Origin of the sequence: Ideonella alba (assembly GCF_018069875.1) — a bacterium.
In the GTDB taxonomy this organism is placed as follows: domain Bacteria; phylum Pseudomonadota; class Gammaproteobacteria; order Burkholderiales; family Burkholderiaceae_C; genus Ideonella; species Ideonella alba.
On sequence record NZ_JAGQDF010000010.1, the window covers coordinates 112,934 to 168,045 of the forward strand.

Consider the following 55,112-nt stretch of genomic DNA (forward strand, 5'->3'; position numbering starts at 1 on the left):
GGTCGCGCCGTGGGGGTGCCGCACCGCGGCGAGATGCGCGCCGCCGACCACCAGTTCCTGCAACCGCTGTACGTCAGCGTGATGGACCGCGCCGGCTCGGGCGGAGTGGCCTTCGATGTCGAGGGCTCGGGCTTTGGCTTTCGCACGGTGCGGCGCTTCGAGGTGGACGAGCTGGCGCCGTCCATGAGCTGCCGGATGACCCGCCCCGCGGCCTGACCTGCGCAAAAAAAAAGCCGCCCGAGGGCGGCTTGTCGTGGCAGCGGGGCGCGCCTCAGGGCGTGCGGTACTGCAGGTGCATCTGGTCCATGCGCGTGGCTTGCAGCGCGGTGAACTGGTTCATGCACGAGTCATCGGTGTAGTCCATGAAGTTCGTGATCGGGTCCAGGCCGGGCTTGGACGTGCACGAATCGCGGCCCACCGGGCAGCCGAAGGCGGCGCTGGCTTCGTACGGGGTGTCATCGACGCTGTCGCCGGCGCCGGTGCAACCACCCTGGAAGGTGTGGTACAGACCCAGCCAGTGGCCGACCTCGTGGGTGCCGGTGTCGCCCTCGTTGTAGGGCGCCGCGGTGCCGCCAGGCACGCTGGAGTACAGCATCACCACGCCGTCCATCTTGGGCTGCGCGGTGTAGCTGGACGGGAAGGTGGCCCAGCCCAGCAGGCCGCCACCCAGGTTGGCCGAGTACAGGTTCAGGGTCTCGGGGCCGCCCTTGCGCAGGGCTGCCTTGGCCTTCTTCTCCTGGCGGCTGCCGTAGCCCATGGTGTACCACTTGTTGTTGGTGGTGCGGTCCACGCCGACCAGCTGGAACTGGAACGGGGTGCTGGCGTAGGCGGCGTTCAGCACGGCGATCTGGTCATCGATCTGCGACTGGGGAATGTCGCCGTTGGCCAGGCCAGCGCCCTTGTTGATCACGTGGAACCACACGGGGATGGTCACCGAGCCCGGGGCGCGGTGGGTCTGGCCGCCCTTGGCCCGCTTGGCCAGCAGGAAGGTGTTCAAGCGCTGGTCGATCGCGGCGCGCTCTTCCGGCTCGGGGGCGACGGTGTAGCAGCGGTGGCTCAGGTGGTCGTCGCGGGCGGCCAGGGTGGGGCCGGACAGGACGAGCAGGGCCGCGGTGGCGGCGGCAAGGCGGGTCAGGGTGCGCATGGGCGCTTCTCCGTGGGTGTACTGGAGGCCCGATTCTGGCCGCAGCAGGCCGGCTAAATCGATCCCCAAGGCCGTGGGGTGGCATTGGGAGTTTCCCGGGGCACCGTTTGCCCCTATAATCACCGGGTTGTGCCCTGGAAGGGGCGCAGCACCAGCACGACGCGGGTCGGTTTCACCCGCGATCGCAAGTCGACAACGGAAACCGCGCCCTGGCCAGTCTGGTCAGGGAAGGCGGCTTCCCATCTACAAGGAAATCGCCATGTCCGTGGCTGACATCAACAAGGCCGACATCGTCAAGGCCAACGCCCGCAGCGCCGCCGATACCGGCTCCCCCGAAGTCCAGGTGGCCCTGCTGACCGCTCGCATCAACGAGCTGACCCCCCACTTCAAGCAGCACGCCAAGGACCACCACGGTCGCCGCGGCCTGCTGAAGATGGTCAACCAGCGCAAGCGCCTGCTGGCCTACCTGAAGGCCAAGGACGCCGACCGCTACACCGCGCTGATCCAGAAGCTGGGCCTGCGCAAGTAATCAAGACGCCCATGACCAGGAGCCTGTCTGGAATCCAAGCCAGCACAGGCTCTTTGTCTTTCTCGCGTCTGCAGGAGACCACCCGCCACCGGGGTACTGTCGTGTCATTCCAGCGTTCGCGCGCGCCGCGCACGCTGGAATGGCATACCGCCCGGCCCAGGTGAACTCCCGGAATCCGGCGCCGCCGCAACGGGCGCCTGACTGCTGCAAGGAGCAAACCATGAGCATGTTCAACAAGGTCACCAAGAGCTTCCAGTGGGGGCCGCACCAGGTCCGCATGGAGACCGGCGAAATCGCCCGCCAGTCCAGCGGCGCCGTCATCGTCGACATCGAAGACACCGTGGTGCTGGCCACCGTGGTGGCCAAGTCGGCCCCCAAGGCCGGCCAGGACTTCTTCCCGCTGACCGTCGACTACATCGAGAAGACCTACGCCGCCGGCAAGATCCCCGGCAGCTTCTTCAAGCGTGAAGGCCGCCCCAGCGAACTGGAAACCCTGACCAGCCGCCTGATCGACCGTCCGATCCGTCCGCTGTTCCCCGAAGGCTTCTTCAACGAAGTCCAGGTCGTCGTCCACGTGCTGAGCCTGAACCCCGAAGTCCAGGCCGACATCGCCGCGATGATCGCCACCTCGGCCGCCTTGTCGATCTCGGGCATCCCGTTCAACGGCCCGATTGGCGCTGCCCGCGTGGGCTATGTCAATGGCGAGTACGTGCTGAACCCGGGCAAGACCCAGCTGGCCGACTCCAAGATGGATCTGGTCGTCGCCGGCACCGAAGCCGCCGTGCTGATGGTCGAGTCCGAGGCCGACCAACTGAGCGAAGAGGTCATGCTGGGCGCCGTGGTCTACGGTCACGAGCAGGGCAAGGTGGCGATCAACGCCATCCACGAACTGGTGCGTGAAGCCGGCAAGCCGGTCTGGGACTGGAAGGCCCCGGCCAAGGACGAGCCCTTCATCGCCAAGGTCACCGCGCTGGCCGAAGAGCCGCTGCGCGCCGCCTACCAGATCCGCTCCAAGCAGGCCCGCACCCAGGCCTGTCGTGACGCCTACGCCAATGTCAAGGCCGCGCTGACCGCCGAAGGCCTGGCCTTCGACAGCGTCGAGGTCGACGGCCTGCTGTTCGAGATCGAGGCCAAGATCGTCCGTGGCCAGATCCTGGCCGGCGAGCCGCGCATCGACGGCCGCGACACCCGCACCGTGCGTGCCATCGAGATCCGCAACAGCGTGCTGCCGCGCGCCCACGGCTCGGCCCTGTTCACCCGTGGCGAGACCCAGGCCCTGGTGGCCGCCACGCTGGGCACCGAGCGTGACGCGCAGACCATCGATGCGCTGGCCGGCGAGTTCAGCGACCGCTTCATGCTGCACTACAACATGCCCCCGTTCGCCACCGGCGAAACGGGCCGCGTGGGCAGCCCCAAGCGCCGCGAGATCGGCCACGGCCGCCTGGCCAAGCGGGCGCTGATCGCCTGCCTGCCGGACCCGACCGAGTTCCCGTACACCATCCGCGTCGTCTCGGAGATCACCGAGTCGAACGGCTCCTCGTCGATGGCGTCGGTCTGCGGCGGCTGCCTGGCGCTGATGGATGCGGGCGTGCCGATGAAGGCCCACGTGGCCGGCATCGCCATGGGCCTGATCAAGGAAGGCAACAAGTTCGCCGTGCTGACCGACATCCTGGGCGATGAGGATCACCTGGGCGACATGGACTTCAAGGTGGCCGGCACCACCGGCGGCATCACCGCACTGCAGATGGACATCAAGATCCAGGGCATCACCAAGGAGATCATGCAGGTCGCCCTGGCGCAGGCCAAGGAAGCGCGCATGCACATCCTGGGCAAGATGGTCGAGGCCATGGGCGGTGCGAAGACCGAGGTCTCGCAGTTCGCGCCCCGTCTCTACACGATGAAGATCAACCCGGAGAAGATCCGCGACGTGATCGGCAAGGGCGGCGCCACGATCCGTGCGCTGACCGAAGAGACCGGCTGCACGATCGACATCGGCGAGGACGGCACCATCACCATCGCCTCCACCGACGCCGACAAGGCCGAGTTCGCCAAGAAGCGCATCACCGAGATCACCGCCGAGGCGGAAGTGGGCAAGGTCTACGAAGGCCCGGTCACCAAGATCCTGGACTTCGGCGCCCTGGTCAACATCCTGCCGGGCAAGGACGGCCTGCTGCACATCAGCCAGATCGCCCACCAGCGCGTCGAGCGCGTCGAGGACTTCCTGAAGGAAGGCCAGGTCGTCCAGGTCAAGGTGCTCGAGACCGACGAGAAGGGCCGCATCAAGCTGTCGATGAAGGCCCTGCTGGAGCGCCCCGAGGGCATGGAAGACGAGCCGCGCTTCGAGCGTCCGCGCCGCGACGACCGCGGCGATCGCGGCCGTGACCGTGGCGACCGGGGTGATCGCGGCGACCGTGGCCCGCGCCGCGAGCGCGCCGAGCAGCGCCCGGTCGAGGCACCGAGCGACGCGCCGGTCGACGCGGCCGAGCAGCAGCAACAGCAGCAGCAGTAAGGCGGCGTCGGCGTCCATGCGTGCCATCGCGATCCGCGAATTCGGCGGCCCTGAGGTGCTGGTCCCGGCTGAACGGCCGGACCCGGTGCCGGGCGCCGGCGAGCTCTTGATCCGCGTCAGCGCCTCGGGGGTGAACCGCCCGGACGTGCTGCAGCGCAAGGGCGCCTATGCGCCGCCGCCCGGCGCCTCGGACCTGCCGGGTCTGGAGGTGGCCGGCGTGGTGGCCGGCGGCGATGCCGCCGAGCTGGCCGCAGCCGGCCTGGCGCTGGGCGACCGTGTCTGCGCGCTGGTGGCCGGGGGCGGCTATGCCGAACTCTGCGTGGCGCCGATCCCGCAGGTGCTGCCGGTGCCCGCCGGCCTCACCGATGTCGAGGCGGCCTGCCTGCCCGAGACCTTCTTCACCGTCTGGTCCAACGTCTTCGACCGCGGCCGCCTGCAGCCCGGCGAGACCCTGCTGGTGCAGGGCGGCGCCAGCGGCATTGGCGTCACCGCGATCCAGCTGGCCAAGGCCTTCGGCGCCACGGTGATCGTCACCGCCGGCGCTGACGACAAGTGCGCCGCCTGCCTGCGCCTGGGGGCGGACCACGCGATCAACTACCGCAGCGCCGACTTCGCTGCCGAAGTCAAACGCCTGACCGGCGGCCGTGGTGCCGACGTGGTGCTCGACATGGTGGCCGGCGACTACGTGGCGCGTGAGGTGAGCTGCCTGGCCGACGACGGCCGCATCGTGATCATCGCGGTGCAGGGCGGCGTGAAGAGCGAGTTCAACGCCGGTGAAGTGCTGCGCCGCCGCCTGCTGATCACCGGCTCGACGCTGCGTCCGCGCCCGGTGGCCTTCAAGGGCGCGATCGCCGCGGCGCTGCGCGAGCGCGTCTGGCCGCTGCTGGCCTCGGGCCAGGTGCGACCGGTGATCGAGCGCATCTTCGCCGCCGACGAGGCCGCCCAGGCCCATGCGCTGATGGAGTCCAGCCAGCACGTCGGCAAGATCGCGCTGCGCTGGGCCTGACCTGACCCATTCTTAGATTCGAAGGAAGCAAGACCATGCGACGCAAGCTCGTGGCCGGCAACTGGAAGATGCACGGCAACCACAAGGCCAACGCCGAGTTGCTGGACGGCATCAGCGGTGCCCGGCCCTTTGGCTGCGACGTGGCCGTGTGCGTGCCGTTCCCCTACCTGTCCGAGGTGGCGGTGGCCCTGGCGGGCAGCGACGTTCGCTGGGGTGCCCAGGACTGCTCGCAGCATGAGCAGGGCGCCTACACCGGCGAGGTGTCGGCCGGCATGCTGCACGAGTTCGGCTGCCGCTACGTCATCGTCGGCCACTCCGAGCGCCGCCAGTACCACGCCGAGAGCGACCAACTGGTGGCCGACAAGGCCAAGGCCGCGCTGGGCAAGGGCATCACGCCCATCGTCTGTGTCGGCGAGACCCTGGCCCAGCGCGAGGCCGGCGAAACCGAGGCGGTCGTCAAGCGCCAGCTGTCGGCGGTCATCCATACGCTGGCCCACTGCGCCGGCGAGATGGTCGTGGCCTATGAGCCCGTCTGGGCCATCGGCACCGGCAAGGTCGCCACGCCCGAGCAGGCCCAGGCCGTGCACGCGGTGCTGCGCGCCCAGCTGCGCGCCGCCACGCCGCGCGCCGACCAGATGACCCTGCTGTACGGCGGCAGCGTCAAGCCCGACAACGCGGCGGTGCTGTTCGCCCAGCCCGACATCGACGGTGGCCTGATCGGCGGTGCCGCCTTGAAGGCAGCCGACTTCGTCGCCATCTGCCGAGCCGCGGGTTGACGCGGCCGGCCCCTGATCCATTGCGGAGTTTCTCTACATGCAAGTCTTCATGAACCTCATCGTCGTGGTGCAGCTGCTGGCCGCGATCGCGATGATCGGCCTGGTGCTGGTGCAACACGGCAAGGGCGCCGACATGGGCGCCTCGTTCGGCAGCGGCGCCTCGGGCAGCCTGTTCGGTGCCACCGGCAGCGCCAACTTCCTGTCGCGCTCGACCGCGGTCTGCGCCACGATCTTCTTCGTCGCCACCGTGGCGCTGGCCTTCGGCGCCAACCCGGGCGGCTCGCGCAGCAGCGGCGGCAGCGTGCTGGACAGCGCCGCCACGCCGGCGTCGGCCGCCGCTGCGGCGTCCGCCGCGCCCACCGGCCCGGCCATCCCGAACCAGTGAGCGGGCAGGGTGGGCCTCTCCGCCCACCGGCAGCGCCTCACCGAGCCCCGGGGCCCGCTGAAAAGATCAGCAGGAACCCTAGGAAGTGGCTTGATTTCGGGCTAGAATCCGAGGCTGTTCGGCCAGCCATCCTCATGCCAGCCGAGCAGCTGAAAAGCCCGCTGCGTGCGGGTCTTGAGGGGGCTGTGCTGCAGCCCCGTCAAGGCCGGCACCGGCGAGCCGGACGAGCCGACGTGGTGAAATTGGTAGACACGCTATCTTGAGGGGGTAGTGGCGAAAGCTGTGCGAGTTCGAGTCTCGCCGTCGGCACCATGAACACATCGGTCAGCGCCTGCCCAGAGGCGACTGGCCGGGCGCCCTGAGCTGATCCAGGGAACGAAAGGGGGCGCGCTCCGTTCTGGCCAGACATGGGCCAAGGACAGCGCGCCTTTTTTGTGGCCGGATCGGATCACGGGCGTCGGACTCTGCACGACGAGCGACGCGCATCATGGACCTGCAAGCCTACCTCCCCGTCATCCTGTTCATCCTGGTGGGCGCCGCGGTCGGCGTCGTGCCCCAGCTGATCGGTTTCCTGATCGGCCCGCAGCGGCCCGACGCCCAGAAGAACAGCCCGTACGAGTGCGGCTTCGAAGCCTTCGAGGACGCGCGCATGAAGTTCGATGTGCGCTACTACCTGGTCGCCATCCTGTTCATCCTGTTCGACCTCGAAATCGCCTTCTTGTTCCCCTGGGCCGTGGCGCTCAAAGACATCGGGGCGTCAGGTTTCTGGGCGATGATGATTTTCCTGGCCATTCTCGTGGTGGGCTTCGCCTACGAATGGAAGAAGGGCGCGCTGGACTGGGAGTGATCCCGGCCGCCACCGTTCCTCACTGCACGAGACATCTAGAGGCAAGACATGGGTATTGAAGGCGTTTTCAAGGAAGGGTTCATCACCACCTCGGTGGACTCGCTGATGAACTGGTCCAAGACCGGCTCGCTGTGGCCCATGACCTTCGGTCTGGCCTGCTGCGCCGTCGAAATGATGCATGCCGGCGCCGCGCGCTACGACATCGACCGCTTTGGCATGCTGTTCCGGCCCAGCCCGCGTCAGTCCGACCTGATGATCGTGGCCGGCACGCTGTGCAACAAGATGGCGCCGGCGCTGCGCAAGGTCTACGACCAGATGGCCGAACCGCGCTGGGTGCTGAGCATGGGCTCCTGCGCCAACGGCGGCGGCTACTACCACTACAGCTACTCGGTGGTGCGCGGCTGCGACCGCATCGTGCCGGTCGACGTCTACGTGCCGGGCTGCCCGCCCACGGCCGAGGCGCTGCTCTACGGCATCCTGCAGCTGCAGGCCAAGATCCGCCGCGAAAACACCATCGCCCGCGCCTGAGCCGGGACTTCTCATGACGCAGAAACTCGACACCCTGCAGGCCGCGCTCGAATCCGTGCTGGGCGAGCGCATCGCCCACTTCAAGCGCGCCCTCGGCGAGATCACGATCACCGTCAAGGCGGCCGACTACGCCGCGGTCTGCACCACGCTGCGCGACCACCCCGAACTGGCTTTCGAGCAGCTGATCGACCTGGCCGGCCTGGACATGTCCACCTGGAAGGACCAGCCCTGGGACGGCCCGCGCTACCTGACCGTGCTGCACCTGCTGTCGGTGGGCAAGAACTGGCGCCTGCGCGTCAAGGTCTTCGCCCCCGATGACGAGCTCCCGGTGGTGGCCTCTGTCACGCCGATCTGGAACTCGGCCAGCTGGTTCGAGCGCGAGTCCTTCGACATGTACGGGATCATCTACGAAGGTCACCAGGACCTGCGCCGCATCCTCACCGACTACGGCTTCATCGGCCACCCGATGCGCAAGGACTTCCCGGTCAGCGGCCACGTCGAGATGCGCTACGACGCCGAGACCAAGCGCGTGATCTACCAACCGGTCACGATCGAGCCGCGCGAGATCACGCCGCGCGTGATCCGCGAAGACCACTACGGCGGCCTGCAGTAAGCCCGGGACGAACGCCATGGCAGAAATCAAGAACTACACCCTGAACTTCGGCCCCCAGCACCCGGCCGCGCACGGCGTGCTGCGCCTGGTGCTGGAACTCGACGGCGAGGTCATCCAGCGCGCCGACCCGCACATCGGCCTGCTGCACCGCGGCACCGAGAAGCTGGCCGAGCAGAAGACCTACATTCAGTCGCTGCCCTACATGGACCGCCTCGACTACGTGTCGATGATGTCCAACGAGCACGCGTACTGCCTGGCCATCGAGAAGCTGCTGGGCATCGAGGTGCCCGAGCGCGCGCAGTACATCCGCGTGATGTTCGCCGAGATCACCCGCCTGCTGAACCATCTGCTGTGGCTGGGCTGCCACGGCATGGACTGCGGCGCGATGAACATCCTCATCTACTGCTTCCGCGAGCGTGAGGACCTGTTCGACATGTACGAGGCGGTGTCGGGAGCGCGCATGCACGCGGCCTACTTCCGTCCGGGCGGCGTCTACCGCGACCTGCCCGACGCGATGCCGCAGTACCAGGTCAGCAAGATCAAGAACCAGCGCGCGATCGACCAGCTCAACAAGAACCGCCAGGGTTCGCTGCTGGACTTCATCGACGACTTCTGCGCGCGCTTCCCCAAGCTGGTCGACGAGTACGAGACCCTGCTGACCGAGAACCGCATCTGGAAGCAGCGCACCGTAGGCATCGGCGTGGTCACGCCGGAGCGCGCGCTGCAGATGGGCCTGACCGGCGCCATGCTGCGCGGCTCGGGCATCGCCTGGGACCTGCGCAAGCAGCAGCCCTACGATGTCTACGCCAAGATGGACTTCGACGTGCCGGTAGGCGTCAACGGCGACACCTACGACCGCTACCTGGTGCGTGTCGAGGAACTGCGCCAGTCCAACCGCATCGTCAAGCAGTGCGTCGACTGGCTGCGCGCCAACCCGGGCCCGGTGATCACCGACAACCACAAGGTGGCGCCGCCCTCGCGCGTGGCGATGAAGACCAGCATGGAAGAGCTGATCCACCATTTCAAGCTCTTCTCCGAAGGCTTCCGCGTCCCCGAGGGCGAGGCCTACGCCGCTGTCGAACACCCGAAGGGCGAGTTCGGCATCTACCTGGTCAGCGACGGTGCCAACAAGCCCTATCGCCTGAAGATCCGCGCCCCCGGCTTCGCCCATCTGGCGGCGCTGGACGAGATGGCGCGCGGCCACATGATCGCCGATGCGGTGGCGATCATCGGCACCATGGACATCGTGTTTGGTGAGATCGATCGATGAGTCTGTCTGAAGCCACGAAGGCCCGCTTCGCTCGCGAGGTGGCCAAGTACCCGAAGGAGCAGGCGCAGTCGGCCGTGATGGCCTGCCTGTCGATCGTGCAGCAGGAGCAGGGCTGGGTGTCGGCCGAGGCCGAGGCCGAGATCGCTGCCTACCTGGGCATGGCACCGATCGCCGTGCGCGAGGTGACCACCTTCTACAACATGTACAACCAGCAACCCACTGGCAAGTACAAGCTGAACGTCTGCACCAACCTGCCTTGCCAGCTGCGCAACGGCCAGAACGCGCTGGAGCACCTGTGCAAGGCGCTGGGTGTGGAAGACGGCGGCACCACCGCCGACGGCCTGTTCACCGTGGCCAAGTGCGAATGCCTGGGCGCCTGCGCCGATGCGCCGGTGATGCTGGTCAATGACCGCCAGATGCTGAGCTACATGAGCAACGACAAGCTCGACGACCTGGTCGCCACGATCAAGGCCGCCGAAGGGAAGGGGGCCTGAGCATGGCGCTTGATCTTTCGCGCTTCCAGGCCTCGGGCCTCGAGACCTGCTTCCACGGCCGCCACATCCAGCCGCAGATCTATGCCGACCTGAATGGCCGCAACTGGGGCCTGCAGGACTACCTGGCCCGCGGCGGCTACCAGGCCCTGCGCAAGATTCTCGGCGCCGATGGCGGCGAGGCGATGACGCCCGACCAGGTGATCGCCGAGGTCAAGGCCTCGGGCCTGCGCGGCCGCGGCGGCGCCGGTTTCCCCACCGGCCTGAAGTGGAGCTTCATGCCGCGCGCCTACCCGGGCCAGAAGTACCTGGTGTGCAACTCCGACGAGGGCGAGCCGGGCACCTGCAAGGACCGCGACATCCTGCGCTACAACCCGCACAGCGTGATCGAGGGCATGGCCATCGCCGCCTACGCAATGGGCATCAGCGTGGGCTACAACTACATCCACGGCGAGATCTTCGAGGTCTACGAGCGCTTCGAGGCGGCCCTGGAAGAAGCCCGTGCCGCCGGCTACCTGGGTGCCAACATCCTGGGCAGCGCCTTCAGCTTCCAGCTGCATGCGCACCACGGCTTCGGCGCCTACATCTGCGGCGAGGAAACCGCGCTGCTCGAATCGCTGGAAGGCAAGAAGGGCCAGCCGCGCTTCAAGCCGCCGTTCCCGGCCAGCTTCGGCCTGTACGGCAAGCCCACCACGATCAACAACACCGAGACCTTCGCGGCAGTGCCCTGGATCATCCGCAATGGCGGCCAGGCCTACCTGGAGTGCGGCAAGCCCAACAACGGCGGCACCAAGATCTTCTCGATGGTGGGTGACGTCGAGCGGCCCGGCAACTACGAGATCCCGATGGGCACCTCGTTCGCCCAGTTGCTGGAACTCGCCGGTGGCGTCAAGGGCGGCAAGAAGCTCAAGGCCGTGATCCCCGGCGGCTCGTCGGCGCCGGTGCTGCCGGCGGCGGTGATGATGGACTGCACGATGGACTATGACTCCATCGCCAAGGCCGGCTCGATGCTGGGCTCGGGCGCGGTCATCGTGATGGACGAGACCCGCTGCATGGTCAAGAGCCTGCTGCGCCTGTCCTACTTCTACCAGCACGAGTCCTGCGGCCAGTGCACCCCCTGCCGCGAAGGCACGGGCTGGCTGTGGCGCCTGGTCAACCGCATCGAGCACGGCGAAGGCCGTGCCGACGACCTGGCCCTGCTGGACAACGTGGCCGAGAACATCATGGGCCGCACCATCTGTGCGCTGGGCGACGCCGCCGCGATGCCGGTGCGCGGCATGCTCAAGCACTTCCGCGACGAATTCGCCTACCACGTCGAACACAAGACCTGCATGGTCCCGGCGTACATCTGATCGGCGGGGACGAACAAGATGCTCGATATCGAACTCGACGGCAAGAAGGTCCAGGTTCCCGAAGGCAGCATGGTGATGCATGCGGCCGACGCAGCCGGCACCTACATCCCGCACTTCTGCTACCACAAGAAGCTCTCGATCGCCGCCAGCTGCCGCATGTGCCTGGTGGATGTGGAGAAGGCGCCCAAGCCGATGCCGGCCTGCGCCACGCCGGTGACGCAGGGCATGATCGTGCGCACCCGCTCCGACAAGGCCGTCAAGGCCCAGAAGTCGGTGATGGAGTTCCTGCTGATCAACCACCCGCTGGACTGCCCGATCTGCGACCAGGGCGGCGAGTGCCAGCTGCAGGACCTGGCCGTGGGCTACGGCGGCACCGCCTCGCGCTACCAGGAAGAAAAGCGCGTGGTGTTCCACAAGAACGTCGGTCCGCTGATCTCCATGGAGGAGATGAGCCGCTGCATCCACTGCACGCGCTGCGTGCGCTTCGGCCAGGAGATCGCCGGGGTGATGGAACTGGGCATGCTCAACCGCGGTGAGCACGCCGAGATCACCACCTTCGTCGGCAACTCGGTCGATTCCGAGCTGTCGGGCAACATGATCGACGTCTGCCCGGTGGGCGCGCTGACCAGCAAGCCCTTCCGCTACAGCGCCCGCACCTGGGAGCTGTCGCGCCGCAAGAGCGTCAGCCCGCACGACAGCGTGGGCGCCAACCTCGTGGTCCAGGTCAAGAACGGCAAGGTGATGCGTGTCGTGCCGCTGGAGAACGAGGCCGTCAACGAATGCTGGATCTCGGACCGCGACCGCTTCTCCTATGAAGCGCTCAACGGCGAGCAGCGCCTGACCCGTCCGATGATCAAGCAGGACGGCCAGTGGCTGGAGGTCGACTGGAACACCGCGCTGCAGTACGTCGTCGACGGCCTGAAGAGCGTTCAGGGCCAGTTCGGTGCCGCCGGCATCGGCGCGATCGGCTCGGCCACCAGCAGCAATGAAGAGCTGCACCTGCTGGCCAAGCTGGTGCGCGGCCTGGGCTCGGACAACATCGACCACCGCACCCGCCACGCCGACTTCACGGCCGCTGCCGGCGTGCGCTGGCTGGGCACCTCGATCGCCTCGCTGAGCACGCTGCAGCGGGCCTTCGTGATCGGCTCCTTCCTGCGCAAGGACCACCCGCTGCTTGCCCAGCGCCTGCGCCAGGCCGTGCGCCATGGCGGCCAGCTGCTGAGCCTGAACGCGGTGCATGGCAATTGGGCGATCCCGGTGGCCGGCAAGATCACCGCCGCCCCGTCGGACTGGGTGCAGTCGCTGGCCAACGTGGCCGGCTACGTGGCCTCGGCCAAGGGCGTGGCCGCACCGGCCACCGCGCTGGTGGACGCGGCGGCCGAGGCCGTCGCCCAGGCGCTGCTGTCGGGCGAGCGCAAGGCCGTGCTGCTGGGCAACGCCGCCGTGCAGCACCCGCAGGCCAGCCAGCTGCTGTCGCTGGCCAACTTCATCGCCGCCCAGACCGGCGCCACCGTCGGTGTGCTGGGTGAGGCCGGCAACTCGGTCGGCGCCCAGCTGGTCGGTGCGCAGCCTCAGCAGGGCGGACTGAACGCCGGCCAGATGCTGAGCCAGCCGATGAAGGCGCTGCTGCTGCTGAACACCGAGCCGGCGCTGGACGCCGCCGATGGCGCTGCCGCCGTCGCGGCGCTGAACGCCTCCGGGCTGGTCGTCGCGCTGACCCCGTTCAAGGACGCCCGCGTCGACAACGCCGACGTGCTGCTGCCGATCGCCCCGTTCACCGAAACCGCCGGCAGCTATGTCAACGCCGAAGGCCGGCTGCAGACCTTCCAGGGCGTGGTGCCCGCGCTGGGCGAGAGCCGCCCGGCCTGGAAGGTGCTGCGCGTGCTGGGCAGCCTGCTGGGCCTGTCGGGTTTCGCGCAGGAGTCGGTCGAGGAGGTCCGCGCCGAAGCGCTGGGCGACGGCAGCGGCATCGCCGCCCAACTGTCCAACGCCAGCACGGCGGTGGCGCAGCCGGTCGGCCCCCTGGCCGGTCTGCAGCGCGTGTCCGATGTGTCGATCTACGCCACCGACGCCATCGTGCGCCGCGCGCCGGCCCTGCAGGCCACCGCCGATGCCAAGGAAGCGGTGCTCGCCGGCCTGCCCAGCGCGCTGTGGGCGCAACTGGGTCTGCAGGCCGGTGACAAGGTGCGCGTCAGCCAGGGCGGCGCCAGTGCCGTGCTGGGCGCCATCGAGGATGCCAGCCTGGCCGCCAACACGGTGCGTGTGGCGGCCGGCCACCCGGCCACCGCCACCCTGGGCGCGATGTTCGGCGCGATCACCGTCGAGAAGGCCTGAGGACGAGACACACCATGATCGACAACATCTACCAATCGGGTCTCGCCACACTGGGCGCCCCGGCCTGGGCCGTGGTCTGGTCGCTGATCAAGATCATCGTCCTGGTCGCGCCGCTGATGGGCTGCGTCGCCTACCTGACGCTGTGGGAGCGCAAGGCCATCGGCCGCACCCAGGTCCGCCCCGGTCCCAACCGTGTCGGCCCCTTCGGACTGCTCACGCCGATCGCCGATGCGGTCAAGCTGATCTTCAAGGAGATCATCCGCCCGACCGCCGCCAACAAGGGCCTGTTCTTCCTGGGCCCGATCATGACCATCATGCCGGCGCTGGCCGCCTGGGCCGTGATCCCGGTCGGCCCGGAAGCGGTGGTGGCCAACGTCAACGCCGGCCTGCTGTTCCTGATGGCGATCACCTCGATGGAGGTCTACGGCGTGATCATCGCCGGCTGGGCGTCCAACTCGAAGTACGCCTTCCTGGGCGCGCTGCGTGCGTCGGCGCAGATGGTCTCCTATGAGATCGCCATGGGCTTCGCGCTGGTCATCGTGCTGATGGTCTCGGGCAGCCTGAACCTGGGTGACGTGGTCGCCGGTCAGCAGAAGGGCACGTTTGCCTCGATGGGCCTGAACTTCCTGTCCTGGAACTGGCTGCCGCTGCTGCCGATCTTCTTCGTCTACTTCATCTCCGGCCTGGCCGAGACCAACCGCCACCCCTTCGACGTGGTGGAAGGCGAGTCCGAGATCGTGGCCGGCCACATGATCGAGTACTCGGGCATGTCCTTCGCGATGTTCTTCCTCGCGGAGTACGCCAACATGATCCTGGTCTCGATGCTGACCGTGCTGTTCTTCCTGGGTGGCTGGGACGCGCCGGTGAGCTGGCTGTCGTTCATCCCGGGCTGGATCTGGCTGGGCATCAAGGTCTTCGTCGTCGTCACGATGTTCCTCTGGGTGCGCGCCTCCTTCCCGCGCTACCGCTACGACCAGATCATGCGTCTGGGCTGGAAGATCTTCATCCCTGTCACGCTGGTGTGGCTGGTCGTCGTGGGTCTGTGGATCCAGTCGCCCTTCAACATCTGGAAGTAAGGGGAGGGCCAACACATGAGCACCAACAACTCCCTCAAGGGTTTCTTCGGCGCCTTCCTGCTGACCGAGCTGTGGAAGGGCCTGGCACTGACCGGTCGGCACTTCCTGTCGCGCACGATCACCGTGCAGTTCCCGGAAGAGAAGACCCCGCTGTCTCCCCGTTTCCGCGGCCTGCACGCGCTGCGCCGCTATGAGAACGGCGAGGAGCGCTGCATCGCCTGCAAGCTGTGCGAAGCGGTCTGCCCGGCGATGGCCATCACCATCGAGGCCGGCGAGCGCGCCGACGGCACCCGCCGCACCACGCGCTACGACATCGACCTGACCAAGTGCATCTTCTGCGGCTTCTGCGAAGAGTCCTGCCCAGTCGACTCGATCGTCGAGACCCACATCTTCGAATACCACGGTGAGAAGCGGGGCGACCTGTACTTCACCAAGGACATGCTGCTGGCCGTGGGCGACCGCTACGAGAAGCAGATCGCCGCCAACAAGGAGGCCGACGCCAAGTACCGCTGATGCGGTCACCCACGCGCTGACAAGAATGAACGCAACCTCCGCCCTGTTCTACCTGTTCTCCGCGGTGCTGCTGGTGTCGGCCTTCCTGGTCATCACCTCGCGCAGCACGGTCCACGCGGCGCTCTACCTGGTGCTCACCTTCTTCAATGCGGCCTGCATCTGGATGCTGCTGAAGGCCGAGTTCCTGTCCATCACGCTGGTGCTGGTGTATGTCGGCGCCGTGATGGTGCTGTTCCTGTTCGTGGTGATGATGCTCGACATCAACACCGACACCATGCGCGCCGGCTTCTGGTCGCACTTCCCGCTGGCCGCCCTGGTGGGCGTGCTGATCGCGATCGAGGTGGCGCTGGTCATGAAGGCCGGCTTCAACCTGCCCGATGCCAAGCCGATGCCGCCTGAAGTGCTGGCCATGGGCAACACCAAGGCGCTGGGCGTGGTCCTCTACACCGAGTACCTCTACCCGCTGCAGGTGGCCGCGGTGCTGCTGCTGGTGGGCATGATCGCCGCCATCGCGCTGACCCTGCGCAAGCGCAAGGACGCCAAGGGCCAGGACCCGAGCCAGCAGGTGCGCGCCCGCCCGGCCGACCGCGTCCGCCTGGTCAAGCTGGCGCCGACGATCGAGGCGCCCTCGGTGCCCAAGACCCCGGAAGGAGGCCAGGCATGAGCGCCGGCATCACCCTGTACCACTACCTGACGCTGGGCGGCTGCCTGTTCGCGCTGTCGGTGGTGGGCATCTTCATGAACCGCCGCAACCTGATCGTGCTGCTGATGGCGATCGAGCTGATGCTGCTGGCGGTGAACATGAACTTCGTGGCCTTCTCCCACTTCCTGGGTGACATGCACGGCCAGGTCTTCGTGTTCTTCATCCTGACTGTCGCGGCGGCCGAATCGGCCATCGGCCTGGCCATCCTGGTCGTGCTGTTCCGCAACCGCGCGACCATTGCGGTCGACGAACTCGACACCCTGAAGGGCTGACCGCCAAGAGGAGCCCCGAAGATCATGTCTGCACAACTGTCCCAGAACCTGCTGCTCACGGTGCCGCTGGCGCCGCTGGTGGGCTCCATCGTCGCCGGCCTGGCCGGCAAGGTGGTCGGCCGCCGCGGTGCCCACCTGATCACCATCCTCGGCGTTCTCGTCGCCTTCATCTGCTCGGCCATGGTGCTGCAGTCGGTGGCGGTCGATGGTGCGCGCTTCAACGCCACCATCTATGAATGGATGTCGGTGGGCCCGCTGAAGATGGAGGTCGGCTTCCTCGTCGACGGCCTGACCGCGATGATGATGTGCGTGGTGACCTTCGTGTCGCTGATGGTGCACATCTACACCATCGGCTACATGGAAGAAGACCCGGGCTACCAGCGCTTCTTCTCGTACATCTCGCTGTTCACCTTCTCGATGCTCATGCTGGTCATGAGCAACAACTTCCTGCAGCTGTTCTTCGGCTGGGAAGCGGTGGGCCTGGTGTCCTACCTGCTGATCGGTTTCTGGTTCAAGAAGCCCACGGCGATCTTCGCCAACATGAAGGCCTTCCTGGTGAACCGGGTCGGTGACTTCGGCTTCATCCTGGGCATCGGCCTGCTGCTGGCCTACACCGGCTCGCTGAACTACGCCGAGGTCTTTGCCAAGTCGGGCGAACTGGCCGCCAAGACCTTCCCCGGCACCGACTGGCCGCTGCTGGCCGTGGCCTGCATCTGCCTGTTCATCGGTGCGATGGGCAAGTCGGCGCAGTTCCCGCTGCATGTGTGGCTGCCCGATTCCATGGAAGGCCCGACGCCGATCTCCGCGCTGATCCACGCCGCGACGATGGTGACCGCCGGCATCTTCATGGTCACCCGCATGTCGCCGCTGTTCGAGCTGTCGGACATCGCGCTGAACGTGGTGCTGGTCATCGGCTCGATCACCGCGCTGTTCATGGGCTTCCTGGGCATCATCCAGAACGACATCAAGCGCGTCGTCGCCTACTCCACGCTGTCGCAGCTGGGCTACATGACGGTGGCGCTGGGCGTGTCGGCCTACAACGTGGCGGTCTTCCACCTGATGACGCACGCCTTCTTCAAGGCGCTGCTGTTCCTGGCGGCCGGCTCGGTGATCATCGGCATGCACCATGACCAGGACATCCGCAACATGGGCGGCCTGCGCAAGTACATGCCCATCACCTGGATCACCTCGCTGCTGGGCTCGCTGGCGCTGATCGGCACGCCGTTCTTCGCCGGCTTCTACTCGAAGGACTCGATCATCGAGGCGGTGGCTGCCAGCCACCTGCCGGGTGCGGGCTTCGCGCAGTTCGCGGTCATCGCGGGTGTGTTCGTCACCGCCTTCTACTCGTTCCGGATGTACTTCCTGGTCTTCCACGGCAAGGAGCACTTCCACCACAAGCCCTTCCCGGGCGAGCATGACCATCATGACGAACACGGCGAGCACCACGAGCCGCATGAATCGCCCTGGGTGGTCACTGCGCCGCTGCTGCTGCTGGCCATCCCCTCGGTGGTGATCGGCTTCCTGACGATCCAGCCGATGCTGTTCGGCGACTTCCTGAAGGACGCGATCTTCGTCAACCACGAGGCGCACCACGCGATGGAAGAGCTGGCGCACGAGTTCCATGGCGCCACCGCCATGGCCCTGCACGCCTTCAGCACACTGCCGTTCTGGCTGGCGCTGGCCGGCGTGGTCACCGCCTACGTCTTCTACATGGTCGCCCCGGGCATCCCGGCGGCCATTGCCAAGGCGCTGAAGCCGGTCATCACCGTGCTCGAGAACAAGTACTACATGGACTGGATCAACGAGAACATCCTGGCCCGTGCGGCCCGCGGCCTGGGCATCGGGCTGTGGAAGGGTGGTGACCAGACCCTGATCGATGGGGCCGTGGTCAATGGCTCGGCCCAGGCGGTGGGCGCCCTCGCGCGCGTCACCCGACTGGTCCAGACGGGCTACCTGTCCTGGTACGCGCTGGTGATGGCGCTGGGCGTGTTCGGTCTGATGACCTGGCAACTGTGGCCCTATTTCCCCGGCCTGACCGGCCGTTGATCAGAGGGCGGAGAACTACAAATGGGTCTGTTGAGCGTTGCCATCTGGCTGCCGATCGCCTTCGGCGTCCTGCTGCTGGCACTGGGCCGTGACGAGAACGCGGGCGCCGTCCGCTGGATCGCGCTGGCCGGTGCCGTCCTGAGCTTTGTCATCACCATTCCGCTGGTCACCGGCTTCCACCTCGACACTGCCGCGCTGCAGTTCGAGGAGAACCTGGCCTGGATCGAGCGCTTCAATGTGCGCTACCACCTGGGTGTCGATGGCATCTCGGTGTGGTTCGTGCTGCTGACCGCCTTCATCACGATCATCGTGGTGATGGCGGCCTGGGAGGTGATCACCGATCGTGCCCACCAGTACCTGGGCGCCTTCCTGATCCTGTCGGGCCTGATGGTGGGCGTGTTCTCGGCCGTCGATGGCCTGCTGTTCTACGTCTTCTTCGAAGCCACGCTGATCCCGATGTACATCATCATCGGCGTCTGGGGCGGCCCGCGGCGGGTCTATGCGGCCTTCAAGTTCTTCCTCTACACGCTGCTCGGCTCGCTGCTGATGCTGATCGCGCTGATCTACCTGTACGCCAAGTCGGGTGGCAGCTTCGAGATCCTCGAATGGCACAAGCTGCCGCTGCCGCTGAACGCGCAGGCGCTGCTGTTCTTCGCCTTCTTCGCCGCCTTCTCGGTGAAGGTGCCGATGTGGCCGGTGCACACCTGGCTGCCCGACGCCCACGTCGAGGCGCCCACCGGCGGCTCGGTGGTGCTGGCGGCCATCATGCTGAAGCTGGGCGCCTATGGCTTCCTGCGCTTCTCGATGCCGATCGCCCCGGATGCCTCGCGCGAGTACGCCTGGTTCATCATCGCGCTGTCGCTGATCGCGGTGATCTACATCGGCCTGGTGGCGATGGTGCAGACCGACATGAAGAAGCTGGTGGCCTATTCGTCGATCGCCCACATGGGCTTCGTCACGCTGGGCTTCTTCATCTTCAACGAGTTGGGCATCTCCGGCGGTCTGGTGCAGATGATCTCGCACGGCTTCGTCTCCGGCGCGATGTTCCTGTCGATCGGCGTGCTCTATGACCGCGTGCATTCGCGCGACATCGCAGCCTACGGCGGCGTGGTCAACACCATGCCCAAGTTCGCGGCCTTCGCGCTGCTGTTCTCGATGGCCAACTGCGGCCTGCCGGGCACTGCGGGCTTCATCGGCGAGTGGATGGTGATCCTGGGCGCCGTCCAGTACAACTTCTGGATCGGCGCGCTGGCCGCCACCGCGCTGATCTTCGGCGCCGCCTACACGCTGTGGATGTACAAGCGGGTCTACTTCGGCGACATCGCGAATGACCATGTGCGCGAGCTGACCGACATCAACGCCCGCGAGTTCGCGATGATGGCGCTGCTGGCCGTCGCCGTGCTGGCCATGGGTCTGTATCCGAAGCCCTTCACCGACGTGATGCACACCTCGGTGGACGCGCTGATCAAGCACGTGGCCCAGCCCAAGCTGCCTTGACGACAGGGCGCACACCATGAATCCTATGAACTGGCTTGTTGTCTCTCCCGAGATCGTCCTGCTGGTCGCCGCCTGCGCGATCGCACTGATCGACCTCTACATCACCGACCCGAAGCGCACGGCGACCTTCTGGCTCACCCAGCTGACGCTGGCCGTGGTGGCGCTGATGCACGCCAGCGCCATGCAGGCCGGCCTGGGCGCCAGCGGCGCGGCGGCCTCGGTCTACGGCATGCAGGGCCTGGTGGTGTCCGACCCGCTGGGCCACCTGCTGGCGATGTGCGCCTCGCTGGCGCTGATGGCCACGCTGGCCTACGCACGCCCCTACCTGGGCGAGCGCGACCTGCTCAAGGGCGAGTTCTTCACGCTCTCGATGTTCGTGCTGCTGGGCGTGTCGGTGATGATCTCGGCCAACAACTTCCTGGTCATCTACGTGGGCCTGGAACTGATGAGCCTGTCGCTGTACGCGATGGCAGCGCTGCGCCGCGACCATGGCGTGTCCACCGAAGCCGCGATGAAGTACTTCGTGCTGGGCGCGCTGGCCAGCGGTTTCCTGCTCTACGGCATGTCCATGCTCTATGGCGCCACCGGCAAGCTGGACCTGCCCGAGGTCTACGCGGTGGTGGCCGCCGGCCAGATCAACCCGGTCGTGCTGACGCTGGGCGTGGTCTTCCTGGTGGCCGGCCTGGCCTTCAAGCTGGGTGTGGTGCCGTTCCACATGTGGGTGCCTGACGTCTACCAGGGCGCGCCCACCGCGGTCACGCTGATGATCGGCGGCGTGCCCAAGTTCGCGGCCTTCGCGATCGCCTTCCGCATCCTGGTCGAGGGCCTGTCCACGCTGGGCCACGACTGGCAGCAGATGCTGATGGTGCTGTCGGTGCTGTCGATGCTGATCGGCAACCTCGCCGCGATCGCCCAGACCAACCTCAAGCGCATGCTGGCCTACTCGGCCATCGCCCAGCTGGGCTTCATGCTGCTGGGCCTGACGCCCACCGTGGTGGCCGCCAACACCACCTCGGCCGCCAACGGCTACAGCTCGGCGCTGTTCTATGTGGTCACCTATGTGCTGACCACGCTGGGCAGCTTCGGCCTGATCATGCTGCTGGCCCGCCAGGGCTTCGAGAGCGAGGAGATCAGCGACCTGGCCGGCCTGGCCAAGCGTGCGCCCTGGCTGGCGGGTGTGATGACCGTCTTCATGTTCTCGCTGGCCGGTGTGCCGCCGATGGTGGGCTTCTACGCCAAGTTCGCGGTGCTGCAGGCGCTGGTCACCACCGGTGACAGCACCTACATCACGCTGGCCATTGTCGCGGTCCTGCTGTCCCTGGTTGCGGCCTACTACTACCTGCGCATCGTCAAGGTCATGTACTTCGACCAACCCGCCGAGTCCGGCGCTGGGCTGACCTCCGGCTCCGGTGTGTCGGCGCTGCTGGCACTCAATGGTGCCGCCGCGCTGGTGCTGGGCCTGCTGCCGCAAGGCCTGATGGCCCTGTGCCGCGACGTGATCGTCGCTGCGCTGCAGGGCTGATCCGATGAGCGCCGGGGCAGCCACCTGGCTCGTGGTGGCGGTCGCGCTGCTGGCCGCGAACCTGCCCTTCGTCAACGAACGCCTGTTCGTCGTCGGGCCGCGGCGCGCGCCCAAGGCTTTCGGCTGGCGGCTGCTGGAGCTGGTGGTTGCCGGCGGGCTGACCCTGTTGCTGGGCAGCGCGCTGGAGGCCTCGCTGGGCCAGCGGGCGCCCCAGGGCTGGGAGTTCTACGCCGCCTGGACCTGCCTGATGCTGACCCTGGCCTCGCCGGGCTTCGTCTGGCGCTACCTGCGGCGCGGCGCGTCGGCGGCGGCGCATGAGTGACGAGCACCTGATCGAGCGCCCGCTGCGTCCGGCCCAGGTGTGGCAGGGGCGCTTCCTTGACGTGCGCTGCGACGTCGCCCGCCTGCCCGACGGCAGCGAGGCCACGCGCGAATACATCGTCCACCCCGGCGCGGTGATGGTCGTGCCGATCACCGATGACGGCCGGCTGGTGATGGAGCGGCAGTGCCGCTACCCGCTGCAGACCGTGCTGCTGGAGTTCCCGGCGGGCAAGATCGATCCCGGGGAACCTCGCTGGCGCTGTGCCCAGCGCGAATTGCTGGAGGAAACCGGCTACCGCGCGCGCGAATGGGCCTGCGCGGCGCTGATGCACAACGCGCCGGCCTACTCGAACGAGCTGATCGAGATCTGGTTCGCGCGCGGACTGGAGCCTGGCCAGCAGCAACTCGACCACGGTGAGTTCCTGGACGTGTGTCTGGTGGATGAGGCCGAACTGGATCGCCTGGCGGCGCGCGGCGAACTCACCGATGCCAAGTCGCTGATCGGCCTGCTGTGGCTGCAGAAATGGCGTGCCGGTCTGTGGGAATTGCAGTGGCAGTCTGCACAGGACCTGGCTTCTGACCGATCATCCGGGGCATGAAGGTCCTGAACCTGCGTTGCGAGCACGAGCACGGTTTCGAAGGCTGGTTCGCGTCGGAGGACGACTACCGGGACCAGCTGGATCGGGGCCTGCTCAGCTGTCCGCTGTGCGCCAGCGCCGCCATCACCCGGCTGCCCAGCGCCCCACGGCTGAACATCTCTGGTGCTCAGCCCTCGCCGACCGCCGAGCCGCGGCCGCCGGCCGAGCCGGCCCGCAGCGCCCAGCCCGAACTCGCTGCCCAGTTGCAGTCGGCGCTGCAGGCCGTCGTGCAGGATCTGATGCAACGCACCGAGGACGTCGGCCCGCGCTTTCCGGAAGAAGCCCGCCGCATCCACTACGGCGAAACCGAGGCCCGCGGCATCCGTGGCCAGGCCACGCCACAAGAGCGCGAGGCCCTGCGCGACGAAGGCATCGAGGTCTTCGCGTTGCCGCTGCCGCCGGGGTCGGGCGGGCCGACGCACTGACCTGCCACTCGGCCCAGCAGCGCCGCGCCGCGGCAGGGCCGCCCGGTCGCACCGCAGAGTGGTCGCACCCTTGCCGGGCCGCAGCGCGCCTCAGGGCCCCAGCAGCCGCCCCGGGTTCATCAGTCCGTCGGGGTCCAGCGCCTGCTTGATGGCCCGCATCATCCCCAGCGCCACCGGCGATTTGCGCCGGGCCAGCTCGCCCCGCTTCAAGGCGCCGATGCCATGCTCGGCCGAGAACGAACCGCCTCGCGCCATGACGGCGTCATAGACGCGCTGGTTCAGCGCCGCCTCGTGCTGTGCCAGAAAGGCCGCCGCGGACTCACCCTGCGGGGCCTGCAGGTTGTAGTGCAGATTGCCGTCGCCCAGGTGACCGAAGGTGACCAGACGGATGCCGGGCACCAGGGCGCGCAGCGTGTCGGCCATCTCGGTGACGAAGCCCGGGATGGCCGACACCGGCAGCGCGATGTCGTTCTTGATGTTCAGGCCTTCCTCGGCCTGGGCCAGCGGGATGCTCTCGCGCAGGTGCCACAGCGCCTGGGACTGCGCCAGGCTCTCGGCGACCACGGCGTCGTCCACCTCGCCCGATTCCAGGGCCTCGCCCAGCACCGCTTCCAGCAGCGCACGGGCCTGGGCTTCGTCGGGCGCGGCCAGTTCCAGCAGCACCGTCCAGCGGGCCGCGGGCAGCGGCTGGGGCAGGGTGGAGAAATGCTTCGCCACCAGGTCCAGCGCGAAGCGCTCCATGACTTCGAAGCCGGTGAGCCCGGCGTCCAGCCGCTGGCGTGCCCGCCGCAGCAGGGCCACGCAGGCCTCGATCGACCCGCAAGCGGCCAGTGCCGTCATCGTGGCGCCCGGGCGGGGGTGCAGCTTCAGCGTGGCCGCGGTGATCACGCCCAGCGTGCCTTCGCTGCCGATGAACAGGTCGCGCAGGTCGTAGCCGGTGTTGTCCTTGCGCAGCCCGGACAGGCCGTCCCAGACCTCGCCCTGCGGGGTCACCACCTCCAGGCCCAGGCACAGTTCGCGCGCGTTGCCGTAGCGCAGCACCTGCGTGCCGCCGGCATTGCTGGCCAGGTTGCCGCCGATCGTGCAACTGCCCTCGGCGGCCAGGCTCAGCGGGAACAGCAGGCCAGCCTCGCCCGCAGCCTGCTGCAGGGTCTGCAGCACACAGCCGGCCTCGGCGGTGAGGGTCAGGTTGTCGGCATCGATCTGGCGGATGCGCTGCATCCGGCCCAGGCTCAGCAGCACCTGGCGTCCGCTGTCGTCGGGCACGCCGCCGCCCACCAGGCCGGTGTTGCCGCCTTGCGGGACCAGGCTGGTACCGTGTTCGCGGCACAGGCGCACCACCGCGGCCACCTCGGCCGTGCTGCCCGGTCGGACCACGGCCAGCGCGCGGCCGCGGTAGCGCTTGCGCCAGTCGACTTCGTAGGCGGACAGGTCGCCGTCGTGCAGCACGTTGGCCGCGCCGACCGTGGCGCGCAGCGCGTCCAGCAGGGTCGTCATCCCAGCGCCGTGGCCGCCTTGGCCCGCTGCAGCCGCCAGCGCACCTGCACCGCGCAGGCCGCGAACAGCACCAGGCACAGCGCGATCTCGATCATGGCCAGGGTCGCGCCCGGTGCGGGCTCGCTGGTGGCGCGCACCAGGCCCTCGGCGCAGTACAGCCAGACCAGCAGGCTGACCCAGCGGTAGGTGTAGAGCCGGTGCTTGAGCAGTCCGGCCAGCGGCAGCAGCAGCGGCAGCACCTTGATCACCAGCGTGCGCCGGCCGGTGGGCGCCAGCCACAGCTCCCAGGCCAGGCACAAGGCGATCAGCGCCAGCAACGCGCCCACCGCCACCCAGCGCGTGATCCGGGTCACGGCGTCGGCTTCCAGCGTCAGCGGGGGCGGCGAGGTTGACATGGGCTGGCATCATAGCGGCCGATGAATGTCCTCGATCCGAACCCCCGCGCCGAACGCGTGACCCTGGCCCTGCTGCTGGAGTCGCTGCGCACCTGGCCGTGGTTCGACACCCTGCGCACGCTGCGCCTGCGCTTTCGCGAAGACCGGCTGGGCCTGACCGCCGGCAGCCTGACCTTCACCACGCTGATCGCGCTGGTGCCGCTGCTGACCGTGATGCTGGCGGTGTTCACCGCCTTCCCGATCTTCAGCCAGTTCCAGGTGGCGCTGCAGAAGTACTTCCTGCAGAGCCTGGTGCCGGACAACATCGCCCGCCCGGTGCTCACCGCCTTGACCCAGTTCGCCAGCAAGGCCAGTCGGGTGGGTGCCGCCGGCCTGATCTTCCTGCTGGTCAGCGCGCTGATGCTGATGCTGACGATTGACCGCACGCTCAACGCGATCTGGCGCGTGCGCACACCGCGGCCGATCGCCCAGCGCGTGCTGGTCTACTGGGCGGCGCTGACGCTGGGGCCGCTGGTGCTGGGTGTCAGCCTGACGCTGACCAGCTATGCGCTGTCGGCCTCCAAGGGCCTGGTCGAGGGCCTGCCCGGGGGCGTCGGCCTGGTGCTCGACGTGCTGCAGTTCGGCCTGCTGTGGGCCACGATGGGCGGGCTGTTCCACTACGTGCCCAACACCCATGTGCGCTGGCGGCATGCGCTGGCGGGTGGGGCCTTCGTGGCGCTCGGTTTCGAGCTGGCCAAGTCGCTGCTGGCCTGGTATGTCTCCAAGGTGGCCACCTACGCCACGATCTATGGCGCCTTCGCCACCGCGCCGATCTTCCTGCTGTGGATGTTCACCGGCTGGGTGATCGTGCTGATGGGGGCGGTGATCGCCGCCTATGCGCCCAGTCTGCAGATGAGGGTGGTGCGGCATTCCGACACGCCAGGCCATCGCTTCGTCATCGCGCTGGCGGTGTTGCGTGAACTGGCCGCGGCGAGGGCGGCCGGGCAGGCTGGCCTGACGCTCAGCGCGCTGGCCGGCGTGCTGCGGATTGACCCGCTGCAGATCGAGCCCGAGTTGGACGAGTTGTTCGAGCCCGACTGGGTCGGCCGGCTGGAAGAGGGCGGCGAACAGCGCTATGTGCTGCTGCGCGATCCGGCGCTCACCCCCGCGGCGCCACTCGTCGACCGCCTGCTGCTGCGGCCCGATGGCCGGGTGGCGGCGTTCCGCGAACGCGCCGGCCTGGCGCGCATGACGCTGGCCGAGCTGCTGGCCTGAGGGCCCGGCTCAGGCCGGGTGCACCACCACCAGCAGTGCGCGGGCTTCGCCGCGACCGGGGTTGCGCAGCGCGTGGGGCTGGTCCACGGCGTAGCGCGCGGTCTCGCCCGGGGCCAGGCGCTGGCGCGCCTCGCCGGCATGCACTTCCACCTGGCCGCTCAGCACGCTCAGGTGTTCGCGGCTGCCGGGCTCGTGCGGCTCCGAGGCCAGCATGCCGCCGGGCTGGATCGTCAGCTCGTACCACTCGAACTGGCCGGCCAGCTCGATCGGGCCCAGGATGCGCAGCTCGCACTGGCCATCCGGGCTGCGCAGCGTGGGCACGGCGTGGGCCGGCACCGCGGCGATCGAAGGCGGCTCAGGTGCGTCGCCCGGCGTGAGCAGATCGGTCAGCGGCACGCCCAGCGCGTTGGCCAGGCGCCAGACCACGGCGACGGTCGGGTTGGCCTGGTTGCGCTCGATCTGCGAGAGCATCGACTTGGACACACCGGCCTGGCGCGACAGGTCGTCCAGCGACAGCTTGCGCGCATGGCGCAGCTGCGCCAGGGCCTGACCCACGCGGGGCGGTTCGGGGGAGGGGGCTGGGCGGGCCATCGCAGTCCTTGAGGGGCAGTCCTTGACGGATCGAACGCTTCACATGATACTGCACGAAAGTTCGATATATCGAACATCGCATGCAAGCAGTGAACACGCCGCCAGGACCCCGACGATGAGCTCCACCGACGCCTTTCTCACCCATGTCCGCCAGGAGCTGGATCAGCTCGACCAGGCCGGCCTCTTCAAGCGCGAGCGCGTCATCGCCACGCCGCAGGGCGCGCATGTGCGCACCACCGATGGCCGCACGCTGATCAACCTGTGCGCCAACAACTACCTGGGGCTCTCCAGCCACCCAGCGGCCATCGCAGGCGCCCACGCGGCGCTGGACAGCCACGGCTATGGCCTGAGTTCGGTGCGATTCATCTGCGGCACCCAGGACCAGCACAAGACGCTGGAACAGCGCATCGCCCGCTTCGTTGGCTGCGAGGACGCGATCCTCTACGCCGCCGCCTTCGACGCCAACGGCGGCCTGTTCGAGCCGCTGCTGGGCGAGGCCGATGCCGTCATCAGCGACAGCCTGAACCACGCGTCCATCATCGACGGCATCCGCCTGTGCAAGGCCAAGCGCTGGCGCTATGCGCACGACGACATGGCCGACCTGGCGCGCTGCCTGCAGGAAGCCCGTGACGGCGGCGCCCGCTTCATCCTGGTCTTCACCGACGGCGTGTTCTCGATGGACGGCACGATCGCCCGGCTGGACGAGATCCGCGCGCTGTGCGACCGCTTTGATGCGATGCTGGGCATCGACGAGAGCCACGCCAGCGGCTTCGTTGGCGCCACCGGCCGCGGCACGCACGAACTGCGCGGCATCTTCGGCCGCGTCGACATCGTCACTGGCACCTTCGGCAAGGCCCTGGGCGGCGCCTCGGGGGGCTTCACCGCCGGCAAGCGCGAGGTGATCGAGCTGCTGCGCCAGCGCTCGCGGCCCTACCTGTTCTCGAACACGCTGGCGCCGGCCATCGTCGGCGGCTCGCTGGCGGTGCTGGATCTGCTGGAGGGCTCCACCGAGCTGCGTGACCGCGTGGCCGACAACGCCTTGTGGTTCCGCCAGGCGATCAGCGCCACCGGCTTCGAGATCAAGCCCGGCACCCACCCGATCGTGCCGATCATGGTCTACGACGCGGTGCTGGCGCAGCGCCTGGCAGCCCGCCTGCTGGAGCTGGGTGTCTATGTGGTGGGCTTCTTCTTCCCGGTGGTGCCCCAGGGCCAGGCGCGCATCCGCGTGCAGCTCAGCGCCGCGCACAGCCGCGACGACCTGGAGCGCGCCGTGGCCGCCTTCACCCAGGCCGGCCGCGAGCTGGGGATCCTGAAATGAGCGCCACGCCGAAGATCCTGATCATCGGCGCCAACGGCCAGATCGGCACCGAGCTGGCCGAGGCCCTGGCGGCCCGCCACGGCCAGAGCGCCGTGGTGACCAGCGACCTGTCGCCGAGGGGGCGTGTGCCCGGCCTGGCCCATGAGGCGCTGGACGTGACCGACGCCGGTGCACTCATCCAGGTGGCCGAGCGCCACGCCATCACCCAGGTCTACCTGCTGGCCGCCGCCCTGTCGGCGCGTGGCGAGCAGCACCCCACCTGGGCCTGGGACCTGAACATGAAGGGCCTGCTGAATGTGCTGGAGCTGGCCCGCACCCACAAGCTGGATAGGGTGTTCTGGCCCAGCTCGATCGCCGCTTTCGGCCCCACCACGCCGCGCGACCACACGCCGCAGAAGACGGTGATGGAGCCCACCACGGTTTATGGCATCTCCAAGCTGGCCGGCGAGGGCTGGTGTGCCTGGTACCACCGCATGCATGGCGTGGACGTGCGCTGCCTGCGCTACCCCGGCCTGATCAGCTGGAAGACGCCGCCCGGCGGCGGCACCACCGACTACGCGGTGGAGATCTTCCACGAGGCGCTCAAGACCAACCACTACACCTGCTTCCTGGGGCCCGAGAGCGCGCTGCCGATGATGTACATGCCCGATGCCATCCGCGCCACGCTGGCGCTGATGGACGCACCGGCCGACGCACTGCGCGAGCGCCACGGCTACAACCTGGCCGGCGTGTCTTTCACCCCGGCGGAACTGGCTGCCGAGATCGCCCGCCAGCGCCCGGGCTTCACGATCGACTACGCGCCCGACTTTCGCCAGGCGATCGCCGACAGCTGGCCGCGCTCGATCGACGATTCGGCCGCCCGCGCCGACTGGGGCTGGCAGCCGCAGGTCGATCTGGCCGCGATGACCGCCGACATGCTGGCCAACCTGGCGCCGCAGGTCCGCTGATCAGAAGCGGATGCGGCCGGTCCAGATGTCCTTGTACATGACCCAGTCGCCCATGAAGCTGTAGAGCGGGCGCTTGAAGCTGGCCGGCTTGTTCTTCTCGAAGACGAAGTGGCCGATCCAGGCGCAGCCATAGCCGCACAGCAGGCCGTAGAGCAGGTACTGCGGCCGACCGGTCCACAGCAGCATCGCCAGGCAGACCAGGGCCAGGGTGCTGCCCAGGAAGTGCAGACGACGGCAGGTGCGGTTGGCGTGTTCGCCCAGGTAGACCGGGTAAAACTCGGCGAAGCTGCGGATCGCGCCCAGGTCGGGCGTGGTGACGCTGGAAGGGGGGGCTGTGCTCATGCGGCGGCTCCGTGCAACGGCTTGGCCCCGATTGCAGCGCGCGCGGGCAGGCTCGGCCATCCGGGCTTGCCCCGGCGTGCTGTCGCGCAGGTGTCAGCCCGTGGCGCGCAGGCCCAGGCGCTCCAGGCGGTAGCGCAAGGTGTCGCGGCTCACGCCCAGCAGGCGCGAGGCCTGGGTGACGTTGCCTTCGCTGCGCCGCAGCGCCTCCTCGATCAGTCGGCGCTCCGCGCGCTCGAGGTTCAGGTCGCTGCCGGCGTCCAGCGGCGCATCGGCGCTGGCAGGCGCCACGGTGCGCAGACCGGCCAGTTCCAGCTCGGTCACCCGGTCGGTGGTGGCCAGCAGCACCGCCTGTTCCATCAGGTTGCGCAACTCACGCACATTGCCTGGGAAACGGTGCGCCCGCAGCCGCTGCTCGGCGCCCTCGCTCAGGCGCATCTCGCCGCGGCGGTAGCGCTGCGCATGGTGCGCCAGGAAATGCCGGGCCAGCACGATCACGTCCTCACCGCGCTCGCGCAGCGGGGGCACCTGCAGCTCGACGATGCGCAGCCGGTAGTAGAGGTCAGCGCGGAAGCGCCCCTCGGCCACCATCTTCTCCAGCGACTGGTGGGTGGCGCTGACGATGCGCACATCCACCGCCTGGTCGCGCAGGCCGCCCAGGCGCCGGAAGCGCTTGTCCTCCAGCAGCTTGAGCAGCTTGACCTGGGTGGCGGCGTCGGCCTCGCCGATCTCGTCCAGGAACAGCGTGCCCCCCTCAGCGGTCTCGACCAGGCCGGCCTTGCGCTGGCGGGCATCGGTGAAGGCACCCTTTTCGTAGCCGAACAGCTCGGCCTCGACCAGGTGCGCCGGCAGGGCGCCACAGTTCAGCTCGACGAAGGGGCCGTCGCGGCGCGGGCCGTCGAAGTGCAGTGCCCGGGCGACGAGTTCCTTGCCGGTGCCTGTCTCGCCGTGGATCAGCACGGCCGGGCCGTCGGCGTCCTCCAGCTGGCTTTCCGAGGCCAGCATCTGGCGGATGCGCTGACGCAGCTGGTGCATCGCGATCGAATCGCCGACGATCTTGTCCAGGCCGCTGCCGGCCGCCTCCCGTCCGGCGTAGTAGTGCACGGTGCGCTGCAGCCGGTCCTGGCTGAGCAGGCGCTCGATCAGCAGGCGCACCTCACCCAGCGCCAGCGGCTTGGACAGGTAGTCCAGTGCACCGCTCTTGAGCGCGTTGACGGCCAGGTCCACGCTGCCGAAGCCGGTCATCAGCACCACCCGGCAGTCCGGGTCCATGGCCTTGAACCGGCCCAGCGCCTGCAGGCCGTCCATGCCAGGCAGGTTGTGGTCCAGCAGCACCAGGTCCGGCCGGAACTCGGGGTACAGCGCCAGGCCTTCCTCGGCGGTCTCCGCCACCCGGGTGTCCCAGCCCTGCCGCGACAGGAAAGTGGCCAGGTTGCGCGCGAGCGCCGCCTCGTCATCGATGATCAGCACGGCGTGGCCGGCGCGTTCAGACATGGTGGTGAAGCGGTGTCAGGTGGGGCTGGCCGGCAGCAAGGGCAGGCTCAGGACGACGCGCGTGCCATGCGGCGTCGCGGGTTCGATGCGCAGGCTGCCGCCAGCGCGTTCCATCGCGCGACGGGCCAGCGGCAGGCCCAGTCCCAGCCCGCGCGGCTTGGTGGTGAAGAAGGGTTGCAGCAACTGGTCGCGTCCGGTGGTCGGCAGACCGATGCCACTGTCCTCGACCACGATGCGCAGCTGGCCGTCGGCCTGGCTGGCGCGCAGGCTGACCTGGTCGCCGCTGCGCGTGGCCTCGGCCGCGTTGGTCAGGACCGAGGCGAGCGACTGGGTCAGCAGGATGTCGTCCAGGGCCACCTCGCCCAGCTGATCGGGCCATTCATGGCTGAACTGCTTGTGCTGGGCGGCCAGGTCGGGGGCGATGCGGGCGCGAGCGGCTTCGAGCACCGGCCGCACGGCGCAGCGGTGGGGTCGGCCCGTGGGGTCGCCGGCGCTGGTCAGCAGCGTGCGCACCAGGTGTTCGATGCGGTCGACGTGGCGGATCACCTCTTCGTGGTCCAGCGGCATGGTCGGCCCCAGTTCGCGGGTGAGCTCGGCTGCGCTGCGGATCGAGCCCAGCGGGTTGCGGATGTTGTGGGCCACGGCGGCGGACAACTCGCCCACCATCGCCAGGGCCTCGTTGTCGACCAGGCGCCGCTGCTGCTCGCCCAGCGCCCGCTCGATGCGGCGTACGAACCACAGCAGCGACAGCACCAGCAGCGAGCCGCCCAGCAGCGCCGCGCCCCAGATGCGGCGCTGGCCCTCGGCCAGGGCCTGGGTCAGGGCGACCGGGCGCCGGTAGAGTTCGATCACGCCGACGATCGGCCCGTTGCGGGCGGCGTGCACGGGGATGTAGTTCTCGACGAACTCGCGCGGCGAGCCCAGCATCACATGCTCGGACTTGTCCGATTCGGCGTCGAAATTCGCCACCACCTCGCCGGCCAGCGCCTCTTCAAGCTCGTCGTTGTGGCCGAAGGTCTGGCCGATCATCTCGGGGCTGCTGGACCACAGCACCCGCTGTTCAGTGGTGTAGGCGTTGATGCGCAGCACATCGGGCATCGCCGCGACATGGGCCAGGAATTCGACGAAGTCGGGGTCGCTGGCGCGCTCAGGGTGGCGGAAGGCTTCCGCGGCCTTCTGGGTGTCGGCCACGCTTTGCACGAAGTCGCGGCTGAGTTCGGCATCGCGGTGCAGCAGGCGCGACTCGATGAAGGCATCGAGCAGCCAGGCCATGCCAATGGCGAACAGGGCCACGCCGATCGAGCCGGCGATCATGAACCAGCGCGTGATGGCCGCAGGGCGGCCCACCGTGGTCATTGAGGGGGACAGGATGTCAGGCATCGGGGCGGGCATCGGCAGCGGGGGCAGGCCGCTGCCGATTGTGCCCGGACCCGGTGACCTGAGGGATCAGCGCACGCGGCAGGCGACGGTCTTGGTCGCGACCAGCGCGCCGGCTTCGGTGTACAGCGCGCCGGTGGCCTGGCCGCCGACGATGAAGTCGGCCGCCAGCGGGGTGGCACCCTTGTTGATGTCGCGCGGACGGCTGGAGAAGTCGATCTCGACTTCACGCTGGATGGTGGGCTGGGCGGTCGAGGTGGCGCTGTTGGCGCCCGAGGTCAGCACGGCGTAGTAGTTGCCGTTGGGAACGCTCTTGCCGTCGACCGAGGCGGTCGAACGGTCGCTGCGGACTTCGCACTTGACGCGCAGTTCGGCCTGGGCGGCGGTGGCGACAGTCAGCGAGGCGATGGCGAGGCCCAGCAGGGTGGTGATGCGACGGGTCATGGCTTGCTCCAGTGTGGTGAGGGATGGATGGGAGGGGGAGAAATGCCCCGGCGCTTTGGTGGGCAGGACCTCGGCGACCGGGACGATCCATGATTCGCAATGGACGTGCCAGCAAGTGTGCAAGGTGCACACTTTTTATAAGTTGTTGATTTATATGGATTCTTGTGGGTCCCGTCGCCTGGCATCCGGGGCCAGCATCGGCCGGCTGGGGCATTTGCCCCACCCACTGGCGTGAAATCCCCCGGTGGCCGGGGGCGATCGCCCGATCAGGCCAGCGCGGCCCGCAGCGCGGCCAGCAGCGCGTCCGGCTGCTCGGTCATGATGGAATGCCCGCCGGGCACCCGGTGCACGGTGGCGCGCAGGCGCTGCGCCAGTTCGCGGGTGAGCTTGGGCGGCGTCATCTGGTCGGCCTGGCCCAGCACCAGGTGGGCCGGGCAGCGCACGGCATCGGCCGACTCGTGGCCGTGGGCGTAGGCATTGCACAGCCCGAAGTCGTGGCGGAACACGTTCGCGCCCTGCGGCCCATGGGCCTGCACCTGGGCCATCAGCTGGCGACCCCCGCCATGCAGCCACATGCCGGGCCCGGGGTAGCTGGGCTTGGCCGCCCAGGTCGACAGCGAGAAGGCATTGACCATGTCCATGCCGGCCTGGGGGCGCTGCTCGGCGGCGTCGAGCAGGCTGGACGACACCGCCATCGGGTAGGCGGTGCCCACCATCACCAGCCGCGACACCCGCTGCGGGTGGCGCGCGGCCGCCTCCAGCGCGATCAGCGAGCCCATGCTGTGACCGACCAGGGCCGCCTGGGCGACACCGGCGGCGTCCAGCACCGCCACGGTCCAGTCGGCCAGCGATTCGATGTCGGGCAGCAGCGGGCCCTCCGAGCGCATGTGGCCCGGCTGGTCCAGCGCCAGCGCGCCGAAGCCATGGTGGGCGCACCAGCGCGCCAGCAGATTCCAGACGCTGTGGTCGTTCAGCGCGCCGTGCAGGAAGACGACGCAGGGCAGGGCGGGGTTGAAGGGCTTGCCGCCGGTATAGGCATAGGCGCGGCGGCCGTGGACGCTCAGCTCCATCTCAGGCCCCCGCTTTCTCGGCCGCCTTCAAGGCGCGGCCCAGGTCATCGATCAGGTCGGCGGCATCTTCCAGGCCGACCGACAGGCGGATCGTGCCGGGCGTGATGCCGGCCTGGCGCAGCGCGGCGTCGTCCATGCGGAAATGGGTGGTCGAGGCCGGGTGGATCACCAGCGAGCGGCAATCGCCCACATTGGCCAGGTGGGAGAAGATCTTCAGCGCCTCGATGAAGGCCACGCCCTGGGCGCGGCTGCCCTTGAGGTCAAAGCTGAAGACCGCGCCCGCGCCGCGCGGCAGCAGGCGCTGGGCCAGGGCGTGGTCGCGGTGGTCGGGCAGGCCGGGGTAGGCCACGCGCTCGACCATCGGGTGGGCCGCCAGGAAGGCCGTCACCGCCCGCGTGTTCTCGACATGGCGGGCCATGCGCAGCGGCAGGGTTTCAATGCCCTGCAGGATCAGCCAGGCGGTGTGCGGGCTCATGCAGGCACCGAAGTCGCGCAGGCCTTCGCGCCGGGCGCGCAGCAGGAAGGCGCCAACGGTGCTTTCCTCGGCAAACACCATGCCGTGAAAGCCCTCGTAGGGCTCGCACAGTTCGGCGAAATGCCCGCTGGCGGCATGCGCATCGGCCCAGTTGAAGCGGCCGGAATCGACCAGCACGCCGCCCACCACGGTGCCGTGTCCGCCCAGGAACTTGGTGGCCGAGTGGAACAGCAGGTCGGCGCCGTGCTCGAAGGGCTTGAGCAGCCAGGGCGGAGTGAAGGTCGAGTCGACCAGCAGCGGCAGGTGGTGGGCGTGGGCGATGGCGCTGACCGCCGGGATGTCCAGCACATCCAGGCCCGGGTTGCCCAGGGTCTCGCCGAACAGCAGCCGGGTGTTGGGGCGGATCGCGGCGCGCCAAGCGTCCAGGTCGTGGGGCGGCACGAACGTGGTTTCAATGCCGAAACGCCCGAGGGTGTAATGCAACAGGTTGTGCGAGCCGCCGTACAGCGCGGCACTGGCCACGATGTGGCTGCCGGAGCCGGCAATGGTGCTCACCGCCAGGTGCAGCGCCGCCTGCCCGCTGGCAGTGGCGATCGCCCCGACCCCGCCTTCCAGCGCGGCCATGCGTTCCTCGAAGACCGCGGTCGTGGGGTTGGAGATGCGGCTGTACACATGCCCGGGCCGCTCCATGTTGAACAGCGACGCGGCGTGCGCGCTGTCCTGGAAGACGAAGGAGGTGCTGAGGTGGATCGGCACCGCCCGTGCGCCAGTGGAGGGGTCCGGGGCGGCGCCTGCATGCAGGGCCAGGGTGTCGAAACCGGGATCTGTCGCGCCAGGCATGAAGAGGGGGCCGTTTGAGGGGCAGCCAGAGCTTGAATGGCACGCATTGTGTGCTATGTTGGGCGCATGCCGTCACAGGGTCCGGGAGACGCTGACCCCGTGGCGGCGCCCAGGCATCCCACGGTCGGAAGGAGAACCCACGATGAAGGTCAGCGACATCCTGCGCGTCAAGGGCAACACGCTGTTCACCGTCACGCCGGACCAGCCACTGGCCGACGCTGTCACCACCATGGCCACGCATGACATCGGCTCGCTGGTGGTGATGGACCACGGCAACCTGGTGGGGATGCTGACCTTCCGCGAGGTGATCCTGGCGATCGTCAAGAACGGCGGCCAGGTCGGCGCCACCACGATCAGCGGCGTCATGGACAGCCACCCGCTGACTTGCTCGCCCGATACCGAGATCGACGAGGTGCGCCGCATGATGCTGGGCCGCCATGCCCGCTACATGCCGGTGCTCAACGAGCGCACGCTGATGGGGGTGATCTCGTTCTACGACGTCGCCAAGACCGTGGTCGAGGCGCAGGACTTCGAGAACCGCATGCTCAAGGCCTACATCCGCGACTGGCCCGTCGAGGAAGGCGCGCCCGGCAACACCGCCGTGCCCGGCGCCTGATCAGGCGGCCGTGGCGTCGGCCGGGCTGCGGGACGCGGCCGGCTGACGCGCCATCATCCAGGCAAAGGCCGCATCGGCGTCCACCGGACGGCAGTAGCGGTAGCCCTGGACCATGTCGCAGCCGTGGGCGCGCAGGAAGCGCGCCTGCTCGTCGTTCTCCACGCCTTCGGCGATCGTGCTCAGGTGCAGCGCCCGGGCCAGCTGGATGATGGCCTGCACGATCGCGCGGTCGTCGGCGTCGGTCGAGATGTCGCGCACGAAGCTCTGGTCGATCTTCAGCGTGTGGATCGGGAAGCGCTTGAGGTAGTTCAGCGACGAGTAACCGGTGCCGAAGTCGTCGATCGACAGGCGCACGCCCAGCGCATGCAGGCGCTCCATCATGGCCATCGCCGCGGCCGGGTTGCCGGTGGCCACGCTCTCGGTCAGTTCCAGCTCCAGGCAGGAGGCCGGGATGCCGGCCTCGTCGAGGATGGCCTTCACCCGGTCGGGCAGCGTGGGGTCGCGGAACTGCAGCGCCGACAGGTTCACCGCCACGGTGATCGGCGGCAGCCCGGCGGCCATCCAGGCCTTGACCTGGTGGGCGGCGGTGCGCATGACCCACTCGCCGATCGCCAGGATCTGGCCGCTGCTCTCGGCCAGCGGGATGAATTCACCGGGCGAGACCATGCCCAGCTCCGGGTGCTTCCAGCGCACCAGGGCCTCGATGCCGCTGACTTCGCCGGTGTCCACCGCCAGCTGGGGCTGGTAGTGCAGCAGCAGCTCGTCGCGCTCCACCGCGCGGCGCAGCGCCGATTCCAGCTGCAGCTGGCGCACCGAGCGCTGCTGCATGCCTTCCGCAAAGAACGCGACGCGGCCGGGACCCTCCTGCTTGGCGCGGTACATCGCGGTGTCGGCGCAGCGCACCAGGGCTTCGACGTCCGGGCCGTCGGCCGGGTAGACGGCGATGCCCACCGACAGCGTCATGCTCAGTTCGTGACCCATCACCATGAAGGGCTGGGCCACCTGCTCCAGCAGCTTGCCGGCCACATGGGCGGCGCCGTTGGCGTCGGTGTCGGGCAGCAGGACGGCGAACTCGTCGCCGCCCAGGCGCGCCACGGTGTCGCCCTCGCGCAGCGCATTGCGCAGGCGCAGCGACATCTCCAGCAGCACCGCGTCACCGGCGGTGTGGCTGAAGTTGTCGTTGATGTCCCGGAAACGGTTCAGGTCCATCACCAGCATCGCCACCGACTGGCCCTGGCGCCGCGCCTGGGCCACCGCGGTGTCGGCGCGCTCAAGCAGCAGGTGGCGGTTGGGCAGGTCGGTCAGCGCGTCGTAGTGCGCCTGGCGCTGCATGCGCTGCTCGGTCTCCCGGGTGCGCGTGATGTCGTTGATGATGCAGATCAGGTGGGTGGTGCGGCCTTCGCCGTCGACGCGCCGGCTCATGGACACCCAGGCGGTGTAGAGCTCGCCGTCCTTGCGCAGGCTGCGCAACTCGCCCTGCCAGTGGCCGCTGCGCAGCAGCTGGCGGCGGATGCGGCGGTGCAGGTGGGGGTCTTCCAGCGCGGTGGTCAGCATCGCCGGGTAGTGGCCCTGGACCTCGTGCGCGTCGTATCCGGTGATCTGGCTGAAGGCGGGGTTCACCGACACGATCACGCCGCGCGGGTCGGTGATCATGATGCCCTCGCGCGCCTGGTCGAAGACCGCGGCGGCCAGCATCAGTTTGTCCTCGGCCAGGCGGCGCATGGTGATGTCGCGTGCCTCGATCAGCAGGCGTGCCGGCGCGCCCAGGCCGTTGATGCGACGGGCCTGGAATTCGATCTCGCGGCGGCCCTGGCCGGGGCTGTCGAGCCGCAGGTCCAGCCGTGCGGGCGCGCCGTCCAGCGCAGCTTGGACCGCCTGCTGCAGCCGCTGCGCCTGGGCCGCCGGCTCATGCCAGCCGGCACATTCCCACAGCGGTCGGGTGGTCCGGTCCTGGCCGTCCAGCCAGGGGCGGCCCGCAGCGTTGACCTTCAACAGGCGGCCGCTGTCATCCATCAGCCCGATGAACTGCGGGCCCTGCTCCAGCATCGCCTGGCACATCAGGTCCTCGTTGGGCGGGCTGGCCGGGTGGCTGCGGCGGCGTGCCCAGGCCCAGCCAGCACCGGCGCCCAGCGCCAGCAGGCCCAGGCCGACCAGCCCGGAGGCGCCGCTCGCCGAGCTCTGTGCCCAGGCCGGTGCGCTCGCGCAGGCGGTGCCCAGCGCCAGCAGGCGGGGCATCGTGCGCAACAGGGCGGGCGGGGGGCGAAGCGGCATCAGGCTGCAGAACGGACAGGGTTACAGACCTCACTGTGCCGCGAAGCCACCCCTCACGATGCCCGGAGTCCCGGGCAAAAAACGGTCCTGTTCGGTGGCGAGGCCAGGCCGGGCACAGGCCCGTAAAATCAGCAGCTCTTCACACGACCCCGGACCGCCCCTGGCCGGTCCGCCCGCGATGTCCGGCAGCACCCTCGGCGAACTCTTTCGCGTCACCAATTTCGGCGAAAGCCACGGCCCGGCCATCGGCTGCGTGATCGACGGCTGCCCGCCGGGGATGGCGCTGAGCGAAGCCGACATCCAGCCCGAGCTGGACCGGCGCCGCCCGGGCACCAGTCGCCACGTCACCCAGCGCAACGAGGCCGACGCGGTGGAGATCCTCTCCGGCGTCTACCAGGGCCACACCACCGGCACGCCGATCTGCCTGCTGATCCGCAACACCGACCAGCGCAGCAAGGACTACGGCAACATCACCGAGACCTTCCGCCCCGGCCACGCCGACTACACCTACTGGCACCGCTACGGCATCCGTGACCCGCGCGGCGGCGGCCGCAGCTCGGCACGCCTGACCGCGCCCACCGTGGCCGCCGGCGCGGTGGCCCGCAAGTGGCTGCACCAGGCCTACGGCACCACGTTCCGCGGCTGCCTGACCGCGATCGGCGAGCGTGAGATCGCCCGCGACGACTGGACCCAGGTGGACCGCAACCCCTTCTTCGCCGCCACCGCCCAGGGCATCGACGAGCTCGAGGCCTACATGGATGCGCTGCGCAAGTCCGGCGACTCGGTCGGCGCGCGGCTCTATGTGGAGGCCCAGGGCGTGCCGGTGGGCCTGGGCGAGCCGCTGTTCGACCGCCTGGACGCCGACATCGCCCACGCGATGATGGGTCTGAATGCGGTCAAGGGCGTCGAGATCGGTGCCGGCTTCGACTGCGTGCGTCAGCGCGGCAGCGAGCATGGTGATGAGCTGACGCCCGAGGGCTTTCTGAGCAACCACGCCGGCGGCATCCTGGGCGGCATCTCCAGCGGCCAGGACATCACGGTGAATGTGGCGATCAAGCCGACCAGCTCGATCCGGCTGCCCCGCCGCTCGATCGACCTGAACGGGCAGCCGGCGGTGGTCGAGACCCACGGCCGCCACGATCCCTGCGTGGGCATCCGCGCCACACCGATCGCCGAGGCGCTGCTGGCGCTGGTCCTGATGGACCACGCACTGCGGCGGCGTGCTCAGTGCGGCGATGTGTCGGTGTTGACGCCCGATATCGCCCGCGCCACCCGCTGACCCGGCGCCACGCGGGCCTGCTGCAGCAGCCAGGGCGCGATCTCGGGCAGCGGCAGCACCGCGTCGGCCGCGCCCAGGCGGATCGCCTCCTTGGGCATGCCGAACACCACGCTGCTGGCCTGGTCCTGGGCGGCGGTGAGGGCGCCGGCGTCGTGCATGTCGCGCAGACCGCGGGCGCCGTCGTCGCCCATGCCGGTCATGATCACGCCGATCGCCGCCGCACCCGCCTGCTGGGCCACCGAGCGGAACAGCACATCCACCGACGGCCGGTGGTGGTTGATCAGCGGCCCGTCGATCACCTCGACCACGAACTGGCTGCCCTGGCGGCGCAAGCGCATGTGGCGACCGCCGGGGGCGATCAGCGCGCGGCCGGGCAGCACACGCTCGCCGTGGCGGGCCTCGGCCACCTCGATGTCGCACAGGCCGTTCAGCCGCGCGGCCAGTGAGGCGGTGAACCCCGCCGGCATGTGCTGAACGATGACGATGCCTGGCGTCTGCACGGGCAGGGCGCGCAGCACCACCTCGATCGACTGCACGCCGCCGGTGGACAGGCCCATCGCGATGACCCGGCTGCCCGGGGGGCCGAGCGGCGCTGCGGGCAGCGGCGGCGGCGTCAGCGGCGCCGGACGGGCGGCCTGCGGCAGCGCGCCCAGCGCGCCCAGGTTGGCGCGTGCGGCGCTGCGCACGGTGTCGACCAGGTCGTTGGCCTGGTCTTCCAGGAAGGACTTCAGCCCCGCCTTGGGCTTGGTGACGAAGCCCACCGCGCCGGCGGCCAGCGCCTCCAGTGTCACCTCGCAGCCGGCCTCGGTGAGGGTGGAGCACATCACCACCGGGGTGGGTTGCTCGGCCATCACCTGGCGCAGGAAGCTGATGCCGTCCATGCGCGGCATCTCGACGTCCAGCACCAGCACATCGGGTTGCAGCGAGCGCAGCTTGGGCCAGGCGAACAGCGGGTCGGAGGCGGTGGCCACCACCTCGATGCCGGCTGCCTCCAGCCGGTCCGACAGGTGTTTGCGCACGACCGCCGAGTCGTCGACGATCATCACGCGGGTGCGGGGTGGCCGGGGGGCGTTCATGCGTGTCGTCGTCCGCCGCGCCGCACCTCGACCGTCCCGCTGCCCAGCGCCAGCGTGACGGTGCGCGGGACATGGTCACCGACATCGACGCCTTCGAGCTGGAAGCCGTGCTTGTCGATCTGCGTCCAGCCCTGCTCGATGTTGCGCTCGCCCACGTTGAGCTTGACGCCGGTCTGGTCGGGCATGGTGTCGGCGCCGCCATAGAGGTGGGCGACGTATTCTTCCGGCCGCGTGCCCAGCTCGCGCAGGCGCATCACCAGCAGGTCGATCGCCTCCGAGCCGTAGCGGCCGTCGAGCACGCCATCGGTCGGCCCCTTGCGCTCGGGCAGCAGGAAGTGGCACATGCCGCCCCAGCGCTTGGCCGGGTGCCACAGCGTGACGGCCACGCAGGAGCCCAGCAGCGTGCGCAGCTCCGAGGCCTTGCCGCCGAAGTACCACTGGCCCGGCATCAGGAACAGCTTCTGCCCGGACTCCGCGACCATGCCGCCGCGGCCCGGGGGCAGCGCGCTAGCGGGCGTAGACCGCGGTGCGAACCGGCCGGAGCTGGGTGGCGAGATTGCTGAGTGATTCCGCATGGCCTGTGAACAGGTATCCCTGGGGCTTGAGCAAGGGCGCGACCCGGTTGACGATCGCCTCCTTGGCCGGGTTGTCGAAATAGATCAGGACGTTGCGCAGGAAGATGACGTCGAAACTGCCCAGCGCGGGCAGGGTCTCCATCAGGTTGGCATTGTCGAAGCGCACGTTCTGCCGCAGGCTGCGCGAGATCAGCAGACGCCCTTCCTGGTCGCCATGGCCGCGCAGGCAGTGGCGCTTGAGGTACTCGCGCGGCACATGGCGCGCCCGCTCCATCGGGTAGACGGCGCGCCGCGCGGTCTCGACCATCACCGTGGACAGGTCGGTGCCGATCACTTCCCAGCCGGTCGCTCCCAGCTTCTCGGCCAGCAGCATCGCGATGCTGTAGGCCTCCTCGCCCGATGAGCTGGCGGCGCTCCAGACGCGGAACGGCTCGTGGCCGTCGTGGTCCTCGGCCAGCCGCGCCAGGAACTCGAAGTGCTGGGGTTCGCGGAAGAAATAGGTCTCGTTGGTGGTGAGCTTGTCCACCACGCGCACGATCTCGGCCGGGTCGCGCTGCTCGAGCAGCTGGCGCACGTAGTCGTCCAGCCGGCGCACGCCCAGGCGCTGCGCCAGCTTGTGCAGCCGCCCTTCGACCAGCGGCCGCTTGGCTTCGGACAGGCGGATGCCCGAGACGCTCTCGAACAGGCCCACCACGGCCAGGAAGGATTCCTTGGACAGGCTGTCGGACATGGTCAGGCGGCCAGCGGCTGGCCGATCAGGTCCGCCAGTTCCTCCAGTGCCAGCGTGCGCGACAGCGCCAGCACCGGCACCATGTCACCGCGGTGGCGGGTAATGCCGGCCATGAAGCGCGGATCGATGCGGTTGCCCAGCGCCGGTGGCTCTTCCAGTTGCTGGGCGTCAGCGTCCAGCACCTCGTGCACCGCATCGACCATCAGGCCGATGACCTGGGCGCCGTGGTCGGACAGCTCCGACGGCGGCACCTCGACGACGATGATGCAGCTGCGCCGGCCCGGCACGGCCGGGGGCAGGGCCAGGCGCGCCGCGAGGTCGATCACCGGCACCACTGCGCCGCGCAGGTTCATCACGCCGCGCACGAAGGCGGGCATCAGCGGCAGCGGCGTCGAGGGGCCCAGCTCGAGGATCTCGCGCACCGCATCGATCGGCACCGCGAAGATGCCGTCACCCAGCGCGAAGCGCAGGAACTGGGACGAGGCGCCCTGCAGGTCGGCCAGGAGGCCGGTGTCGCCGGACGGGATGGCATGCATGGCGGCTCTCCGTCAGAAGGGGGCAAAGGCGTCGGACTCGGCGGCCGCTCGCCGCGGACGGGCGCGCGCGGCAGGCCCGTCCCGCCGCGCGGGCTTGGCCGCCGGCGCGGCATCGTCGGCCAGCTGGAAGCTGGCCATCAGCTCCTGCAGCTGGGTGGCCTGGGCCGACAGTTCTTCGGCCGTGGCCGACAGCTCTTCAGACAGCGACGCATTCTGCTGCGTGCCCTGGCTGATGTGGTCCATGGCGGTGGAGACCTGGTTGACGCCACCGGCCTGCTCGGCGCTGGCGGCGGCAATTTCCTGGACCAGCGCGCTGGTGCGGCTGATCGCCGGCAGCATGCTGGCCAGCAGCTGGCCGGCCTGCTCGGCCTTGCCCACCGATTCGGTGGCCAGCGTGCTGATTTCCTGCGCCGCGACCTGGCTGCGCTCGGCGAGCTTGCGCACCTCGGCAGCCACCACCGCAAAGCCCTTGCCGTGTTCGCCGGCGCGGGCGGCCTCGATCGCGGCGTTCAGGGCCAGCAGATTGGTCTGGTAGGCGATGTCGTCGACGATCGAGATCTTGCGGGCAATGACCTTCATCGCCTCCACCGTCTGCGCCACCGATTCGCCGCCGCGCGCGGCCTCCTGGGCGGCCTGGTTGGCCATCTGGTCGGTCAGCGTGGCGTTGTCGGCGTTCTGGCGCACCGACGAGGCCATTTCCTGCAGCGAGGCGGTGGTCTCTTCCAGACTGGCTGCCTGCTCCGAGGCCGACTGCGACAGCACCTGGGAGGTGGACGACACCTGGCCCGCCGCCGAACCCAGCTGCTGGGCCGAGCGGCGCACCTCGACGATGGTGCGGCTGACGGTCTGGACCAGGCCGTTGAAGCGCTCGGCCAGCTCCTTGTAGAAGCCGCTCTTGTCCTCGGTGCCGATGCGCAGCGTGAAGTTGCCCTCCACCGCCAGCGAGGCCAGCTGGCTGATCTCGGCCTCGGCCGCCAGCTGCTCGGTCATGTCGTTCCACTGGCCAACCGAGCCGACCTGGCGACCATCGGGGGCGAAGATCGGCGAGGTGATCACGTCATAGGTGCGCCCACCCAGCATCATGCGGGTGGTGGTGGGCTGCTTGAGGCTGCGCAGGCGGGCCAGCGCCTCGTCCGGCTTGACGTAGAACACGCCGACCGAGGAGCCGACGATGGTGTCCGGATTGAACTGCGGGCCCAGCGAGGCGCGGAAAGCCGTCAGATCGCGGCGCAGGATGCGGTCCAGCGCCTTGTTGATGAAGATGATCGTGCCTTCGGCATTGGCGATGCGGGTGGGCGTGGCGGCCTCATCCAGCGCCTGGCGCACGCGCGAGGCTTCCTCGGCCTGCTTGCGGGCGTCGGCGTACTCGAAGCCCAGGCGCGTCTGCACCTGCTTGAGCGACATCAGCATGGTCGCCAGCTGGTCATGGCCATGCACGTCGATGGCGCCGTCGAAGCGGCCCTGGCCGAAGGCCTGCATCTGCTGGGCGGTCACCGCCAGCGAGCTGGACAGGCGGCGCGCAAAGCGCCAGCTGGCCACGCCGGACACCGCCAGCACGCCGGCGCAGACCTGCGCCAGCGGCCAGGAGCCACTGGCATAGGCCAGGCCGCCCAGGGCGCCGCTGGCCAGCATGGACAGGCCCAGCAGACCGGCCTTGCCGATCAGCCCCAGGGCATCCAGGCCGCGGCTGAAGCGGTCGCCCCAGGCGGCCAGGCGGCCGCTGATCACGCGTCCCTGGCGCAGCTCGATGCCGTGACCGGCGTCCTCGCGCATCCGGCGGTACAGGGCCTCGGCCATCTCGACACGGGCCCGCTCGGGACGGGTGCGCACCGACATGAAGCCGGCGATGCGGCCGCCCTCGTACAGCGGCGTCACGTTGGCCTGCACCCAGTAGAAGTCGCCGTTCTTGCGGCGGTTCTTGACCAGGCCCGACCAGGGTTGGCCGTCCTTGAGCGTGCGCCACATGTCCTCGAAGGCCGCGGGTGGCATGTCAGGGTGGCGCACCAGGTTGTGCGGCTGGCCCAGCAGCTCCTGCTCGGTGAAGCCGCTGGCCCGGACGAAATCCTGGTTGACGTAGGTGATGCGTCCCTGCGGGTCGGTGCGCGAGACGATGGTCTCGCCCTCCGACATCAGGTACTCGACTTGGGTGACGGGCTGGTTGTTGCGCATGGCTTCGAGCAGGCGGGGGCGCCGGCCTCAGAACGGGGCGAAGGAGCCTTCATCCACCGATTCGCCCAGGGGCGTCGGGGCGGCGGGCGTGCGTTGGCGTGGTGCGCTGGCGCGCGGGCGGGCTGCGGCGCCAGCCTGGGCCGGGCTGCGGGTCACGGCCCGGCCTTCCGCCCGACCGCTGCCCTCGTCTCCGGCGACCTGGAAGAAGGCCATCAGCTCCTGCAGTTGCGCAGCCTGGGCCGACAGCTCCTCGGCCGTGGCCGACAGCTGCTCGGCCGACGAGGCGTTCTGCTGCGTGGCGCCGTTGAGGTGGTCCATGGCGGCGGTGATCTGGCTCACGCCACCGGCCTGCTCGGCGCTGGCGGCGGCGATTTCCTGCACCAGTTCGCTGGTGCGGTTGATCGAGGGCACCATCTCGGCCAGCAGGGCGCCGGCCTTCTCGGCCTGTTGCACCGAATCGGTGGCCAGCGTGCCGATTTCCTGCGCCGCGACCTGGCTGCGCTCGGCCAGCTTGCGCACCTCGGCGGCCACCACGGCGAAGCCCTTGCCATGCTCGCCAGCACGGGCGGCCTCGATCGCGGCGTTCAGCGCCAGCAGGTTGGTCTGGTAGGCGATGTCGTCGATGATGGAGATGCGGGTGGCGATCTGGCGCATCGCGGCAGCGGTGCGCACCACGGCCTCACCGCCCTCGGTGGCCTCGCGGGCCGCCTTGGTGGCCATGCTGTCGGTCTGGTTGGCGTTGTCGGAGTTCTGCTGCACCGACGACGACATCTCCTGCAGCGAGGCGGTGGTCTCTTCCAGGCTGGCCGCCTGCTCCGAGGCCGACTGCGACAGCATCTGCGAAGTCGACGAGACCTGCGCCGAGGCCGAGGTCAGCTGTTCGGCCGCCGCGCGGACTTCGATGATCGTCTGGCTGACCGTCTCGAGCAGGTTGTTGAACAGGTTGCCCAGCGTGGCGAAGAACGGCTGCTTGCCTTCGGTGTCCATGCGGGCGGCGAAGTCGCCGCGGCCGGCGCCTTCGACGATGGCGCCGATCTCGCGCTCGGCTGCCACCTCGTCGGTGCGGTCGTTCCACTCGACCACCGTGCCGATGCGCAGGCCGTTGGCGTCGGAGATCGGGTTGGCGATCAGCGAGAAGCTCAGGCCGCCGATCTCGATGCTGGCGCGGTGCTCGCCGCGCAGGTGACCCAGCAGGTTGCGCTGGTGGCTGGGGTTGCGGTGGAAGCTGTCAAAGCTCTGGCCCATCACATGGCTGGCACTGAAGCCGGGCAGGGCGGTGCGCATGGCGGCCTCGCGGCGCTGCAGCATCTGCTCGACAGCGCGGTTCATGTAGACGATCTGGCCATCGGCGTCGGCGATCATCATGTTGGTGCTGCTGGTGTCCAGCGCCTGGCGCACGCGCAGGTTCTCCGAGGCGATGCGGGCATCACGCTCGATGCGCTGCTTCAGGTCGCTCTGCATGCGCGAGAGCGACTGCAGCAGCTGCGAGGCCTCGCTGCGGCCGTTGTCCACAGGGATCACGTGGTCCAGCTCACCGGCACCCACCGCCTGCGCAGCGGCCACGGCATCCGCGATCGGCCGGGTGACCGAGCGAACGATCAGCACCGAGAAGCCCAGGCCGCTCAGGGCCAGCAGGGCCACGGTCGCGATGAGCGTCGTGATCTCATTGAGATGGGCCGACTCGCGCGCTTGCAGACTGGCCTGCAGCGCGGTGTGCAACTGATCCACCAGTTGGTAGTGGGCCTGCACCGCCGGGTAGAAGGCCTTGTGGGCGTCGATCGCGTTGCCGCTCTGGCTGGCGCCCGGGCGCAGCACCGCGGCCGCGAACTTGACCGCCGCCTGCTGGGCCTCGTCGGTCTTCTTGGCCAGGGCGCCGACGCTGCCTTCCAGCGAGGCGTCGGCGGCCAGGATCTTCTCGATCTGCGTGGTGTAGTGGTTCTGTACGTTGGTGAGGGCTCGCAGCGTGGCCGCCGCCTCGGTCAGGCCTGCCACGTCGCCACCCGCGCCGGCCAGCAGACGCTGGCTGTCGGCATGGAGCTCGGTGAGCGCGCTGGTGGTCAGGGCGGCATCCATCACCGCGGCCGCCTGCAGGAAGTAGCCATCGGCGGCCGGATCCAGCGTCAGGCCGAAGTGGTCGGCGATGTGCTCCTGGAGGTCCCGGCCGTTCTGCAGCATCACGTCGAACTGCGCCATCGCGTCGTCCAGCTTGGAAGCGTCGACCGTGCCCAGGGCGGCCAGTGCCTGACTGGCCTTGGCGATCTCGCCCCAATGGTGGCGGATCTCGTCGTCGCCGGTGATCGTGCCGACGGTCTTCTCGACCGTGGCATACGCGGCGGAGAAGCCACCGTCCCCCGCGGACGCCAGCCGTCGCACGGCTTCGTCGCTGCTGGCCAGTTGAACCAGGGCGGTGCGGCGCGTCTCCACCGCCCGCAGCAGCGCATGGGTGTGGCGGATCGGCTCGACGCCGGCCAGCTCCAGGCGGGTGGAGCCGAGCGTGGCGAACTCGGTGCGCATCAGCAAGGCCAGCGGCACGGCGCACAGCACCAGGGCCAGAACGCCCAGCACGGCAAATTTCTGCCACAGCAGCAGGCGGGCAAGGAGGTTCTTCATCGGGCGTCTCCGGACAGGACAGGCTGCAGGCCGCTCGACGAGACGGCCTGGTGGGTCGGGTGGGTGAAGGAACGGGTGGTGTGCACGACAGCGCTGGACACCAGGGCCGGCACATCCAGGACCAGGGCGACTTCGCCCGAGCCCAGGATGGTCGAGCCGGCGATGGCGCGCAGGTGGCGGAAGATCGGTGACAAGGGCTTCAGCACGGTCTGGTGCTCGCCCATCAGGCGATCGACGATCAGGCCCACGCGCTTCATGCCGTCACGCACGATGACCAGGCTGCGGCGGGCGTTGGGCGCCAGGGGTGCCGGGGCGTGGCGGTAGAACGCGGCGACGTCCAGCCAGGGCAGGACCTCGCCACGCAGGTCAAAGCAGCCCGAGACGCGCTGGGTGTCGCGCGTGCAGGCTTCGGGCACGTCGATGCACTCCGAGACGATCTCCAGCGGCAGCACGTAGCAGACGCCGCCGACCTGGGTCAGGAAGCCGTCGATCATCGCCAGCGTCAGCGGCAGGCGGATCTGCATCGTCGCGCCCTTGCCCGGGCGGCTGTAGACGCGGATCTGGCCGCGCAGCGACTCGATGTTGCGCTTGACCACGTCCATGCCCACACCGCGGCCCGAGACATTGGTCACCTGCTCGGCCGTGGAGAAGCCGGGCAAGAAGATCAGCTGGTCGATGTCCTCGTCGGCCAGATCGGCGTGCGCCGGCACCAGGCCGCGCTCGATCGCCTTGGCGAGGATGCGCTCGCGGTTCAGGCCGCGACCGTCGTCGCCCACCTCGATCACGATGGCGCCGGCCTCGTGGTAAGCGTTCAGGCGCAGCTTGCCCACGGCCGGCTTGCCGGCGGCCTGGCGGCCCTCGGGCGTTTCCAGACCATGGTCCATGCTGTTGCGCACCAGGTGCATCAGCGGGTCGGCGATGATCTCGACCATCGACTTGTCGAGCTCGGTGTCACCGCCGGTGATCACCAGCTCGACGTCCTTGCCCAGCTGCTTGCCCAGGTCGCGCACCACGCGCTGGAAGCGCGAGAAGGTGTCGCCCACCGGCACCATGCGCAGGCCCAGGGCGCCGTCGCGGGCTTCCTCGACCAGGCCTTCGATGCGCAGCGCGGCTTCCATGAAGGCCGGCGAGGCCTCCTGCTGGGCCACCAGCTGGGCGCCTGAGCTGGCGATGACCAGCTCGCCGATCAGGTCGATCAGGTGGTCCAGTTTGTCGGCGCGCACGCGGATGAACCGGGTGTCGTCGCCGGGGCGGCGGGCCGCGGTCGTGGCGGCGGCGGCCGCAGCAGCGGTCGGCGCCGTCGCGGGGGCCGGTGCGGATGCGGTGACAGGGGTGGCCGCCACGGCGACGACCGGGGCGGCGGCCGGTGGCACCTCGGGCGCCTGGCTGGCGGGAGGGCTCAGGTCGAAGCCGAAGGCCTGCCAGGTCTGGCTGAGCCGATCACGCACCGCGGCGTCCTGCGCGGCGCGGCGCTCCAGCAGCGCCAGGCGCTGCGCGGGGGCGGCCTGCGGCTCGAGGATCGCGATGTCGCAATCGTCGGCACAGAACTCGAACACCTGTTCAATCTCCTGCCGGCTGGCCGCGCTGTCAAAACGCAGCTCCACACCGACATGGCAGGACTCCGGATCCAGTGCCGCCAGGGGCGGCACCTGCTCGGTCAGCAGCCGGATGCCGGCCACCCGGCCCAGGGATTCCAGATAGCGCAGGAAGGCCAGCGGGTCCAGGCCGTTGCGCAGCGCGTCGGGGCCGAAGCGCAAGGACAGCTGCCAGGCGCCGGCGACACCGGTGTCGGCGTCGGCGTCGGCCGCCGGCGTATCGTCGACCAGCTCCTGCGGCGCTGGCTGGCCGCCGGCGGCCTGCGCGGCGGCGCGCAGTTCGGCACCCAGGGTGCGGCTGACATCGGCCACCGCGGCATCGCGGGCGCCGGTGCGCACCTCGTCGAGCAGCGCCTCCATCTGGTCGCGGCTGCGCAGCAGCAGCTGGGTCACGTGCTCGTCGACGGCCAGGGTGCCCGAGCGCAGATGCTCCAGCAGGGTTTCGGCCTCGTGGGTGAAGGCCACGACGGCCTCGAAGCCGAACAGGCCGGCGGTGCCCTTGATGGTGTGGGCGGCGCGGAAGGCCGCGTTCAGGTTCTCGCTGTCCTGCGGGTTTTCTTCCATCACCAGCAGCGCCTGCTCGAACTGGCGCAGCATGTCGCCGGCCTCGTCGAGGAAGCCCTCGCGTGCGACGGCCAGGATCTCGTCGTCGTCACGGCTCATGCAGGCTCTCCGGCAGGGGCGGTGGAGGGGGGGCTCAGCGAGGCGTCGAGTCCGTAGGTGCGCAGCGCCTGCTCGACGGCGGACGACAGCTGCACCAGGTGCAGGCGGTGGCCGCGTTCGCGCAGGCTGCGGTCGGTGGCCAGCAGCAGCTGCACGCCCGAGGTGTCGGCTTCATCGACCTGGGTCAGGTCCAGGCTCAGGTCGCCCGGGTGGCTGTCCAGCAGCGCGATCAGTTGCTCGCGCTGACGCGCGGCATCGACCACCCCCAGACCGCCTTCGAGGCGCACCGCCATCGGCTCGCTCATCGCGCGCTCCCGGTGTTCAGACGCACAGGCGGCCGACGGCGTCGACCAGTTGCGAGGGCTGGAAGGGCTTGGTGATCCAGGCGCGGGCGCCGGCGGCCTTGCCCTCGGCCTTCTTGGATTCCTGCGACTCGGTGGTCAGCATGATCACCGGGGTGAACTTGTACTGCGCCATGGTCTTGAGGTGGCGCAGGAAGCTCAGGCCGTCCATCTGCGGCATGTTGACGTCGCAGACGATCAGGTTGAGCTTCTGGCCGTTGAGCTTGGCGACCGCGTCCTTGCCGTCACAGGCCTCCACGACCGCGTAGCCGGCCTTCTGCAGCGCCAGCTTGACGACGGTGCGGAAGCTGCCGGAATCGTCCACCACCATGATGGTCTTGCTCATGTCGATATCTCCTGGAAATGAAAGCGTGTGGGGATGACGGGAGTCAGATGCAGAGCTTGTTCACGGCATCGAGCAGCTGCGCGGTTTGGAAGGGCTTGGCCAGCCAGCCCTTGGCGCCTGCTGCCCGCGCCTCGTCCTTCTTGGACTGCTGGGTCTCGGTGGTCAGCATCACCACCGGCGTGAACTTGTGCAGCGGACTGGCCTTGAGCTGCTTGACGAAGCTGATGCCGTCCATCTGGGGCATGTTGATGTCGCAGACCACCAGGTTGAGCTTGCGGCCGGTCAGCTTGGCCAGTGCGTCCCGGCCGTCAGTGGCCTCGACCACGTCGTAGCCCGCCTTCTGCAGGGCCAGCTTGACCACGGTGCGGAAGCTGCCGGAATCGTCGACGACCATCACGGTCTTGTTCATGGTGTGCTCCATCGATCAGAAGAACTCGACCTCGGACTTGGCGTCGACCTTGGCCGTGGCATGGTGGGAGGAGCGCATGTCCTCCATCGTGTAGGTGGATTCCAGGCGGTCCAGCCAGCGGTTGGCCGACTGCGCGGCCTCGTCGGGCTCGCCCTCAAGCCAGCGCTGCAGGCGCTGCATGTCGTCGGTGACCGAGACCAGCATCTGGCTCAGGCGGTCCTGGGCCTGCAGGTTGACGAGGATCTGCTCGACCTCCTGCTGGACCTGGTGTCCGGCCTCGTGCAGCGTGCGCTGCGAGCGGGCGACATCCTCGATACCCACCAGCAGGGCCTGCAGCACCGCGCGGGCGCCCTGTTCGGCCTGCAGGCGCAACTCGTCCTCGGTGGTGTCCACCGACTGGCCATGGCGGCGCAGGCCCTGGACCTTGGACTGCAGCTGGGCCAGGTGGCGGCCCAGTGCGGCGCCGGCCTGGCGCGACTGGTCGGCCAGCTGGCGCACCTCCTGGGCGACCACGGCGAAACCGTGGCCGGCCTGGGCGCCGCCACCGCTGCCGGCGCGTTGGGCCTCGACGGAGGCGTTCAGCGCGAGCAGGTGGGTGGCGCGGCTGATCGTCTGGACTTCCTTGCTCAGCGCGGTCATCTGGTCGAGCGTGCCGCCCAGCTCGGACAGCCCGCCCAGCAGCTCGTCCTTGAGCTGGGTGATGGCGCGGGTGGAGGCCAGCAGGGTTTCAAGCTCGTCGCGGTGGCTGTCGAGCAGCTGGTCAATGGAGGCGGCGTCCAGGCGCGGCGCCTGGCCGCCGGTCTGCAGCGCCTGGTCCAGCTGGGAGGCGATCTCGGCGAAGCTTTCGACCAGCGCCGACATGCTCTGTTCGGCATGCAGCCGCGCGCCGTCGACGTTGCGGCGCCACACCGGCACGATCTGCCGCGTCAGGCCGCTGGCCGGCGTTGCGGGGGCCGACGGGGTGGCCGCCGATGCCGCTGCGGCAGCCCCTGTGGACCGTGGCACGGCGCGCCGTTGCCAGTACCAGCCGACGGCCAGGCAGGCGCCGGCGCCCAGCGCCAGCGGTGCCGCCTGCTGGGTTCCCAGGGTGGCGCCCAACGCCAACGCGCTGGCCAGCGCCAGCCCGGGCAGCCAGGATTGCCATGCGGCGGCGCGGATCGACGGGCGGGTCCCGTCGATGGCGTCATCACCCGGCGAGCTTGGAAGGTGCATGCGAAAGGGCTCCGATGGATGTGCAGGGCTTGAAGGGCCCGACACTGGATCGACCAATGCAGCCAAGTGTGTAGGGCTCGGTCGCGGATTGATCGACCGATCAGGCCTGAAAAGCGTCTGCTCTTCGGTCCATGGGGGGGATGGCGCCTGCCTAGGATGCGTCCATCGGTTCCCCGCCCGTGGTCGTCTGGCGCGCGTGCGGGGTTTCCCACGCCCCACGCGCGACCTGCATGATCGACTTACGACACCTTCTCGGCCTGCACCGCCGCCGCAGCGATGGCAGCGTCGAACAGCTGCATCTGCTGCGCTACCACGGCCTGTGGGGCCCGGGCGTGCGCCTGCTGCAGAACCTGCGCTTTCGCAGCAAGATCATGCTGTTGCTGGTCTCACTGGCGGTGCCGCTGGCCTTGCTGCTGACGCAACTGGCATTGGCCGGCTGGACCGAATGGCGCGAACTGCAGCGCTCGGTGGCGGCGCTGAAGGTCTACCGCGCGGTCGCGAACGAGCAACTGGCGCTGGGCCAGTTGGGGGTGGCGATGTTCGATGCCGACCGCGACCCCGCCGCCGCCCCGCAGGTGGCACAGGCGCTGAAGGCGGCCCAGCAGGCGGGGGCCGATCTGCGCCAGCAGCTGGCCAGCGAGCCCGCCACCGCCGAGCGTCTGCGCGAAGCCCTGTACGTGCTGCGCGACGACGACCGCACGCTGCAGGCCCTGGTGGCCGATACCCGAAGCGGTGCGGCCGGCCGCCCGCCCGCCAAGTACATGGGTCTGTTGGACGTTCAAGCCGGCCTGGACACCTTCCGGACCGCGGTGCTGCAGGAGGGCGGCAAGGCGCTGCATGACCAGCATGTCGCCTTTGCCCTGAATGCCGGTGCGCTCGACGCCATGCCCCTGGTCAACCGCCACCTGTGGCGCAGCGAGCGCCCCGGCGTGCGCGTGTTCACCGAGGAGGGGCGCGCCGCCCACGGCATTCGGCTGCTGGAGAGCACCGTGGTGATGCAGCGCGAGGTGGATGTGCTGCGCAGTCACCTCGACTCGCTCAGCGACGACGGCCTGCCCGAGATCGCCAACCTGCGCCGCTCGATCGATCAGCTGACCAGCTTCGGCGCCCTGGCGCGCCGGCTGGCCGGCGTGGCCCAGACGGCCGGCTCCGAGGCCGAGGTGGTCCGGGCCATGGGCATGGACGTGGCCGGCTTCCTGCGCCAGGCGCGCGGCAGTCAGGCCCTGGCACGCGGTCTGCACGAGCAGTTGATGAACCTGGCCGAGCGCACCCAGCAGCAACGCATGGCGCACACCCGCGCGGCGCTGCTGAGCGTGGCCCTGAGCACGCTGGCCTGTCTGGCGGTGATGGCCTATCTGCTGGTCTGCGTGGTGAAGGTGGTGGGCGGCGGCCTGAGCGAGCTGTGCTCACGTGTCGATGCCCTGGCCAAGGGCGACCTGAGCGAGAAGCCCGAAGCCCGCGGCACGGACGAGGTCGGCCAGGCGTTGACCGCGCTGTCCATGTCGACGCACCGGATGTCCACGCTGTTCGAGGCGGTCACGCAGGGCGTGGCGGCGGTGTCCTTCGCCTCGCGTGAGGTGGCGGTGGGCAATGCCGGCCTGAACGGCCGCACCGGCGACATCCAGCGCTCGATCGAGGACGTGGGCCAGCGCGCCCGGGCCTCGATGGAGGCGATGAACCGGGCCGGCGGCGAAGTCGACCGCATTGCCGAGCACATGCGTGAGGTGCGCGTCGACGCGCACCGCAGCCGGCGCGCAGCCCAGGAACTGGCGTCGTGCATGAATGGCCTGCAGGCCAAGAGCCGGGAGATCGGCCGCGTGGTGATGCTGGTCGAGTCGGTGGCCCACCAGACCCGGCTGCTGTCGCTCAACGCCTCGGTCGAGGCAGCACGCGCCGGAGCGGCCGGCAAGGGCTTCGCGGTCGTGGCCCAGGAGGTGCGGCAGTTGGCCCGCCGCAGCGAGACCGCGGCGCACAAGATCGCCGAGATCGTCAAGGCGTCGGTGGACGAGATCGCCCAGGGCAATCTGCTGACCGAGCGCGTGGGCGAGAGCGTGCGCAAGACCGACGAGCGGGTCGGCGAGGTCAGCGCCATCATGGGCGACATCGTCCGGCTGACCCAGGCCGGACGGGACCAGTCCAGTGAGGTGGTGGGCATCACCCGCCAGGTCGAGGAGTCGGCCGGGGGCAATGCGCGGATGGTCGAACAGCTGGCCCAGGCCTCGGCGGGGCTGCGTGAGCAAGGTGATCACCTGAAGCGCTCGATGCAGCACTTCGTCTTCGGTTGAGGGGCGCGACATGGTGTCGTTGATCTGGGAGCGGGGCGTTGCGTGGACGCAGCGGCGGGGCCTGTATGCCAAGCTGGGCCTGATGCTGCTGGTGCTGGGGCTGCCGCTGGTCGCGCTGCTCGGGCAGTCCCTGCACGAACGCCTGGGCGAGGTCGAGCGCCTGTCGCGCCGGCTGGATGGCCTGTTGGCCACCGAGCAGCTGCTGCGTGTCCAGCAGCGCCTGGATGCACCGGCGGATCTGACCGATCTGGCGGCGGTGGACACCGCTCTGGCTGCGCTGAACATGCCGGACAGTGAGACCGGCTGGCACGCGCTGCGTGAGCGCCTGGCGCAGCGCCCTGCGCAGGCCGCACCGGTGCTGCGGTCGGCCTTGCTGGCCGACCTGCAGCGCCTGGCGCTGCGCGTGGCGCGCGACAGCGGCACGCTGGAGTCGGGCAGTGCCACCGAGGCCCTGCGCCTGTCGCTGTCGACCGATCTGCTGCCGGCGTTGCAGGACGAGGTGGGCCAGATCGCACCGCGCCTGACCCCGGGTCAGATGCCCGACATGGGCGACGGCGAGCGCTCGGCACTGCGGACCCAGCTGGCGATGCTGGAGCGCGACACCGAAACGATCGATCAGCGCACCGATATGCTGCTTGGCGCCGAGAACCTGCAGTCGCCCGCCTGGTCCCAGGCGCGGCAGACCATGCGCGCCTACCTGCGCGAGGCCGACGCCGCGCTGCAGGACCCCGACGGCGCGGCCGGCCAGGTGGACCTGCCGGGACGCGGACAGCAGGTGCTGCAGCAACTGGGCAACACCGAGGTGGCCCTGCTTGAGGCGCAGATGGACGACTCTCGGTCCGCGCTGGCGCGTGCGCGCTGGTCGCTGTGGGCCACGGCCCTGGTGGCCCTGCTGTGGCTGGGCGTGGTGGTCATCACCGTGCTGCTGCTGCGCTCCGGGCTGCTGCAATCCTTTGCCGCGCTGGGCGGCGCGATTCGCGCCATCGCTGATGGCGACCTCGGCCACCGTGCCGATGTGCCCGGCCAGGACGAGCTGACCGCGCTGGGGCGCCGTGTCGACCGCATGGGACAGCGCATGTCGGCGATGGTGGCCGAGATCCGCACCACCGCAGTGCGCGTGCGCGAGGGCGGCGCGCAGGTGGCCGACGAGGCGCTGTCGCTGGCCGCCCGCAACGAGCGTCAGACCGAACGCCTGACCCGCTCGGTGCGGGATATCGGGCGCCTGGGGGACGAGGTGCGCGTCACCGCCGAGGCGGTGGCCGATCTGGGCACGATGTGCCGACGCCTGGAGGAGCGCGCCAGCGAGAGTGGCGAGGCGATGCGCCACGCCGTCGAGACGGCGACCGCCCTGCAGGACAGCTCGCGCCGGGTGGCCGAGATCAACGGCGTGATCGACGACATCGCCTTCCAGACCAACCTGGTGGCGCTCAATGCCTCTGTCGAGGCGGCACGGGCCGGTGAGAGTGGTCGCGGCTTCTCGGTCGTTGCGGCGGAGATCCGCCAGCTGGCGCTGCGCTGCGCGGAAGCCGCCGGCGAGGTGCGCGAGACGATCGAGCTGATC

At 69.2% G+C, this 55,112-nt stretch carries 51 protein-coding genes, 1 tRNA gene and 2 pseudogenes (2 of these 54 running past the window's edge); 31 read left to right on the forward strand and 23 right to left on the reverse strand.

What is annotated here, in order from left to right; translation table 11 throughout:
• Positions 1 to 216 carry the final stretch of a branched-chain amino acid ABC transporter substrate-binding protein gene (locus KAK07_RS17000; protein WP_210854352.1) on the forward strand. Its footprint begins 1,074 nt before the window's first position, so 216 of the gene's 1,290 nt are visible here — the last part of the coding sequence; its start codon lies off the left edge, out of view; the stop codon is at positions 214 to 216.
• Between the two features lie 55 nt (positions 217 to 271).
• Here the strand turns inward: KAK07_RS17000 and KAK07_RS17005 are convergent, their stop codons facing one another.
• On the reverse strand, positions 272 to 1,144 hold the full coding sequence (locus KAK07_RS17005; protein ID WP_210854351.1) for a zinc metalloprotease: 873 nt from the start codon (positions 1,142 to 1,144) through the stop codon (positions 272 to 274).
• Between the two features lie 259 nt (positions 1,145 to 1,403).
• Between KAK07_RS17005 and rpsO the strand changes: the two genes are divergently transcribed.
• The 23 genes from rpsO to KAK07_RS17120 all read left to right on the forward strand — a co-directional run bounded on the left by rpsO (position 1,404) and on the right by KAK07_RS17120 (position 22,797).
• Positions 1,404 to 1,673: a 30S ribosomal protein S15 gene (gene rpsO / locus KAK07_RS17010; protein ID WP_210854350.1), complete on the forward strand. Its 270-nt coding sequence runs from the start codon at positions 1,404 to 1,406 to the stop codon at positions 1,671 to 1,673.
• A 220-nt stretch (positions 1,674 to 1,893) separates the two neighbouring features.
• Entirely contained in the window at positions 1,894 to 4,182 is a 2,289-nt protein-coding gene (gene pnp, locus KAK07_RS17015) for a polyribonucleotide nucleotidyltransferase (protein WP_210862030.1), read from the forward strand.
• A gap of 16 nt (positions 4,183 to 4,198) precedes the next feature.
• Positions 4,199 to 5,188, forward strand: coding sequence for an NAD(P)H-quinone oxidoreductase (locus KAK07_RS17020; protein WP_210854348.1), 990 nt, complete (start codon positions 4,199 to 4,201; stop codon positions 5,186 to 5,188).
• A gap of 35 nt (positions 5,189 to 5,223) precedes the next feature.
• A complete protein-coding gene (tpiA, locus tag KAK07_RS17025) occupies positions 5,224 to 5,964 on the forward strand; it encodes a triose-phosphate isomerase (RefSeq protein WP_210854347.1) in 741 nt (246 codons plus the stop codon).
• A 37-nt stretch (positions 5,965 to 6,001) separates the two neighbouring features.
• Positions 6,002 to 6,349 (forward strand): preprotein translocase subunit SecG, encoded by a 348-nt coding sequence (gene secG / locus KAK07_RS17030; RefSeq protein ID WP_210854346.1) that lies wholly within the window; start codon positions 6,002 to 6,004, stop codon positions 6,347 to 6,349.
• Between the two features lie 227 nt (positions 6,350 to 6,576).
• Positions 6,577 to 6,661, forward strand: a tRNA-Leu gene (locus KAK07_RS17035).
• A gap of 175 nt (positions 6,662 to 6,836) precedes the next feature.
• Complete coding sequence (locus tag KAK07_RS17040; RefSeq protein WP_210854345.1) at positions 6,837 to 7,196, forward strand: NADH-quinone oxidoreductase subunit A; 360 nt, start codon at positions 6,837 to 6,839, stop codon at positions 7,194 to 7,196.
• A gap of 48 nt (positions 7,197 to 7,244) precedes the next feature.
• Positions 7,245 to 7,724 (forward strand): NuoB/complex I 20 kDa subunit family protein, encoded by a 480-nt coding sequence (locus KAK07_RS17045; protein WP_210801186.1) that lies wholly within the window; start codon positions 7,245 to 7,247, stop codon positions 7,722 to 7,724.
• Between the two features lie 13 nt (positions 7,725 to 7,737).
• Entirely contained in the window at positions 7,738 to 8,337 is a 600-nt protein-coding gene (locus tag KAK07_RS17050) for an NADH-quinone oxidoreductase subunit C (RefSeq protein WP_210854344.1), read from the forward strand.
• A gap of 16 nt (positions 8,338 to 8,353) precedes the next feature.
• Positions 8,354 to 9,607 (forward strand): NADH-quinone oxidoreductase subunit D, encoded by a 1,254-nt coding sequence (locus tag KAK07_RS17055; RefSeq protein ID WP_210854343.1) that lies wholly within the window; start codon positions 8,354 to 8,356, stop codon positions 9,605 to 9,607.
• Complete coding sequence (locus KAK07_RS17060; protein ID WP_210854342.1) at positions 9,604 to 10,101, forward strand: NADH-quinone oxidoreductase subunit NuoE family protein; 498 nt, start codon at positions 9,604 to 9,606, stop codon at positions 10,099 to 10,101. The genes KAK07_RS17055 and KAK07_RS17060 overlap by 4 nt, the downstream gene beginning before the upstream one ends.
• A 2-nt stretch (positions 10,102 to 10,103) precedes the next feature.
• Entirely contained in the window at positions 10,104 to 11,450 is a 1,347-nt protein-coding gene (gene nuoF, locus KAK07_RS17065; RefSeq protein ID WP_210862032.1) for an NADH-quinone oxidoreductase subunit NuoF, read from the forward strand.
• 18 nt (positions 11,451 to 11,468) lie between these two features.
• Positions 11,469 to 13,784 carry an NADH-quinone oxidoreductase subunit NuoG gene (gene nuoG / locus KAK07_RS17070; RefSeq protein ID WP_210862033.1) on the forward strand — a complete coding sequence of 772 codons (2,316 nt, stop codon included), beginning with the start codon at positions 11,469 to 11,471 and terminating at the stop codon, positions 13,782 to 13,784.
• 14 nt (positions 13,785 to 13,798) lie between these two features.
• Entirely contained in the window at positions 13,799 to 14,860 is a 1,062-nt protein-coding gene (gene nuoH / locus KAK07_RS17075) for an NADH-quinone oxidoreductase subunit NuoH (RefSeq protein ID WP_210854339.1), read from the forward strand.
• Positions 14,861 to 14,875: 15 nt separating this feature from the next.
• On the forward strand, positions 14,876 to 15,373 hold the full coding sequence (gene nuoI / locus KAK07_RS17080; protein WP_210854338.1) for an NADH-quinone oxidoreductase subunit NuoI: 498 nt from the start codon (positions 14,876 to 14,878) through the stop codon (positions 15,371 to 15,373).
• 25 nt (positions 15,374 to 15,398) lie between these two features.
• Complete coding sequence (locus KAK07_RS17085) at positions 15,399 to 16,037, forward strand: NADH-quinone oxidoreductase subunit J (RefSeq protein ID WP_210862035.1); 639 nt, start codon at positions 15,399 to 15,401, stop codon at positions 16,035 to 16,037.
• Positions 16,034 to 16,348, forward strand: coding sequence for an NADH-quinone oxidoreductase subunit NuoK (gene nuoK, locus KAK07_RS17090; RefSeq protein ID WP_210801195.1), 315 nt, complete (start codon positions 16,034 to 16,036; stop codon positions 16,346 to 16,348). Before KAK07_RS17085 ends, nuoK begins: the two co-directional genes overlap by 4 nt.
• 24 nt (positions 16,349 to 16,372) lie before the next feature.
• On the forward strand, positions 16,373 to 18,394 hold the full coding sequence (nuoL, locus tag KAK07_RS17095; RefSeq protein WP_210862038.1) for an NADH-quinone oxidoreductase subunit L: 2,022 nt from the start codon (positions 16,373 to 16,375) through the stop codon (positions 18,392 to 18,394).
• Between the two features lie 21 nt (positions 18,395 to 18,415).
• On the forward strand, positions 18,416 to 19,891 hold the full coding sequence (locus KAK07_RS17100) for an NADH-quinone oxidoreductase subunit M (protein ID WP_210854335.1): 1,476 nt from the start codon (positions 18,416 to 18,418) through the stop codon (positions 19,889 to 19,891).
• 16 nt (positions 19,892 to 19,907) lie between these two features.
• Positions 19,908 to 21,413 (forward strand): NADH-quinone oxidoreductase subunit NuoN, encoded by a 1,506-nt coding sequence (gene nuoN, locus KAK07_RS17105; RefSeq protein WP_210854334.1) that lies wholly within the window; start codon positions 19,908 to 19,910, stop codon positions 21,411 to 21,413.
• Positions 21,414 to 21,417: 4 nt separating this feature from the next.
• On the forward strand, positions 21,418 to 21,735 hold the full coding sequence (locus tag KAK07_RS17110; protein WP_210854333.1) for a DUF2818 family protein: 318 nt from the start codon (positions 21,418 to 21,420) through the stop codon (positions 21,733 to 21,735).
• On the forward strand, positions 21,728 to 22,333 hold the full coding sequence (locus tag KAK07_RS17115; protein ID WP_210862040.1) for an NUDIX domain-containing protein: 606 nt from the start codon (positions 21,728 to 21,730) through the stop codon (positions 22,331 to 22,333). Before KAK07_RS17110 ends, KAK07_RS17115 begins: the two co-directional genes overlap by 8 nt.
• On the forward strand, positions 22,330 to 22,797 hold the full coding sequence (locus KAK07_RS17120) for a DUF1178 family protein (RefSeq protein WP_210854331.1): 468 nt from the start codon (positions 22,330 to 22,332) through the stop codon (positions 22,795 to 22,797). Before KAK07_RS17115 ends, KAK07_RS17120 begins: the two co-directional genes overlap by 4 nt.
• A 90-nt stretch (positions 22,798 to 22,887) precedes the next feature.
• Here the strand turns inward: KAK07_RS17120 and KAK07_RS17125 are convergent, their stop codons facing one another.
• A complete protein-coding gene (locus KAK07_RS17125; protein ID WP_210862046.1) occupies positions 22,888 to 24,294 on the reverse strand; it encodes an FAD-binding oxidoreductase in 1,407 nt (468 codons plus the stop codon).
• Positions 24,291 to 24,689, reverse strand: coding sequence for a DUF2069 domain-containing protein (locus tag KAK07_RS17130; protein WP_210854329.1), 399 nt, complete (start codon positions 24,687 to 24,689; stop codon positions 24,291 to 24,293). The genes KAK07_RS17125 and KAK07_RS17130 overlap by 4 nt, the downstream gene beginning before the upstream one ends.
• Before the next feature lie 21 nt (positions 24,690 to 24,710).
• On the opposite strand from KAK07_RS17130, the gene KAK07_RS17135 reads away from it, so the two are divergent.
• The gene (locus KAK07_RS17135) at positions 24,711 to 25,943 is read left to right on the forward strand and encodes a YihY family inner membrane protein (RefSeq protein WP_210854328.1); all 1,233 of its coding nucleotides are present in this window, start codon (positions 24,711 to 24,713) and stop codon (positions 25,941 to 25,943) included.
• A 9-nt stretch (positions 25,944 to 25,952) separates the two neighbouring features.
• Here KAK07_RS17135 and KAK07_RS17140 read toward each other — a convergent pair whose 3' ends face one another.
• On the reverse strand, positions 25,953 to 26,534 hold the full coding sequence (locus KAK07_RS17140; protein ID WP_210854327.1) for a helix-turn-helix domain-containing protein: 582 nt from the start codon (positions 26,532 to 26,534) through the stop codon (positions 25,953 to 25,955).
• Between the two features lie 115 nt (positions 26,535 to 26,649).
• Between KAK07_RS17140 and kbl the strand changes: the two genes are divergently transcribed.
• Together kbl and KAK07_RS17150 are read left to right on the forward strand one after the other, a co-directional pair.
• On the forward strand, positions 26,650 to 27,852 hold the full coding sequence (gene kbl / locus KAK07_RS17145; protein WP_210854326.1) for a glycine C-acetyltransferase: 1,203 nt from the start codon (positions 26,650 to 26,652) through the stop codon (positions 27,850 to 27,852).
• Positions 27,849 to 28,799, forward strand: a complete 951-nt coding sequence (locus tag KAK07_RS17150) for an NAD-dependent epimerase/dehydratase family protein (protein WP_210854325.1) — start codon at positions 27,849 to 27,851, stop codon at positions 28,797 to 28,799. The genes kbl and KAK07_RS17150 overlap by 4 nt, the downstream gene beginning before the upstream one ends.
• Here the strand turns inward: KAK07_RS17150 and KAK07_RS17155 are convergent, their stop codons facing one another.
• From KAK07_RS17155 to KAK07_RS17180, 6 genes are all read right to left on the reverse strand, one after another.
• Complete coding sequence (locus KAK07_RS17155) at positions 28,800 to 29,141, reverse strand: Mpo1-like protein (RefSeq protein WP_210862048.1); 342 nt, start codon at positions 29,139 to 29,141, stop codon at positions 28,800 to 28,802.
• Positions 29,142 to 29,234: 93 nt separating this feature from the next.
• Positions 29,235 to 30,632, reverse strand: a complete 1,398-nt coding sequence (locus KAK07_RS17160; protein WP_210862050.1) for a sigma-54-dependent transcriptional regulator — start codon at positions 30,630 to 30,632, stop codon at positions 29,235 to 29,237.
• Between the two features lie 15 nt (positions 30,633 to 30,647).
• Positions 30,648 to 32,012, reverse strand: coding sequence for a sensor histidine kinase (locus KAK07_RS17165; RefSeq protein WP_210862052.1), 1,365 nt, complete (start codon positions 32,010 to 32,012; stop codon positions 30,648 to 30,650).
• A 66-nt stretch (positions 32,013 to 32,078) separates the two neighbouring features.
• On the reverse strand, positions 32,079 to 32,453 hold the full coding sequence (locus tag KAK07_RS17170) for a hypothetical protein (protein WP_210854321.1): 375 nt from the start codon (positions 32,451 to 32,453) through the stop codon (positions 32,079 to 32,081).
• A 266-nt stretch (positions 32,454 to 32,719) separates the two neighbouring features.
• The gene (locus tag KAK07_RS17175; protein WP_210862054.1) at positions 32,720 to 33,523 is read right to left on the reverse strand and encodes an alpha/beta hydrolase; all 804 of its coding nucleotides are present in this window, start codon (positions 33,521 to 33,523) and stop codon (positions 32,720 to 32,722) included.
• 1 nt (position 33,524) lies between these two features.
• A complete protein-coding gene (locus KAK07_RS17180; protein WP_210862056.1) occupies positions 33,525 to 34,838 on the reverse strand; it encodes an O-acetylhomoserine aminocarboxypropyltransferase in 1,314 nt (437 codons plus the stop codon).
• Between the two features lie 142 nt (positions 34,839 to 34,980).
• On the opposite strand from KAK07_RS17180, the gene KAK07_RS17185 reads away from it, so the two are divergent.
• Complete coding sequence (locus KAK07_RS17185) at positions 34,981 to 35,454, forward strand: CBS domain-containing protein (protein ID WP_210854318.1); 474 nt, start codon at positions 34,981 to 34,983, stop codon at positions 35,452 to 35,454.
• Here the strand turns inward: KAK07_RS17185 and KAK07_RS17190 are convergent, their stop codons facing one another.
• Positions 35,455 to 37,689: a putative bifunctional diguanylate cyclase/phosphodiesterase gene (locus KAK07_RS17190; protein WP_210862058.1), complete on the reverse strand. Its 2,235-nt coding sequence runs from the start codon at positions 37,687 to 37,689 to the stop codon at positions 35,455 to 35,457.
• Between the two features lie 214 nt (positions 37,690 to 37,903).
• Here KAK07_RS17190 and aroC point away from each other — a divergent pair, with 214 nt between their 5' ends.
• Positions 37,904 to 39,004, forward strand: coding sequence for a chorismate synthase (gene aroC / locus KAK07_RS17195; RefSeq protein WP_210862059.1), 1,101 nt, complete (start codon positions 37,904 to 37,906; stop codon positions 39,002 to 39,004).
• On the opposite strand, the gene KAK07_RS17200 is transcribed toward aroC, so the two are convergent.
• The 12 genes and pseudogenes from KAK07_RS17200 to KAK07_RS17255 form a co-directional block, all read right to left on the reverse strand.
• Positions 38,950 to 40,080, reverse strand: a complete 1,131-nt coding sequence (locus KAK07_RS17200) for a protein-glutamate methylesterase/protein-glutamine glutaminase (protein WP_247661129.1) — start codon at positions 40,078 to 40,080, stop codon at positions 38,950 to 38,952. The two genes, aroC and KAK07_RS17200, sit on opposite strands and share 55 nt — an antisense overlap.
• The gene (locus KAK07_RS17205; protein WP_210854315.1) at positions 40,077 to 40,562 is read right to left on the reverse strand and encodes a chemotaxis protein CheD; all 486 of its coding nucleotides are present in this window, start codon (positions 40,560 to 40,562) and stop codon (positions 40,077 to 40,079) included. Before KAK07_RS17205 ends, KAK07_RS17200 begins: the two co-directional genes overlap by 4 nt.
• Positions 40,563 to 40,587: 25 nt before the next feature.
• Positions 40,588 to 41,385 (reverse strand): CheR family methyltransferase, encoded by a 798-nt coding sequence (locus tag KAK07_RS17210; RefSeq protein WP_210854314.1) that lies wholly within the window; start codon positions 41,383 to 41,385, stop codon positions 40,588 to 40,590.
• Between the two features lie 2 nt (positions 41,386 to 41,387).
• The gene (locus KAK07_RS17215; protein ID WP_210862061.1) at positions 41,388 to 41,921 is read right to left on the reverse strand and encodes a chemotaxis protein CheW; all 534 of its coding nucleotides are present in this window, start codon (positions 41,919 to 41,921) and stop codon (positions 41,388 to 41,390) included.
• Positions 41,922 to 41,933: 12 nt separating this feature from the next.
• Positions 41,934 to 42,752: pseudogene (locus tag KAK07_RS25950) on the reverse strand (methyl-accepting chemotaxis protein); the annotation flags it as partial.
• 987 nt (positions 42,753 to 43,739) lie between these two features.
• Positions 43,740 to 44,090: pseudogene (locus KAK07_RS25955) on the reverse strand (PAS domain-containing protein); the annotation flags it as partial.
• A gap of 27 nt (positions 44,091 to 44,117) precedes the next feature.
• Positions 44,118 to 46,700, reverse strand: a complete 2,583-nt coding sequence (locus tag KAK07_RS17230; RefSeq protein ID WP_210862063.1) for a methyl-accepting chemotaxis protein — start codon at positions 46,698 to 46,700, stop codon at positions 44,118 to 44,120.
• The gene (locus tag KAK07_RS17235; protein WP_210862065.1) at positions 46,697 to 48,958 is read right to left on the reverse strand and encodes a chemotaxis protein CheA; all 2,262 of its coding nucleotides are present in this window, start codon (positions 48,956 to 48,958) and stop codon (positions 46,697 to 46,699) included. The genes KAK07_RS17230 and KAK07_RS17235 overlap by 4 nt, the downstream gene beginning before the upstream one ends.
• Entirely contained in the window at positions 48,955 to 49,263 is a 309-nt protein-coding gene (locus KAK07_RS17240) for an STAS domain-containing protein (RefSeq protein WP_210862067.1), read from the reverse strand. The genes KAK07_RS17235 and KAK07_RS17240 overlap by 4 nt, the downstream gene beginning before the upstream one ends.
• Before the next feature lie 16 nt (positions 49,264 to 49,279).
• Positions 49,280 to 49,645 (reverse strand): response regulator, encoded by a 366-nt coding sequence (locus KAK07_RS17245; protein WP_210801224.1) that lies wholly within the window; start codon positions 49,643 to 49,645, stop codon positions 49,280 to 49,282.
• Positions 49,646 to 49,688: 43 nt separating this feature from the next.
• Positions 49,689 to 50,054: a response regulator gene (locus KAK07_RS17250; protein ID WP_210854309.1), complete on the reverse strand. Its 366-nt coding sequence runs from the start codon at positions 50,052 to 50,054 to the stop codon at positions 49,689 to 49,691.
• Positions 50,055 to 50,069: 15 nt separating this feature from the next.
• Positions 50,070 to 51,266 carry a methyl-accepting chemotaxis protein gene (locus KAK07_RS17255; protein ID WP_210854308.1) on the reverse strand — a complete coding sequence of 399 codons (1,197 nt, stop codon included), beginning with the start codon at positions 51,264 to 51,266 and terminating at the stop codon, positions 50,070 to 50,072.
• Positions 51,267 to 51,496: 230 nt separating this feature from the next.
• On the opposite strand from KAK07_RS17255, the gene KAK07_RS17260 reads away from it, so the two are divergent.
• A complete protein-coding gene (locus KAK07_RS17260) occupies positions 51,497 to 53,551 on the forward strand; it encodes a methyl-accepting chemotaxis protein (RefSeq protein WP_210862069.1) in 2,055 nt (684 codons plus the stop codon).
• Positions 53,552 to 53,561: 10 nt separating this feature from the next.
• On the forward strand, positions 53,562 to 55,112 hold the 5' portion of the coding sequence (locus KAK07_RS17265; RefSeq protein ID WP_210862070.1) for a methyl-accepting chemotaxis protein. Its footprint extends 759 nt past the window's final position; only the first 1,551 of its 2,310 coding nucleotides appear in the window; it begins with the start codon at positions 53,562 to 53,564; the stop codon falls past the right edge of the window.

What these genes read in the sequence shown, in the direction of transcription:
- KAK07_RS17215 (WP_210862061.1), bottom strand. Translation starts at nt 41,921, where the DNA reads ATGCATGCCATCCCGTCCGGCGACACCGGCCTCCTGGCCGACCTGCAG.
- KAK07_RS17185 (WP_210854318.1), top strand. Translation starts at nt 34,981, where the DNA reads ATGAAGGTCAGCGACATCCTGCGCGTCAAGGGCAACACGCTGTTCACC.
- kbl (WP_210854326.1), top strand. Translation starts at nt 26,650, where the DNA reads ATGAGCTCCACCGACGCCTTTCTCACCCATGTCCGCCAGGAGCTGGAT.
- KAK07_RS17115 (WP_210862040.1), top strand. Translation starts at nt 21,728, where the DNA reads ATGAGTGACGAGCACCTGATCGAGCGCCCGCTGCGTCCGGCCCAGGTG.
- KAK07_RS17205 (WP_210854315.1), bottom strand. Translation starts at nt 40,562, where the DNA reads ATGGTCGCGGAGTCCGGGCAGAAGCTGTTCCTGATGCCGGGCCAGTGG.
- nuoI (WP_210854338.1), top strand. Translation starts at nt 14,876, where the DNA reads ATGAGCACCAACAACTCCCTCAAGGGTTTCTTCGGCGCCTTCCTGCTG.
- KAK07_RS17160 (WP_210862050.1), bottom strand. Translation starts at nt 30,632, where the DNA reads ATGTCTGAACGCGCCGGCCACGCCGTGCTGATCATCGATGACGAGGCG.
- KAK07_RS17120 (WP_210854331.1), top strand. Translation starts at nt 22,330, where the DNA reads ATGAAGGTCCTGAACCTGCGTTGCGAGCACGAGCACGGTTTCGAAGGC.
- KAK07_RS17150 (WP_210854325.1), top strand. Translation starts at nt 27,849, where the DNA reads ATGAGCGCCACGCCGAAGATCCTGATCATCGGCGCCAACGGCCAGATC.
- KAK07_RS17155 (WP_210862048.1), bottom strand. Translation starts at nt 29,141, where the DNA reads ATGAGCACAGCCCCCCCTTCCAGCGTCACCACGCCCGACCTGGGCGCG.
- KAK07_RS17125 (WP_210862046.1), bottom strand. Translation starts at nt 24,294, where the DNA reads ATGACGACCCTGCTGGACGCGCTGCGCGCCACGGTCGGCGCGGCCAAC.
- KAK07_RS17230 (WP_210862063.1), bottom strand. Translation starts at nt 46,700, where the DNA reads ATGAAGAACCTCCTTGCCCGCCTGCTGCTGTGGCAGAAATTTGCCGTG.
- KAK07_RS17245 (WP_210801224.1), bottom strand. Translation starts at nt 49,645, where the DNA reads ATGAGCAAGACCATCATGGTGGTGGACGATTCCGGCAGCTTCCGCACC.
- nuoG (WP_210862033.1), top strand. Translation starts at nt 11,469, where the DNA reads ATGCTCGATATCGAACTCGACGGCAAGAAGGTCCAGGTTCCCGAAGGC.
- KAK07_RS17055 (WP_210854343.1), top strand. Translation starts at nt 8,354, where the DNA reads ATGGCAGAAATCAAGAACTACACCCTGAACTTCGGCCCCCAGCACCCG.
- KAK07_RS17045 (WP_210801186.1), top strand. Translation starts at nt 7,245, where the DNA reads ATGGGTATTGAAGGCGTTTTCAAGGAAGGGTTCATCACCACCTCGGTG.
- KAK07_RS17130 (WP_210854329.1), bottom strand. Translation starts at nt 24,689, where the DNA reads ATGTCAACCTCGCCGCCCCCGCTGACGCTGGAAGCCGACGCCGTGACC.
- KAK07_RS17250 (WP_210854309.1), bottom strand. Translation starts at nt 50,054, where the DNA reads ATGAACAAGACCGTGATGGTCGTCGACGATTCCGGCAGCTTCCGCACC.
- KAK07_RS17050 (WP_210854344.1), top strand. Translation starts at nt 7,738, where the DNA reads ATGACGCAGAAACTCGACACCCTGCAGGCCGCGCTCGAATCCGTGCTG.
- KAK07_RS17085 (WP_210862035.1), top strand. Translation starts at nt 15,399, where the DNA reads ATGAACGCAACCTCCGCCCTGTTCTACCTGTTCTCCGCGGTGCTGCTG.
- nuoH (WP_210854339.1), top strand. Translation starts at nt 13,799, where the DNA reads ATGATCGACAACATCTACCAATCGGGTCTCGCCACACTGGGCGCCCCG.
- tpiA (WP_210854347.1), top strand. Translation starts at nt 5,224, where the DNA reads ATGCGACGCAAGCTCGTGGCCGGCAACTGGAAGATGCACGGCAACCAC.
- KAK07_RS17260 (WP_210862069.1), top strand. Translation starts at nt 51,497, where the DNA reads ATGATCGACTTACGACACCTTCTCGGCCTGCACCGCCGCCGCAGCGAT.
- KAK07_RS17020 (WP_210854348.1), top strand. Translation starts at nt 4,199, where the DNA reads ATGCGTGCCATCGCGATCCGCGAATTCGGCGGCCCTGAGGTGCTGGTC.
- aroC (WP_210862059.1), top strand. Translation starts at nt 37,904, where the DNA reads ATGTCCGGCAGCACCCTCGGCGAACTCTTTCGCGTCACCAATTTCGGC.
- nuoK (WP_210801195.1), top strand. Translation starts at nt 16,034, where the DNA reads ATGAGCGCCGGCATCACCCTGTACCACTACCTGACGCTGGGCGGCTGC.
- KAK07_RS17210 (WP_210854314.1), bottom strand. Translation starts at nt 41,385, where the DNA reads ATGTCCGACAGCCTGTCCAAGGAATCCTTCCTGGCCGTGGTGGGCCTG.
- KAK07_RS17240 (WP_210862067.1), bottom strand. Translation starts at nt 49,263, where the DNA reads ATGAGCGAGCCGATGGCGGTGCGCCTCGAAGGCGGTCTGGGGGTGGTC.
- nuoF (WP_210862032.1), top strand. Translation starts at nt 10,104, where the DNA reads ATGGCGCTTGATCTTTCGCGCTTCCAGGCCTCGGGCCTCGAGACCTGC.
- KAK07_RS17255 (WP_210854308.1), bottom strand. Translation starts at nt 51,266, where the DNA reads ATGCACCTTCCAAGCTCGCCGGGTGATGACGCCATCGACGGGACCCGC.
- KAK07_RS17175 (WP_210862054.1), bottom strand. Translation starts at nt 33,523, where the DNA reads ATGGAGCTGAGCGTCCACGGCCGCCGCGCCTATGCCTATACCGGCGGC.
- KAK07_RS17165 (WP_210862052.1), bottom strand. Translation starts at nt 32,012, where the DNA reads ATGCCTGACATCCTGTCCCCCTCAATGACCACGGTGGGCCGCCCTGCG.
- KAK07_RS17180 (WP_210862056.1), bottom strand. Translation starts at nt 34,838, where the DNA reads ATGCCTGGCGCGACAGATCCCGGTTTCGACACCCTGGCCCTGCATGCA.
- KAK07_RS17140 (WP_210854327.1), bottom strand. Translation starts at nt 26,534, where the DNA reads ATGGCCCGCCCAGCCCCCTCCCCCGAACCGCCCCGCGTGGGTCAGGCC.
- KAK07_RS17005 (WP_210854351.1), bottom strand. Translation starts at nt 1,144, where the DNA reads ATGCGCACCCTGACCCGCCTTGCCGCCGCCACCGCGGCCCTGCTCGTC.
- nuoL (WP_210862038.1), top strand. Translation starts at nt 16,373, where the DNA reads ATGTCTGCACAACTGTCCCAGAACCTGCTGCTCACGGTGCCGCTGGCG.
- rpsO (WP_210854350.1), top strand. Translation starts at nt 1,404, where the DNA reads ATGTCCGTGGCTGACATCAACAAGGCCGACATCGTCAAGGCCAACGCC.
- KAK07_RS17060 (WP_210854342.1), top strand. Translation starts at nt 9,604, where the DNA reads ATGAGTCTGTCTGAAGCCACGAAGGCCCGCTTCGCTCGCGAGGTGGCC.
- KAK07_RS17135 (WP_210854328.1), top strand. Translation starts at nt 24,711, where the DNA reads ATGAATGTCCTCGATCCGAACCCCCGCGCCGAACGCGTGACCCTGGCC.
- KAK07_RS17100 (WP_210854335.1), top strand. Translation starts at nt 18,416, where the DNA reads ATGGGTCTGTTGAGCGTTGCCATCTGGCTGCCGATCGCCTTCGGCGTC.
- nuoN (WP_210854334.1), top strand. Translation starts at nt 19,908, where the DNA reads ATGAATCCTATGAACTGGCTTGTTGTCTCTCCCGAGATCGTCCTGCTG.
- KAK07_RS17200 (WP_247661129.1), bottom strand. Translation starts at nt 40,080, where the DNA reads ATGAACGCCCCCCGGCCACCCCGCACCCGCGTGATGATCGTCGACGAC.
- KAK07_RS17190 (WP_210862058.1), bottom strand. Translation starts at nt 37,689, where the DNA reads ATGCCCCGCCTGCTGGCGCTGGGCACCGCCTGCGCGAGCGCACCGGCC.
- KAK07_RS17040 (WP_210854345.1), top strand. Translation starts at nt 6,837, where the DNA reads ATGGACCTGCAAGCCTACCTCCCCGTCATCCTGTTCATCCTGGTGGGC.
- secG (WP_210854346.1), top strand. Translation starts at nt 6,002, where the DNA reads ATGCAAGTCTTCATGAACCTCATCGTCGTGGTGCAGCTGCTGGCCGCG.
- pnp (WP_210862030.1), top strand. Translation starts at nt 1,894, where the DNA reads ATGAGCATGTTCAACAAGGTCACCAAGAGCTTCCAGTGGGGGCCGCAC.
- KAK07_RS17110 (WP_210854333.1), top strand. Translation starts at nt 21,418, where the DNA reads ATGAGCGCCGGGGCAGCCACCTGGCTCGTGGTGGCGGTCGCGCTGCTG.
- KAK07_RS17170 (WP_210854321.1), bottom strand. Translation starts at nt 32,453, where the DNA reads ATGACCCGTCGCATCACCACCCTGCTGGGCCTCGCCATCGCCTCGCTG.
- KAK07_RS17235 (WP_210862065.1), bottom strand. Translation starts at nt 48,958, where the DNA reads ATGAGCCGTGACGACGACGAGATCCTGGCCGTCGCACGCGAGGGCTTC.